At 37.7% G+C, this 57,671-nt stretch carries 40 protein-coding genes (1 of these 40 cut by a window edge); 6 read left to right on the top strand and 34 right to left on the bottom strand.

Translation table 11 applies throughout. The features are described 5' to 3' along the window. Positions 1-29: 29 nt before the first annotated feature. From rfbB to recR, 7 genes are all read right to left on the bottom strand, one after another. Positions 30-1,076, bottom strand: a complete 1,047-nt coding sequence (rfbB, locus tag P7V56_RS05695) for a dTDP-glucose 4,6-dehydratase (protein ID WP_171222707.1) — start codon at positions 1,074-1,076, stop codon at positions 30-32. Between the two features lie 111 nt (positions 1,077-1,187). Beyond that, complete coding sequence (locus P7V56_RS05690; RefSeq protein WP_171222706.1) at positions 1,188-2,465, bottom strand: nucleotide sugar dehydrogenase; 1,278 nt, start codon at positions 2,463-2,465, stop codon at positions 1,188-1,190. Between the two features lie 81 nt (positions 2,466-2,546). Then, the gene (locus P7V56_RS05685) at positions 2,547-3,938 is read right to left on the bottom strand and encodes a UDP-glucose 6-dehydrogenase (protein WP_171222705.1); all 1,392 of its coding nucleotides are present in this window, start codon (positions 3,936-3,938) and stop codon (positions 2,547-2,549) included. Positions 3,939-3,952: 14 nt separating this feature from the next. Then, positions 3,953-4,939: an SDR family oxidoreductase gene (locus P7V56_RS05680; protein WP_171222704.1), complete on the bottom strand. Its 987-nt coding sequence runs from the start codon at positions 4,937-4,939 to the stop codon at positions 3,953-3,955. Beyond that, positions 4,936-7,407, bottom strand: coding sequence for an exopolysaccharide transport family protein (locus tag P7V56_RS05675; protein ID WP_171222703.1), 2,472 nt, complete (start codon positions 7,405-7,407; stop codon positions 4,936-4,938). The genes P7V56_RS05680 and P7V56_RS05675 overlap by 4 nt, the downstream gene beginning before the upstream one ends. Positions 7,408-7,418: 11 nt before the next feature. Beyond that, positions 7,419-8,207 carry a polysaccharide biosynthesis/export family protein gene (locus P7V56_RS05670; protein WP_171222702.1) on the bottom strand — a complete coding sequence of 263 codons (789 nt, stop codon included), beginning with the start codon at positions 8,205-8,207 and terminating at the stop codon, positions 7,419-7,421. Between the two features lie 78 nt (positions 8,208-8,285). Beyond that, entirely contained in the window at positions 8,286-8,906 is a 621-nt protein-coding gene (gene recR / locus P7V56_RS05665; protein WP_171222701.1) for a recombination mediator RecR, read from the bottom strand. 155 nt (positions 8,907-9,061) lie between these two features. On the opposite strand from recR, the gene P7V56_RS05660 reads away from it, so the two are divergent. After that, positions 9,062-10,558, top strand: a complete 1,497-nt coding sequence (locus P7V56_RS05660) for a sodium:solute symporter (protein ID WP_171222700.1) — start codon at positions 9,062-9,064, stop codon at positions 10,556-10,558. A gap of 91 nt (positions 10,559-10,649) precedes the next feature. Here P7V56_RS05660 and P7V56_RS05655 read toward each other — a convergent pair whose 3' ends face one another. Then, a complete protein-coding gene (locus P7V56_RS05655) occupies positions 10,650-11,015 on the bottom strand; it encodes a CoA-binding protein (protein ID WP_171222699.1) in 366 nt (121 codons plus the stop codon). 85 nt (positions 11,016-11,100) lie between these two features. Between P7V56_RS05655 and P7V56_RS05650 the strand changes: the two genes are divergently transcribed. Both P7V56_RS05650 and P7V56_RS05645 read left to right on the top strand, forming a co-directional pair. Further along, complete coding sequence (locus P7V56_RS05650) at positions 11,101-11,736, top strand: MarC family NAAT transporter (protein WP_171222698.1); 636 nt, start codon at positions 11,101-11,103, stop codon at positions 11,734-11,736. Positions 11,737-11,746: 10 nt separating this feature from the next. Then, positions 11,747-12,367: a chromophore lyase CpcT/CpeT gene (locus P7V56_RS05645; RefSeq protein ID WP_171222697.1), complete on the top strand. Its 621-nt coding sequence runs from the start codon at positions 11,747-11,749 to the stop codon at positions 12,365-12,367. A 72-nt stretch (positions 12,368-12,439) separates the two neighbouring features. Here P7V56_RS05645 and ctlX read toward each other — a convergent pair whose 3' ends face one another. The 12 genes from ctlX to sucC all read right to left on the bottom strand — a co-directional run bounded on the left by ctlX (position 12,440) and on the right by sucC (position 30,455). Further along, positions 12,440-13,375, bottom strand: coding sequence for a citrulline utilization hydrolase CtlX (gene ctlX / locus P7V56_RS05640; RefSeq protein ID WP_171222696.1), 936 nt, complete (start codon positions 13,373-13,375; stop codon positions 12,440-12,442). Positions 13,376-13,448: 73 nt separating this feature from the next. After that, a complete protein-coding gene (locus P7V56_RS05635) occupies positions 13,449-14,363 on the bottom strand; it encodes a dimethylarginine dimethylaminohydrolase family protein (protein ID WP_171222695.1) in 915 nt (304 codons plus the stop codon). 81 nt (positions 14,364-14,444) lie between these two features. Then, positions 14,445-16,418 (bottom strand): 3-coathanger stack domain-containing protein, encoded by a 1,974-nt coding sequence (locus P7V56_RS05630; protein WP_171222694.1) that lies wholly within the window; start codon positions 16,416-16,418, stop codon positions 14,445-14,447. Position 16,419: 1 nt separating this feature from the next. Next, on the bottom strand, positions 16,420-18,633 hold the full coding sequence (locus tag P7V56_RS05625) for a beta strand repeat-containing protein (RefSeq protein ID WP_171222693.1): 2,214 nt from the start codon (positions 18,631-18,633) through the stop codon (positions 16,420-16,422). A gap of 444 nt (positions 18,634-19,077) precedes the next feature. After that, positions 19,078-20,361 carry a citrate synthase gene (locus P7V56_RS05620; protein WP_171222692.1) on the bottom strand — a complete coding sequence of 428 codons (1,284 nt, stop codon included), beginning with the start codon at positions 20,359-20,361 and terminating at the stop codon, positions 19,078-19,080. A gap of 184 nt (positions 20,362-20,545) precedes the next feature. After that, on the bottom strand, positions 20,546-23,137 hold the full coding sequence (locus P7V56_RS05615; protein WP_171222691.1) for a DUF7619 domain-containing protein: 2,592 nt from the start codon (positions 23,135-23,137) through the stop codon (positions 20,546-20,548). Positions 23,138-23,247: 110 nt separating this feature from the next. Then, positions 23,248-24,006 (bottom strand): LytR/AlgR family response regulator transcription factor, encoded by a 759-nt coding sequence (locus P7V56_RS05610; RefSeq protein WP_171222690.1) that lies wholly within the window; start codon positions 24,004-24,006, stop codon positions 23,248-23,250. Between the two features lie 30 nt (positions 24,007-24,036). Beyond that, positions 24,037-25,998, bottom strand: a complete 1,962-nt coding sequence (locus P7V56_RS05605) for a tetratricopeptide repeat-containing sensor histidine kinase (protein ID WP_171222689.1) — start codon at positions 25,996-25,998, stop codon at positions 24,037-24,039. A gap of 105 nt (positions 25,999-26,103) precedes the next feature. Continuing rightward, positions 26,104-26,841: a class I SAM-dependent methyltransferase gene (locus P7V56_RS05600; RefSeq protein WP_171222688.1), complete on the bottom strand. Its 738-nt coding sequence runs from the start codon at positions 26,839-26,841 to the stop codon at positions 26,104-26,106. A gap of 4 nt (positions 26,842-26,845) precedes the next feature. Beyond that, the gene (locus P7V56_RS05595) at positions 26,846-27,802 is read right to left on the bottom strand and encodes a glycosyltransferase family 2 protein (protein WP_171222687.1); all 957 of its coding nucleotides are present in this window, start codon (positions 27,800-27,802) and stop codon (positions 26,846-26,848) included. Continuing rightward, positions 27,802-29,112 carry a glycosyltransferase family 39 protein gene (locus tag P7V56_RS05590; RefSeq protein WP_171222686.1) on the bottom strand — a complete coding sequence of 437 codons (1,311 nt, stop codon included), beginning with the start codon at positions 29,110-29,112 and terminating at the stop codon, positions 27,802-27,804. Before P7V56_RS05590 ends, P7V56_RS05595 begins: the two co-directional genes overlap by 1 nt. A 149-nt stretch (positions 29,113-29,261) precedes the next feature. Then, positions 29,262-30,455: an ADP-forming succinate--CoA ligase subunit beta gene (sucC, locus tag P7V56_RS05585; RefSeq protein ID WP_171222685.1), complete on the bottom strand. Its 1,194-nt coding sequence runs from the start codon at positions 30,453-30,455 to the stop codon at positions 29,262-29,264. 186 nt (positions 30,456-30,641) lie between these two features. Here sucC and P7V56_RS05580 point away from each other — a divergent pair, with 186 nt between their 5' ends. Further along, a complete protein-coding gene (locus tag P7V56_RS05580; RefSeq protein ID WP_171222684.1) occupies positions 30,642-31,049 on the top strand; it encodes a hypothetical protein in 408 nt (135 codons plus the stop codon). Positions 31,050-31,135: 86 nt separating this feature from the next. Next, positions 31,136-32,341, top strand: a complete 1,206-nt coding sequence (gene lysA, locus P7V56_RS05575) for a diaminopimelate decarboxylase (protein WP_171222683.1) — start codon at positions 31,136-31,138, stop codon at positions 32,339-32,341. Positions 32,342-32,377: 36 nt separating this feature from the next. Here lysA and pafA read toward each other — a convergent pair whose 3' ends face one another. The 8 genes from pafA to P7V56_RS05535 form a co-directional block, all read right to left on the bottom strand. Further along, entirely contained in the window at positions 32,378-33,988 is a 1,611-nt protein-coding gene (pafA, locus tag P7V56_RS05570) for an alkaline phosphatase PafA (RefSeq protein WP_171222682.1), read from the bottom strand. A 163-nt stretch (positions 33,989-34,151) separates the two neighbouring features. Then, a complete protein-coding gene (locus P7V56_RS05565) occupies positions 34,152-36,032 on the bottom strand; it encodes an OmpA family protein (RefSeq protein ID WP_171222681.1) in 1,881 nt (626 codons plus the stop codon). Between the two features lie 10 nt (positions 36,033-36,042). After that, entirely contained in the window at positions 36,043-37,008 is a 966-nt protein-coding gene (locus P7V56_RS05560) for a PorP/SprF family type IX secretion system membrane protein (RefSeq protein WP_240976650.1), read from the bottom strand. 5 nt (positions 37,009-37,013) lie between these two features. Beyond that, positions 37,014-45,041, bottom strand: coding sequence for a T9SS type B sorting domain-containing protein (locus tag P7V56_RS05555; protein ID WP_304986249.1), 8,028 nt, complete (start codon positions 45,039-45,041; stop codon positions 37,014-37,016). A gap of 382 nt (positions 45,042-45,423) precedes the next feature. Further along, a complete protein-coding gene (locus P7V56_RS05550) occupies positions 45,424-46,368 on the bottom strand; it encodes an NAD(P)H-dependent flavin oxidoreductase (RefSeq protein WP_171222679.1) in 945 nt (314 codons plus the stop codon). A gap of 21 nt (positions 46,369-46,389) precedes the next feature. Continuing rightward, positions 46,390-47,997: a S8 family serine peptidase gene (locus P7V56_RS05545; RefSeq protein ID WP_171222678.1), complete on the bottom strand. Its 1,608-nt coding sequence runs from the start codon at positions 47,995-47,997 to the stop codon at positions 46,390-46,392. Between the two features lie 26 nt (positions 47,998-48,023). Continuing rightward, complete coding sequence (mnmA, locus tag P7V56_RS05540; RefSeq protein ID WP_171222677.1) at positions 48,024-49,211, bottom strand: tRNA 2-thiouridine(34) synthase MnmA; 1,188 nt, start codon at positions 49,209-49,211, stop codon at positions 48,024-48,026. A 126-nt stretch (positions 49,212-49,337) separates the two neighbouring features. Then, entirely contained in the window at positions 49,338-50,045 is a 708-nt protein-coding gene (locus P7V56_RS05535) for a toxin-antitoxin system YwqK family antitoxin (RefSeq protein ID WP_171222676.1), read from the bottom strand. Between the two features lie 320 nt (positions 50,046-50,365). Here P7V56_RS05535 and P7V56_RS05530 point away from each other — a divergent pair, with 320 nt between their 5' ends. Then, the gene (locus tag P7V56_RS05530) at positions 50,366-51,310 is read left to right on the top strand and encodes a fasciclin domain-containing protein (RefSeq protein ID WP_171222675.1); all 945 of its coding nucleotides are present in this window, start codon (positions 50,366-50,368) and stop codon (positions 51,308-51,310) included. Between the two features lie 49 nt (positions 51,311-51,359). Here the strand turns inward: P7V56_RS05530 and proC are convergent, their stop codons facing one another. The 6 genes from proC to P7V56_RS05500 all read right to left on the bottom strand — a co-directional run. Further along, the gene (gene proC / locus P7V56_RS05525; RefSeq protein ID WP_171222674.1) at positions 51,360-52,160 is read right to left on the bottom strand and encodes a pyrroline-5-carboxylate reductase; all 801 of its coding nucleotides are present in this window, start codon (positions 52,158-52,160) and stop codon (positions 51,360-51,362) included. Positions 52,161-52,231: 71 nt separating this feature from the next. Further along, a complete protein-coding gene (gene yidC, locus P7V56_RS05520) occupies positions 52,232-54,139 on the bottom strand; it encodes a membrane protein insertase YidC (protein WP_171222673.1) in 1,908 nt (635 codons plus the stop codon). Between the two features lie 49 nt (positions 54,140-54,188). Next, positions 54,189-55,805, bottom strand: coding sequence for a CTP synthase (gene pyrG / locus P7V56_RS05515; RefSeq protein WP_171222672.1), 1,617 nt, complete (start codon positions 55,803-55,805; stop codon positions 54,189-54,191). Positions 55,806-55,944: 139 nt separating this feature from the next. Next, positions 55,945-56,181, bottom strand: a complete 237-nt coding sequence (locus tag P7V56_RS05510; RefSeq protein ID WP_171222671.1) for a DUF3820 family protein — start codon at positions 56,179-56,181, stop codon at positions 55,945-55,947. A 90-nt stretch (positions 56,182-56,271) separates the two neighbouring features. After that, entirely contained in the window at positions 56,272-56,676 is a 405-nt protein-coding gene (locus tag P7V56_RS05505) for an OsmC family protein (protein ID WP_171222670.1), read from the bottom strand. After that, positions 56,676-57,671, bottom strand: partial view of a PBP1 and LysM peptidoglycan-binding domain-containing protein gene (locus tag P7V56_RS05500; RefSeq protein WP_171222669.1) — the end only. The gene runs 1,044 nt beyond the window's last position; only the last 996 of its 2,040 coding nucleotides appear in the window; its start codon lies beyond the right edge, outside the window; the stop codon is at positions 56,676-56,678. The genes P7V56_RS05505 and P7V56_RS05500 overlap by 1 nt, the downstream gene beginning before the upstream one ends.

The following is a 57,671-nucleotide window of genomic DNA, read 5'->3' as shown; positions in this document are numbered from 1 at the left end:
AACAATAAGTAATGGTGAATTAAAGCAGATTAAGAATACTGCTTCTCATAATACTTTGCGTATTCTCCCGAAGTAACATTCTTTAACCAGTCCTCGTTAGATAAAAACCAATCAATGGTTTTAGCCAAACCTTCCTCAAAAGTAACAGAAGGTCTCCAACCGAGTTCGGTATTAATTTTAGAAGCATCAATAGCATACCGCAAATCGTGGCCGGGTCGGTCTTTTACGTAAGTAATTAATTTTTCTGAAGTTCCTGAAACACTACCCAATTTATCATCCATTTTTCGGCAAAGCAATTTGACTAAATCAATGTTTTTCCACTCGTTAAAACCGCCAATATTATAAGTTTCATGATTTTTGCCTTGATGAAAAACCAAATCAATGGCAATGGCATGGTCAATTACAAATAACCAATCTCGGGTATAATTTCCGTCACCATAAACCGGAAGCGGTTTGTTCTGGATGATGTTATTAATAAAAAGCGGAATCAATTTCTCAGGAAAGTGATTCGGACCGTAATTGTTAGAACAATTCGTAATCACATAAGGCAATCCGTAAGTTTCCCCATAAGCACGAACAAAATGATCGGAACTGGCTTTTGAAGCGGAATACGGAGAATTAGGATCATAAGGCGTAGTCTCTGTGAACAATCCCGTAGCACCCAAACTGCCGTAAACTTCATCGGTACTGACATGGTAAAATCGTTTGTTCTTAAAATTGTCTTTCCAAATCATTTTTGCTGCATTGAGCAAATTCATTGTTCCAAAAACATTGGTTTTCACAAAAGCCAACGGATCTGTAATAGAACGATCCACATGGGATTCGGCGGCCAAATGGATTACCCCATCAAATTGGTGTTTTTGAAACAAATCATTGATGAAATCAGTTTCAACAATATCACCTTTGATAAAAGTATAATTAGAAGCATGTTCAATATCGGCAATATTTTCAAGATTTCCGGCATAGGTCAAAGCGTCTAAATTAAAAATTTGATACTCCGGATAATTCGTCACAAAACGACGAACCACATGAGAACCTATAAAACCCGCGCCCCCGGTTATCAAAATCTTTTTCATTACTCTTAATATATTGCATTAAAGACAATTAAGTCTTTATAAAACCCTTAATCCTGTTAACTTCTTAATGTTGAAAATCACTAACTAAACACTAAAAACTGTGACTGAGCACTAAAGTCTCCCATCTGCCTTTTCATTCAAAACACCCTTAACATCAAATAAAACGCCATTTGCTTTCTTCAATTTTGACAAGTCAAGGGTAGTAAATTCTTTGTGCGCTACTCCTAAAACAATAGCATCATAAGTGTCTTTCGGCAATTCTTCGGTAGTGATTAATTGGTATTCATGCTTAACTTCAGCAGGTTTAGCCCACGGATCAAAAATGGTTACCTCTATACCGTAATCTTCTAAAGCATGTACTACGTCTACGATTTTGGTATTGCGCACATCCGGACAATTTTCTTTAAAAGTAATGCCCAGCATCAACAACTTGGCACCGTTGATGGCAACCCCTTTTTTGATCATCAGTTTTACCACTTGTGAGGCTACATATTCACCCATACTGTCATTTAACCTTCTTCCGGCCAAAATAATCTCGGGATGATACCCTTTCTCTTGTGCTTTTTGGGCCAAATAATAAGGGTCAACTCCTATACAATGTCCGCCCACCAATCCGGGTTTGAACGGTAAAAAATTCCATTTGGTTCCCGCGGCTTCTAAAACGGCATGAGTATCAATTTCTAATAAATTAAAAATTTTAGCCAATTCGTTTACAAAAGCAATATTAATGTCTCTTTGTGAATTTTCGATAACTTTAGCCGCTTCTGCTACTTTTATGGAAGGTGCCAAATGTGTTCCGGCAGTAATCACCGACTTGTATAAATCATTTACTTTCTGACCAATTTCCGGCGTAGAACCTGAGGTTACTTTCAATATTTTTTCAACGGTATGCTCTTTATCTCCGGGATTGATTCTTTCCGGCGAATAACCGGCAAAAAAATCTGCATTGAATTTCAAACCGCTGACTCTTTCTAAAACCGGAATACACTCTTCTTCTGTAACTCCGGGATAAACGGTCGACTCATAAATCACGATATCTCCGGGTTTTAAAACTTTCCCCACAGTCTCACTTGATTTATAAAGCGGATTCAAATCGGGACGATTGTTTTTATCCACCGGTGTCGGAACCGTAACTATGTAATAATTACAGTCTCTGATATCTTCAATTGAACTACTGCAAAACAAGCCTGTTGACTCATTGGCGGAACCGACCAATACTTCGTTTAAAGCAGCTTCATCGACCTCAAGAGTTGAATCCAATCCGGAGTTTAACTCATTAATTCTATTCTGATTGATATCAAAACCTACTACAGGATACTTTGTAGCAAACAATCTTGCCAAAGGCAAACCTACATAGCCCAACCCTATAACTGCAATTTTAATAGTCATTATTATATTTTTTAGTATTCATTATTCTCTTAAAAACTTACCGCGGCTTAAATAAAGCACCAAAATCCGCTTTGGTAAAAATTAACTCCCGATGGATTGATAAACAAATCCAATAGCCTTCATTTTTTCACCATCTAAAAGATTTCTTCCGTCAAAGACAAAGGCAGGTTTTAACATACTGTCGTATATTCTTTTCCAATCGTAAGTTTTAAACTCATCCCATTCGGTTAAAATAGCCACGGCATGCGCATTTTCACAAGCAGCATAAGGATTGTCAAAAGTACTGATTCGCTTTTCGTTTTCCGACGCGCTTCTGGTTTCTAAATAATTCAAATCAGATAAGACTTGGTCGTGCTTTACTTTAGGATCATACATTGCAATGCTCGCTTGCTCGTTGATTAAATCATCGGCTACATAAATAGCGGCAGATTCTCTGGTATCGTTGGTGTCTTTTTTAAAAGCCCAACCCAAGAAAGCAATTTTTTTTCCGGAAACCGTGTTGTACAAAGTTTGCACTATGTTTCTTGAAAATCTTCTTTTCTGATGGTCATTCATAATGATGACTTGTTCCCAATAATCGGCTACTTCGTTTAAACCGAAAGCTTTGGAAATGTAAACCAAATTCAGGATGTCTTTTTGAAAACAAGAACCTCCGAAACCAACCGATGCCTTTAAAAATTTCGAACCGATTCGGCTGTCCATTCCAATGGCTTTGGCCACTTCATTGATGTTGGCCTCCGTTTTTTCACACAATTCCGACATGGCATTAATCGAAGAAACTCTTTGTGCCAAAAAAGCATTCGCCGTTAATTTTGACAATTCAGACGACCATACATTAGTCTTCAAAATGCGTTCTTTAGGCACCCAATTGGCATAAACATCAACCAAAGAATCAATCGCTTTTTGTCCTTCAGGCGAAGTTTCTCCACCAATTAAAACCCTATCCGGATTTAACAAGTCCTGAACGGCGGTTCCTTCAGCAAGAAACTCCGGATTAGATAATATTTGAAACTGTACACCATTACCGGTGTTGTCCAAAATACTTTTCAAGGCTTCTGCGGTTCTAACCGGCAAAGTAGATTTTTCTACTATGATTTTGTCGTTCTTAGCCACTTTGGCAATTTGACGAGCACAAAGTTCGATGTGTTTTAAATCGGCCGCCATACCTTTACCGGTTCCATAGGTTTTGGTTGGCGTGTTTACTGAAATAAAAATCAACTCCGCTTCATCAATTGCCTTATCAACTTCGGTTGAAAAGAATAAGTTTTTATTTCTGGTATTGGCCACAATCTCATTCAAACCGGGTTCATAAATTGGAATATTGTTCACATCTTCGGCATTCCAAGCGGCTATTCGTGACTCATTTAAATCGACAACCGTTACCTTGATATGTGGACATTTCTCGGCTATAACTGCCATGGTTGGTCCACCAACATAACCTGCTCCGATACAACAAATATTAGTTATTTTCATTTCAATAGTAATTTTTAATCTTTTTTTAAATTCTTCCAATACCAAGCCACAGCTTCTTTCAATCCTTGCTGAAAAGAAAACTTCGGTTGGTACTGCAACAGTTGCTTTGCCTTGTCAATACTGGCCAAAGAGTGAGGAATATCTCCAACCCTATTTGGTCCGTAAATCACCGGAACATCAGCAATACTTTGATCCAATTCCGACAAATACAACTTTAGATAGTACAACATATCATTCAGCGTAGTTCGGTCACCAAAAGCAGTATTATAAACCGTATTGACCGCTTCTTCATTTTGCGTCAACATGGCCAATTCATTCATCTGAATCACATTATCTATGTAAGTAAAATCCCTGGAATAATTCCCGTCACCATTCACCACCGGACTTTCATGCGACATCAATTGCATCACAAATTTGGGGATTACTGCAGCATAAGCACCATTAGGATCTTGTCTTCTTCCGTAGACATTAAAATAACGCAACCCTATGGTTTCCAACCCATAGGTTTTACTGAAAATCTCGGCGTATAATTCGTTTACATACTTGGTAATAGCATATGGCGAAAGCGGTTTTCCTATTTTGTCTTCTACTTTGGGCAAACTTTCAGAATCACCATAGGTTGAAGAACTTGCTGCGTAAATAAAACGCTTGACACCGGCATCTCTGGAAGCCACCAACATATTTAAAAACCCGGAAACATTAACTTCATTACTCGTAATCGGATCATTGATAGAGCGTGGCACTGAACCCAAAGCAGCTTGGTGCAAAACAAAATCAATATTTTTCACCGCTTCATGACAAGTCTCCAAACTGCGAATATCTCCTTCTATTAATCTGAAATTCGGATGGTTTAAAAACTCGGCTACATTATGTCGATGACCGGTCGCAAAATTATCCAAACAAGTTACCTGATGTCCTTTTCCTAAGAAATATTCACACAGATTAGAACCTATGAATCCGGCACCTCCGGTTATCAGTATGGCTTTTGCATCCATTGTCATAACCTGAATTTTTTAAGTATTCTGAATTTCCATTTGGCAAAGAAACCACTTGGCTCATCATCTTCATGATAACCACTGCCGTAACCGTAACCGTAGCTGTAGCCATAGCCGTAACCATAACCATAACCTACACCGTATTTGGCTTTATTTTCATAACCGTTGAAAATGATACTCACATTGTTCAACTCTCCGCGTTTGGTTCTGTTGTTTAAGAGTGTCAGCATTTCTTTTTTGGTGAAATTCTGACGCACAATATACAAGGTCACATCGCAAAACTGTGCCAACTCTAAAGCGTCTGAAACCAGTCCTACCGGCGGTGTATCTAAAATGATATAATCGTAATTTTTCTTCAACTGCGTTATCATTTCTTTCATAGAATCGCCCAAAATCAACTCGGAAGGATTAGGCGGAATTGGTCCGGAGGTGATGACATCCAAATACGGAATGTGTGTATGCTGAATAACATCTTCCAATTTTCTTTGCCCGATTAAATAATTGACCGCACCAATATCATTTTGGATATTAAAATCATCAAAGATTTTAGGCTTTCTCAAATCCAATCCTAAAATGATGGTTTTCTTTTCGCTCAAGGCAAATACTGTAGCAATATTGATAGAACAGAAAGTTTTCCCTTCGCCGCTGACTGAGGAAGTCAACATTAGGGTTTTGGTACCTTCTATGCTTTGCTTTTTGTATAAAAACTGTAAAGAGGAACGAATCGCCCTAAAAGATTCGGACAAGGCCGATTTAGGTCTTTCAAAAACTGACAAATTGGTTTCTGAATGTTTAATCCCAACAATTCCAATTAACGGTAATTGGGTCAATGACGAGATATCTTCAATGTTTTGAATCGAATTACTGATAAAGAAAATGAAGAATACCAACACTAACGGCACCAACAAACCAACAAAAAAAGCCAAGACATAATTCACACTGGTTTTGGGTCCCAACAAACCTCCGCCAACATCTTTTGCCGGATCAATAAATTGAATATCTGATAAGTTGGCTGCTTTTACAATGGAAGCTTCACTTCTTTTTTGTAAAAATGTATTGTAGATATTGTCACTCAAATTGTATTTTCTGGACAACTTTAACCATTCTTGTTTGTTCTCCGGTAGTCTGCTGATTTCACCTTCTACTTTACGAATTTTTTGATTGGCCAACTCTAAATCATACTGCAAAGCATTTTTCAATGAATTGGCATTTTCCAAAAGCACTTTTTTTACCGATTGAATCTCATTATCAATTCTTTCGTAATAAATATCGCCTTTGATGGAATAGGCTAACTCGGAACGACTGATAGACAACGAAATCAACTTGGCTACGTTGGTAGTAATATTCGGCTCATCAATTCCGGCTACTGTTGGCGCCGGTAATTTGGAGAAATCAACGCTGTTTTTCAGGTAATTTTTCAACGAACTTAAATACGCTAATTTTCTTTCTACTTGGTCTTTTTGAAGGTCGTAATCAATTAGCTGACTTTTATAAGTCATTCCGCCTTCCTCAATATCGATAATGTTATTGGTTTTGCTGAAATCTTTTAGTTCATCTCCCGAATCTTTCAATTGACCTTCCATTTTAACTAAGGTTTCATCGATAAAGTTAATGGTGTTCTCGGCAAATTTATTTTTGTTTTCGAGTTGTCTTTTGATCAAAACATCAACAGTAGCATTGAGGTAATCGACCATTCTGGCTTTGTTGGTACCTTCCATACCCAACTTTAAAATCGAACCGGCTTTTTCATCTAAATCCACTCTGAGCCCTTTGAAAGTGGAAACCGTATTATCAAAAGAATTAAAGCGCACCAAGATTTCTTCTTCAAAATTCTTCCAAGACGCTTCTGACAAGGTTAATTTCCAATTTAAGAATGGAAGACTAACCTCTTGACCTATGCGATACACTCTTTTAAACTCACCTTTAGGCACATTGACAACCGATTTCAAGTTTCCGACATACTGAATTACTTCGGCTTGATCAGCTTGAAAAGGAATGGTTATTTGGTATTTGTCTTTACTGATCATTTTGACCTTCACAAACTGATCTAACAATTGATTTTTTGTTTTGTCGATGTTCACTTTAAAAGGCACTTCACCGTAAACATCTTGAACAAAATATTTAGTTTGTTTCAAATAATCGATAAAAAAATTCAAACTATCAACCACCGATTCGTTGTGAGATCTTGATTTTAAAGTAGTTGAAATCATCTGAACTTTATCAGAAGTTCCGCCCCAATTGAAAACCAAACTGGTATTGGAAGTAAAAAAAGGGTTGTTTTCTTCTTTAACGGCAATAGTAGTTTCAATGCCATAAATTTTTTGCTTTCTGACATTAACCTGATGCGCAATGGAAAAGGCAATAATCAACCCTACCACAAACCATTTCCAATAGCTTATGGTTTTGATTAAAAATCCTTTGAAATCAAAGCTGCTTTGTTTGTCAAAAAAAGTGAAATCTTTTACGTCTAACATGAAAATGAGTGTTAATTTCTAAGCAACAAAAATGTGGTTGTGGCCAATGATAAAATAGTTACTATAGTGGTCAAAGATTCTATACCCGTTTTTCCGGTTCCCCAAGATTTTTGTTTCAAAGGTTTTACATAAACATAATCGTTGGGTTGCAAATAAAATCCGGGGGAATTCACCACTTTAGCATCGGTCAAATCCAAACTAAAAGTTTCACTTCCTTGCGGAAAGGTTCGGATTACTTTCACGTCTTTTCTATCTCCAGTGATGGTGATATCTCCGGCATTAGCAATGGCTTCCATGACATTAACTTTATCCTGAAACAAGGTCTTTGTACCGGTATTGGTTACTTCTCCATTGATAGTATATCGGAATCCGGCCAATTTTACAATCACAAAAATACCCGCTTCACTTTTGAAATATTTCTCTAAAAGCAATTTCTCAATTTTGGTTCTGACTTCCTCTGTGGTATAACCTAAAACATTGATTTCTCCCAATATCGGTAACCGAATATTCCCGTGGTCATCCACTGAATAGCCGTTAAAATAATTCCCCTGATCCGGAGTGGAAACCAAATTCTGAGCACCCGAAGGATTAAATATTTCAACCAATTTAGGGTCGATGGCCTTAATAGATATATTCAACAAATCATTGGTTTGCAAACGGTAAGGCTTTTGATTAGAAGGAGTTACCGCAGTGGCATTGCCTTCGCTTTTATTTTGAAGATAAACCAAATCTTTGGTAGGAACGCAGGAAGTCAATAAAATACTAAATAGAAAAAGTAGATATATTTTGGGTTTATTCATTAGATTTTTTAAAAAAATTAGCAAACAAAGATAGATTTTTCAAATCTAATTACAAAAATGTAGTGGCCTATTATTTTGCTATAAATTTTTTAAAGAATTTTCAAAAGGCACCCTATTCAAAATACTTCTGCCCAAAGTTACCTCATCGGCATATTCCAACTCATCGCCTATCGCAATGCCGCGAGCAATAGTCGATGTTTTTATATCGAAATCTTTGATTTGCTTGAAGATATAAAAATTCGTCGTATCGCCTTCCATGGTTGAGCTTAGCGCAAAAATCAATTCTTCTGTTTGTCCCAAAGCCACTTTATCCACCAAAGATTTAATATTTAGCTGACTTGGACCAACACCGTCGATAGGCGAAATTTTGCCGCCTAAAACATGGTAAATTCCTTTGAATTGGTTGGTGTTTTCTATAGCCATTACATCGCGTACATCTTCTACCACGCAAATAATTTTATGGTTTCTTGACGGATTGTTGCAAATTTCACATACCTCAACATCAGAAATATTGTGACAATTTTTACAAAACTTAATTTCCTCACGCATTGAAGTCAAAGCTTGCGATAAAAATTGGGTTTGTTCTACCGGTTGTTTAAGCAAATGCAGAACTAATCGCAAAGCTGTTCGTTTACCAATTCCCGGCAATTGCGCCATCTCGTTGACCGCTTTTTCTAAAAGTTTTGAAGAAAATTCCATGAGGCAAAAGTAACAAATTAGATGGTTAGATTAGTAGAATTTTAGATTGTTAGCTACATAATTGTTATCAACATTCCTTTCTTTACAAATAACTAAATGACCAAATAAACAAAGTCACATTTTTTAGTATTTTGGCTAACTGTAAAATACTATTTATGTCGCCAACTACTATTCTAATTATCATCGTTATTTACTTCGGATTATTAATTTTTATATCCAATATGGTAAGTAAAAAAGGTACTGACAATGACACTTTTTTCAAAGCCAATAAAAACTCCAAATGGTATTTGGTAGCTTTTGGAATGATAGGAACGGCGCTGTCCGGGGTAACTTTTATCTCGGTTCCGGGTGAAGTGGGGAATCCCGATTTGCAGTTTAAATATTTCCAATTTGTCTTGGGCAATGCCATTGGTTTTTTAATCATTGCCAAAGTCTTACTACCGTTGTATTACCGGATGAATTTGACGTCAATTTACAGTTATATTGAGCAACGATTGGGCACAATAAGTTACAAAACCGCGGCCTCGATTTTCTTAATCAGTCGCACGATTGGTTCGGCTTTTCGATTGTATTTGGTGGTCATTGTATTGCAGCGTTATGTGTTTGATGCGTTCCAAATTCCATTTGCTTTGACGGTTTTGATTTCGTTGGGATTAATTTTTGCCTACACTTATCGCGGCGGATTGAAAACGATTATCATTACCGATACTTTGCAAACTTTTTTCTTAGTTTCCTCAGTGTTTTTGACGATTTATTTTATTTGCGACAGTTTAGATTTTGGAGCATTTCAAGCTTTTGAAGCGGTTAAGAACAGTAACTATTCTAAAGTTTTCTTCTTTGAAGATTATTTAAAAGGCAATTATTTTTGGAAGCAAGTGCTTGGCGGCATCTTCGTGACGATTGCCATGGTTGGTTTGGACCAAGATTTAATGCAGAAAAATTTGAGTTGTAAAAACATAGGCGAAGCCCAAAAAAACATGTTCACGTTTACCGGGATTTTTGTGCTGATTAATATTTTCTTTTTGAGTGTTGGCGCTTTGTTATACTTATATGCTGAGAAAAACGGCATTGCGGTTCCGATGGTTGACGGTGTGGCGCGCACCGATTTATTGTTCCCTGAAATTGCTTTTAACCATTTAACGATAGTGCCGGCGGTGGTGTTTTTATTGGGATTGACTGCGGCAACTTTTGCTACAACGGATAGTGCTTTGACCGCTTTAACCACTTCGTTTTGTGTTGACTTTTTAGGCATGGACAAAGCCGAAAACCAAAACAAACCCAATATTGTGAGAACACGACACTTGGTTCATGTGGGTTTTTCGTTCTTGATGTTTTTGGTGATTGTTTTGTTCAATGCCGTGAATGACGCTTCGGTAGTGAAGATGATTTTTAAGATTGCTTCTTATACTTACGGACCGCTTTTAGGATTGTATGCCTTTGGTTTGTTTGTGAAATCGAAAACGGTTCACGACAAATTTGTGCCTTTGGTTTGTGTGATTTCGCCGGCGATTTGCTTTTTAATCAGCAAGTATTCTGCGGAATTGTTAGGCGATTATGTTTTAGATAACGAATTGATTATTGTCAACGGTTTCATCACTTTTATCGGATTGTTGTTGATTAGCAAACCGACGACGGAAAACACCCGATATTAAAAAGGATTCCTTTTTAGCCCTGATTGTAGTGGCACGAAGTAGAACGAAAAGCAGGAATTACCATTCCGAATAAAGCCCGAACCATTCGCTCCTAATACTGATTGGTAGCCAATAAAACCAACGTACAAGCGACTTCTACTTTGATGCCGTTGCTTTGTAACAATTGGTAGAACTCAGGATTCTCTGTTCCCGGATTGAAAATGACGCGTTTGGGTTTGGTTTCGATAATGTAATTGTAGTAATCTCTTTGTCTGACCGGATTTAAATACAAAGTCACCGTATCGATATTTTTTAAAGGAATGTTTTTGGTTCGGATGGCAACACCGGCGACTTCGCCTTGATTTTGACCGATAGCCAGGACAGAATGTCCTTTTTCCACTAACATAGTGATGGCTTTGAAAGCGTATCTTTCGGGTTTGGTTGTAGCGCCGAGCACTAGTGTTTTCTTGTTTTTCATGGCGCAAATTTAACTAATAATGTTCTTAATTTAACACTTACTTTTATTCTTTCCCTATCTTTGTGGCAGACTAGAATTATTAAAAATGGAAATCTTTCTGAATACTTTTTTTGTCTTGTTGGGTGCCTTGTTCTCGGTTTTGAATCCTATTGGCGCCATTCCTTTCTTTGTGGGATTAACACAGGACTATTCAAAAGCAGAGCGTTCTCGAGTGTCGCTTTTGGCGGCGGTTAACGTTTGTATTATTTTATTAATCTCCTTTTTTGTCGGCGAATATGTTTTGAGCTTTTTTGGGATTACAATCTCAGCACTTCGAATTGCCGGTGGTATTTTGATTGCCAGTTCGGGTTTTGGATTGCTCAATGCTAATCCGAAGAAACGAAAAGGAATCAGCAAAGAAGTGGAGGAAGATTTGCAAAACAGAAGTTCGATAGCGCTAACGCCGTTGGCCATGCCTATGTTGGCCGGTCCGGGTTCGATTTCGTTGCTAATTGCTTTTAACCAAGACCATCACTCTACACCGGAAATTTTGTCTTCGGTGTTTTCTATTGTCATTGTTTCCTTATTGATATTTTTAATCTTGAGAAGTGCACATTATTTAGCCAAATACCTCGGAGCATCGGGCATTGTAGCCATTTCGAGAATTGTTGGCTTCTTGACGGTTGCCATTGGTATTCAATATATTATCAGTGCCGTTTTGAGTATTATCAGAGGAATTTAATTGTTATTTTATGAAAAAAACTGTTTTATTTTTAGCGGTAAGTTTGATGTTGATTGGTTGCAAATCAGTTCAGAATCAATCCAAAAACAGCAAGGAGTTACAAGAATTAGTCACAGTGATGCAAGGTCATTATTCTTCAGAGAAGCAATCTATTGCCGATAAAGACTATTACAATATTTCCCTTCGAATGACACCGATTTGGAAAGCCAAAGGCAACTACCTTTTTGTGGAGCAAGCCATTTTTGACAAACAAGACAAACCGTATCGTGTGAGAATTTATAAAGTTTCGCAAAGAGGCGATGAATTCATCAGTGAGATTTACACACTAAAAGATGAAAAAGCTTGGATTGGCAAATGGGCCACTCCCGAAGCTTATGACCAACTCACCGAAGCCGATATCGAACTAAAACAAGGCTGTGAAGTAAAGCTCAAACGCATCGGAAAAAACAAATTTGAAGGTGCAACAGGCGATAAAACTTGTCCGAGTGAATTGCGCGGTGCGAGTTGGGCCAACTCTAAAGTCACCGTAACCGAAACCCAAATTCTATCTTGGGATCAAGGTTTTGACAAAGACGGCAAACAAGTTTGGGGCGCTACCAAAGGCGGTTATGAGTTTATCAAAATTCAATAATTATCAAATCCAATAAAAAAATCCCAAAGGCTGAATTAGCCTTTGGGATTTTTTTTAAAGTGTTACTTAAAATTATGCTTTAGGCAGGAAAATTTCCGCCATCATGCAACGCGCACTTCCGCCGCCGCAAGCTTCGATGGTATCTAAACTGGAGTGGATGATTTCCACGTGTGCTTCGAGTTGAGCGATTTGTTTTTTGGTCAAGCTTTTAAAAGCCGACTCGCTCATGACTAAAAATCTTTCGTCGTTTTTACCTTTGACTTCCAGCATGTTTCCGGCGAAGTTGTTGACTTGGTCTTCGGTGATTAAGATGATTTCTTTGTCATCGCCTCGCAGACTGTCTAAAACCATTTTGCGTTCTTTTTTGTCGTCGATACAATCGGCACAAACTACGGCAAACGTATCGCCTAAAGTCATCATAACATTGGTATGATAAATTAATTTTCTTTCGCCATTAACCGTTTGGAAGGCTTCAAAAATCACGGGAGTAAATTCGAAATCCTCACAAAATTCAATCATCAGTTCTTCATCGGCACGCGGTGATAAAGCACAATAGGCTTTCCCATTTTCGCGATCTAAAAGTAAACTACCGGTGCCTTCTAAAAACACATTGTCTTCTTCGGCCAAGGTATAATCCATGATTTCGTTAATTTCGAAACCTTCGTCTTCCAAGATATCGAGAATATCCTCTCTTCTTTCGGCACGGCGGTTTTCAGCAAACATGGGGTATAAAACCACGTCACCGTTTTCGTGAAACGAAATCCAATTGTTGGGAAAAATACTATCAGGAGTATTGGGTTCCAAAGTGTCTTCGACTACAATTACATTAACCCCGACTTTTCGCAGCTTGTTTACAAAAGCATCAAACTCGGCTTGGGCTTTGGCATTAACGGTTTCGGGCGATAAGCCGTCTAGTACTTTTTGGTAATAATTGTTTACCGCGGTTTGCTCGTTCATACGAAACGCCACCGGGCGTATCATTAGTATGGAGTTGGTGGTTTGTTTCATTGTTTTTGGTTTAAAGTTTCAGGTTTAAAGTTTCAGGTTGGCTAACTTGGAATCTTAAACTTGAAACCAATTTTTAATCTCTAATTAACGGCAAAGTCGAGCATCTCAACAAGCCTTCTTGTTTGGCAATTTCTGCGTATGGGATTTCTTCTACGGTGAATCCGTTTTCTCGAAGCCAGTTGTTTAGTCTAGTAAAGTTTTTTTCTGAAACTACTACATTGTCATCTATGGAAAACACATTGGAATTCATGTGGTACATTTCGTCACGCGTGATGTGGAAGAGGTTTTCTTTGCCGAATAATTTGACCAAAAAAACATAATCCGATTCTTGGCGGAAACCGCTTTTATAGATGATGCCTTTGTTTTTTCCAACGGGTTGAAAACAACAGTCTAAATGTAGTGCATTATCTCGGGCTTCCAACTTGGATTTGACCAAATCGAATTCTTTCACTTTTTTGTGCGGAAACAATTCCTTGATATAGTTTACACCTTGCATATTGGTTCGTGCGGTGATGTAATCTTTATAATCAGAACCTTTGTAAGTTCCGATGAAAATATAGTCGTTCCAAAGCATGACGTCACCACCTTCTATGTGAACTTCTTCCGGTGGACGAACTACTTTTGCAGGATTGATTTGGTCGATAACATACTGAATAGCATCCAGTTCTCGTTCTCTATCGGGTAAAATGTTGGCTTTGATAAAAATATCATCGATAACAAAACCGATGTCTCGGGTGAAAATTTGGTTGTAGTTTTCAATCAATTTCGGGCGAAAGACTTGAACGTCATATTTTTGAAAAACTTGATTGAACGCTTCCATTTCTTTGACCATATCGGCTTCAACGGGATAAGTTCCGGCGAGGATATGTTCTAATGATTTTGGGTCATAAGCTTCTTCGGCTGTGGGTGTTGGCCCGTTATTTTCGGCCGAACCGAGCACAACCGCTCTTAATCTAGAGGTTTCGTTTTTTACATTTAATGGTAGCATAAAATTGCTTTTGGCTTTTGACAAATATAAAAAAGCTTCTCGGTTGGGAGAAGCTTTGTTTATAAGTATTTAGAAGTAAAATTAATTCTTAATCAATTTCTCGGTATGAATTCTGCCGTCCTCCGAAGTTATGTTGATGATATAAACCCCATTAGCATAACCGCTGACATCCAATTGGGTTTTATCGGTCATTTCGATATTGCGATTCAAGACCGTTTTACCGTCTATTGAGGTGATGTTTATTTTGTTAAATTGGACATCTTTCATCACAATTTGAATGGTACTGCTGGACGGATTCGGGATGATGGCAAAACCGTTGGCTATTTTAATCAAATTGACAATTGTATCTTCTGCCCTATTAGTTTCTTTGATTTCAGTTTCAATTTCATCAGTTTGTCTGTAAACAAAGTTACTCGTACAACCTTCCGGATAAGCGGCAAATTGCGAACCGGTTACGGCTTCGAATCCCGGATTTAACTCTACATAATTTGCGGCATGATAGACGACTCCGTTGCCGGTTGCATTGTCTCCAACGGAAACAATGTTGGCCGCTTTAATCCAATCTGACCTCTCTTTTTCTTTGGTAGTGGCTACCGCTAAATTACTCAAATCATCCGTAGGCGAAACCAGTAATAAAGTGGCTTGACAACAATCAGCAAATGTCACATCGGGACCAATATTGGCTGAATTATCGCTAATATCGTAAACAAAGGTTCCGGCCGGACAATTGACATTGAAAGTTCCGTTTACCTGGAATTCAAAATCGCCTGACGGATTGGCTCCGAACAAACTCGGGTTAACTGTAAAACAATAAGTACTTGTTGTCAGTGTTGTAGGTGCAGCCATAGTTCCGATTACAACATTATTTTGAAGAATGTTCAAAGAAATAGTATTTAAAACTGCATTTACCGGTGGCTGATAAGTACCGCAAACTTCTATTGGAGTTGCGCCTGACATATCGGGACAATTGATATTGGCCGGATCTGTATTCAAGGCGCCTAACTGAGGAACCGCGCAAGTAAATCCACAGATATTATCAACATAAACCGTTCCGAAGTGCGCTGAAGGTTCACAATCACTGACCGTAAATTCAATAGTTCCGGGTTGGTTTAAAATTTCGCCTACATTCAATCGGGCACAAATCCAACCGGTATAAAGCACTCTTCGGTTTGAACCCACGACTAAGGTATTGAACAAACAGTTATCAGGATTAGCGATGATACATATTTCATCGACTACATTTCCGTTTTGATCTAAAACTCTGACTCTGAAAAAAGGTTGAATAGGTTGACCGTGTGCCGGTTTATTATCCATAACCAAAGAGAAATTAAAATCGATGGTGGATTGATTGATTACCGGGAAATAGCGAGACATGGTGGTTACATCCGAGGAACCAAATCCGGCTGAATTATTAAGTTTTATGGACTTAGACCCGCCATTGGTATTAATAGTAGGCACATTTACACCTAAACCGGCTAATGTAGGATCAAAAGCTTGATATCCCGGACTTCCACTATCTATGAGTGTTATGGTTGAAGCAAAATTATTAGTGGCAGGTGTTACCATATTAGTGGCGGAAGCAGCGGTTGGCATGGCACAAGATTGAAAAAAACCTGTTCCGGTTGCCGGTTGCGGATAAGCATCAGACCAAAAAGTATAGCCTGCTGATCCCGATTCAAAGTCGCCGTTTGTGCAAGTTTGCATCACGGTTAGCGGCGGAATTTTGGCCACATAATTTTCTTTTTTATCAGGATTTTGAAGAAAAAATAATTTTCTTAACTCATATATTTTGGTGTTGACTAAAGCCTTCTGTAACTCTTTTTCGCTAAACTCCTCTTCCTCTCTAAGGTGTTTAATCACCTCATCGGTAGTTTCTTTGGATAATTTATAGTTTTTAAAATTATCCTCTACAAAGCGTCTGATTTCATTTTCAGTTTGTTGTGAAATTGAAATCCTGCTGTTTTCATCAGCCAAATACTCGCTGAGCTGGGCTGAAACCGTAGCCGAATTGAAAACAAAACAGCTCAGTAAAACTATTTTAAATATCTTATACATATTATTTAGTTTTTGCTATCAAAGCTTGTATTTGTGCTTTCAACTCTTCGATTTCTTTGGTATTTTTTTCGATGGCTTTGCCTTGTGCTTCTATTTTTTTGTCTTGGTCGATAATATAAAGCGTTAACTCTTCTATTTTCTCCATTTGTTTGGATTGCATTTGAGCAACATCGATTCCATTTTTAGCCAATTCTTCAGCAGAATCTACTCCCGGCAAATGCTTGTTGGCTTTTACAAAAGTTTCTACTTCTTTTAGTGGCATTAATTTGTAGTCATTGGCAAAAACATAATCTGCCCAATTAGCTGAACTTCTCAATGCCACTTTTACTTTTTCGGTTAAAATTCCGCCTTCAACAAATAGTCTGTAATCTCCGGTAGTACTCGGGTAAGAAGCGGTTGCTCCCAAATAAATTTTACCATTGGTATTGCTGTTTCCGGTACTGAACCAAATGTTACTGTTGTTCATTTCCACAATTCTGTTCCCGCCTACTGTGGTTGCTGTGTTGATTGCACCATTATCGGCATAAAGACTAGTGTCATTTGCGCTAACCACATACGGAGTTCCTGCTGAACCATCGCCTAATACAGTCACGTTATTACCCGCAGTTACTGTAGTTGACTGTAATGTGATAGAACCACCACCATTAGACAAAGTGACTATAGCCCCATTTTGTGTTATAGATTGTGGTCCGTGAGTTGGTAAGACAACGCTGTTTCCATTAGAAATAGAAAGCACTTGTCCGTTTAAAGTTAAAGTTTGTTGATCAGTATCAGTCATATTCGGTATGGTAACTGAACCACCGCCATTTGAAAGCGTAATAGTATTTCCTGTTTGAGAAAGTGTTTGCGGCACGTCAGGTGGGAGAACAACGCTGTTACCGTTAGTAATAGAAAGTACATTTCCGGCTAAAGCTAAATGTTGTTCATCCGTATCCGTATCGACTACTGTTGGAATGGTTACCGAACCTCCACCGTTGGATAATGTAATTGTGTTTCCGGATTGAGAAATCGTTTGCAATTCATTTGTGGTGCTTCCGTCTACCTCATTCAAAAGATACTGTGGTAAATTTACCGGAGCACTTGCCACACCATTAACCGTTGTTACCAATTGGTTACCAGTAATGCTGTTTGAAATTGAATTCACGATAGGAGCCGAAGCCTGAATATTATTAACATTAGTGGTCATCAAATTGGCATTGGATGCCATAACATTAGTATTAGTCAAACCGGCCATTCTTTGTAAAACGACATCTCCATTGGCATTCACCGTCAAAAATTTGGTTGCTGTTTGGTTGGAAGACGGATTGAATTGACTGGTCAAATTGGTAAATCGAAGTCCGGAATTACCATTTACACCATGCGTTATCTCTACTTTATTATTAGGTGATTTGTTTCCAATCCCTACTTTTCCTTCAACTAACATACCGTTTAATGGAGCCAAAGTGGTATTGGCTGCTGTAGTAGCTGCATTCGGAACATAATTTCTTCCTATTACCATTCCGCCTCCTAAATCGAGTCTGTTGGCCGGAATTACATTATTTCCTAAACCAATTCCAACGTTACCGGCTTTGTTCACAAAAATCCTTTGGTTACCTAATCCATCAGCTAAAATTATAGTTGCATCTGTATTATTACCGGCCATTTTTGCGGAAGAAGGTGTAGCTTCTAAACTAACATTTCCTAAAAAAACATTATAACTTCCGTTGATTAAATTTTTCGCGGTTTCTGCTCCAATAAAAATATTGTTATTCCCTGAAACTAAATTTTTTGGTGTATTTATTCCTAAGGCAATATTGTTGCTACCGGTTGAGTACAACAAAGCACCATAACCAATGGCTGTATTGTTACTTCCGAAAACATTTGATTCCATCGCTCTGTGACCAAAGGCAATATTGCTTTTCCCTGTTAAATTATTCCATAAGCTTCGGGTACCAAAAGCACTGTTAAGTGAACCGGTAGTGTTGTTTGCCAAAGATTCGTTACCAAAAGCACTGTTAAAACCTCCGGTTGTAACAGATAATACTCTTGCACCAAAAGCATTGTTGCTATGACTGGTATTGTTCATCAAAGCATCTTTACCAAAACCCGTATTAAAATTTCCGGTATTATTGGCACCTGAATTTTCTCCTGAAAATGTATTGTCAACCTGTGCGGTGGATTCAAAAACAATTGTCAAAAGAACTAAAGTCGTAAATAAAAAGTATTTTTTTTTCATAACTAAAAAATTTGGGGCATTAAAAAATAATTTAAAAACTCATTTGTCAGGGTGTTTTGGGTTTGGCTTGAAATTTTCTTTTTAACACTCTTACGGTATTTTGTAGGTTGGCCATGAGAGTGTTATTACGCGCTTATATTTTATACAGCCAAATTTATAGCATTGTTTTAAAAAAATCCATAAAATACATATTTAATCGATTAAATACATCTTTTTCATGAATATATATTTAATATTCTTACATTTTAAATATAAAGCCTGACTGTTTTAAGCTTGGTCAAAAATTGCAAACAACACAAAAAATAAGGTTATTTTGACATCACATCTTGAAAACCAAGGGAATAAAAAATATTGAAGCTGTCATGAGAATAGGCTCTGATGAGAAAAGCCACAAAAAAACTCCTTGCTTTTGGGCAAGGAGTTTTTCACCATAGTTATTTAAAACTATCTTTTATCCATCGGTTGGAAATCTCTTAATGGATAACCGGTATAAACTTGTCTTGGACGACCTATCGGTTCTTTGTTGATGCGCATTTCTTTCCATTGTGCAATCCAACCCGGTAAACGTCCTATAGCGAACATAACGGTGAACATTTCGGTTGGAATTCCTAAAGCACGGTAAATAATTCCGGAATAGAAATCTACATTCGGATATAATTTTCTGGATACAAAGTAGTCATCCACTAAAGCCGAAGCCTCTAATTTTTTGGCAATATCCAAAATAGGATCATCAACCCCTAGAGTATTTAAAACCTCATCGGCTGCTTTTTTAATGATTTTGGCTCTTGGGTCAAAGTTTTTATAAACGCGGTGTCCGAATCCCATCAAACGGAACGGATCATCTTTGTCTTTGGCTTTTGCCAAATATTTATCGGCATCACCACCATCTTTTTGAATGGCTTCTAACATTTCCAAAACCGCTTGATTGGCACCACCGTGTAATGGTCCCCAAAGTGCCGAAACACCAGCAGAAATAGACGCAAACAATCCGGCATGAGACGAACCTACAATTCTAACGGTAGAAGTCGAACAGTTTTGCTCGTGGTCTGCATGAAGGATGAATAATTTATCTAAAGCGTCAATTACTACGGGATTGGCTTTGTATGGTCCGGTTGGTAATTTAAACATCAACTGCATAAAATTATCAACATAACCTATAGTATTGTCGTAATAGTTCAATGGATAACCCATCATTTTTCTGTACGTCCAAGTGGCAATCACCAAGAATTTACCCATGGTTTTACAGACAGCTTCGTACATTTCTTTTTCATTTTCTACATCCACCACTTTAGGGTTAAAAGCAGTAAGTGCACTGGTAAGTGAAGACAAAACGCCCATTGGGTGAGCTGTTTTAGGAAAACCATCAATGATGTTTTTCATTTCTTCATTAACCAATGTATATTTTCTGATATCATTTTCAAACTGCTCTAGTTGGGCTTTAGTAGGCAGTTCCCCGAAAATCACCAAATAAGAAACTTCAAGAAAATCGGCTTTTTCGGCTAAATCCTCAATGGCATAACCACGATAGCGAAGTATACCTTCTTCCCCATCCAAAAAAGTAATGTCACTTTTACAAGAACCCGAATTTTTATAACCCGGATCAAGTGTGATAGCGCCGGTTAAGGCACGAAGTTTTTCAATGTCGATAGCGGCTTCGTTTTCACTTCCTACAATTACAGGAAACTCATACTTTACGCCATCAAGTTCTAATATAGCTGTTTTAGACATGATATAAAATGGAAATAAATCTTGATAAATTAATAATTTAACAAAATTAGGGAATTCGAAATGAAATAAAAAAGAATTACGGCAACGTTTTCGTTAATTATTTGATAAATTTTGCAAAATTGATATATAAATAAAAAAAGGCGCACTTGCGTACGCCTTTACTGCAATTCATTTAACCCAAAATTTATTGCTTCACTAACTTTTCTACTTTTATTCCTTTATCAGATACCACCCTGATAAAATACACACCGACATTTTGGGCAGCAATATCGATAGTTGTATTATTTTCATTTACTATATTGGTTTGCAAAATTCTGCCTTGTACATCAAACAACTGAATTGATTTGATATTAAAATCGCCTTTAATATTGACAATTCCATTACTTGGATTCGGATAGATACTAACGGAATTATCGGTCTCAAAATCAGGATTGCTGAGCGCTTGGAAAATGGTCTCATAATCATTGGTTTCTACCGGATAATTATAATCAAAATAAATGTTGGCTCGTTTGTTTACATTATCGCCTTGTTGTAATGAACCTCTTGATTTTACTTTAAGCAATACATTACCATGACCGCCGGATTCCAGCATAATATTCTCGAAAATAAATTCAACTGTATTGCCATTTACACTGGCAAATACTTCATGTGAGGCGTTTAACAACTGTAACGAATTGACATCAAAATCAGCAGGATTAACATCAGTACGTACAACAATATTTTCAGCTGGTGCCGTACCAGTATTCTCAAATCGAATCATATAATGTAAATAATCGCCTATTTCACTAGGAGCTACTATATCGCCTTCCAGACAAGTAACATCGTTTGGATCATATGACCCAACCACAATTTGATTAAATACAAACAAATTATCTGTAGTATTCTCATCACCGTTTTGCGGTAAAATTGATGTTGTAAATGTCAAGATATCAGCAATATTAACAGGATTAGAATCGGTTGGCGCATTGATATTGAAAGTAACCAATATGAATCTGCTTTCAAAAGGTTGCAAATTGGCATAATCCCAAGAAAGACTTCCTGTTCCTACTGAAGAAGCAGCAACTGATGTTGACACAAAATCCATTAAATTTTGATTATAGAAAAAATTAATACCATATTGTTGGGATAAAATCTGATTTCCCTTGTTGCGGTAAACTATTTTATAAACCGCATCAAACCCTGGACGTGCTGGTATTACCGGTGAAATAACAATCTCTAAATCCGGATGTACACCATTAGCTGTTACACAAAAATTCTGTGTGGCGGTATTGTTATTATTATCGGCAAAAACCACATTAGCCGAAGAAGGCGAAAAAGTAAACCATGATGGATTTTCAATGTTGGGTGTTAAATCAAAACTACCTGCTTGTGTATAGAAAGTATATTCACCTTGAGCATTTGTAAAAGAAGAACCTTCAACTGTACCATCATTGATATTAAACTTCATATAAGGATGAAAGGCATCATTAGTATCACAACCATTGTTGTTAGCATCAAATGTCAATGTACCTGTTATGGTGTTATAATCGCCACCCGGCACAAAAGAGCAGTAACTGGTAATGGGAACTGTAGGTGGATTGGCAATCAAACTATAAGTAAAAGTATCGCCTTCATCAACACAGATGTACATTAAATTGGGCAAATTGGAATGAGAACTTGAACTATAATTTATGGTATTTACCGTTCCACTTTTTAAGTTAATGTGCGTCAGATTAGGGTTATCTGAGTAACTCAAACTATTCAATAACGGACTGTTTGAAAAATCTATTTCACTTAATAAAGTAGAAGCACCTCCGAAACTGGTTAAATTAACCAAACCTGAAAAGTCACAACTAGCAATTGGGTTGAACGAGATTAAAAGTTGTTGCAACAGTGATAAATTAGACAAATCTAATGAGCTAATATTGTTGTTGTTCACCGACAAACCTCTTAAATTAGGATAACCGGATAAATTTATAGTAGCATAGCCATTGGAACCTGCCCATAAAAATTTCAAGGCCGGCATTGAAACAGGCAATACCAAATTGGCAATTTGATTGTTCTGAATATTGAGCTCTTCCAAGTTGTTTAAATTTGTGAAGCCTGAAGTATCTGTTAGGTTATTACCGCTGAGGTTTAGTTTCTTTAATAAAGGATAATTTACAATAGGGATACTAGTCAAATTACTGTTACTTAAATCTATTTCAGTTATCACAGGTGAATTTGTTATAGATAAATTACTGATGGCACAATCAAATGCGGTCAATCTGTTTAATGAGGTTAACCCAATCAAATTCAACTCGGTCAATTGTGTATTTCCCCAAATCCCAACAGTAGCAAGATTAGGCAAGTTGGTTAAAGTCAACGAAGTAATATTGCTGTAAATAAAATTAAAGTTGGTTAATGCCGGTAAATTGGAAAATGAAAAAACCGTACTGCCATTAGTATATCCTGAAAGACTGATGGTTTGCAACTGGGTCATGCCACTTAGATTCAGATTACTAATAGAATTTGAATAAGAACCAAACCCGGTAATATTTGAAAAATTCTCAATCCCTGTGAAATCTGTAATTCCCGCTGACTGTATAGACAATCCGGTAATGGCTAAAGCCTCGGCAACTTGAATTTCTCCATCTGCGTTAGTATCAATAGTAGCATAACCATTTGGACCAAAAGCTGTTGAAATAGACGGATTGGCATTGACCAAAACTGCCTTTAAATTGGCGTCCGGAAAATTGATAATCTGAGCGTTGGTCAATCCTGAGATCAGGAATAGTAAAAAGTATAATTTTTTCATAGTATATAGAATTCGTTTTTGATTGATTTTATTTGACATTATAAATTTACGTCTAGTTGTTATAGTATGTTCAAGCAAATGAGTAACGAGCTATTATGATTTAGAATTCGTTACATCATCTTTAATAATTCCTGCAATCGGTCTTTTTTTCGCTGTGAAATGGGAAGATTACTATTGTCTGCCATAACCACATAACCGCCGTCTTTTTTGATGTAGGATTTCAAATAAGCCAAATTGATTAAGTGACTTTGGTGAATTCTTTCAAATCCGTGTTCGGTTAATAATTCTTCGTATTCTTTTAAGGTTTTCGATATCAAAATCGGTTTGTTGTTTTTGATGTAAAACTTGGTGTAATTGTCTTCGCTTTCGCAACGAATAATATCACTTACTTCAAAAAGATGGATACCATCGGAGTTCGACAAGGCAATTCTTTTGAAATTATCGACTTTCTTTCGGATATTCTCCAACAACAAATCGATATGCGCCACGTTATCATTCTTGTCAATGACTTCTTTTAATTTGCCTATTACTTTTTCTAATTCTTCCGGATCAACAGGTTTTAACAAAAAATCCAAAGCGCTGAATCGGAATGCTTTGATAGCATACTGCTCATGAGCCGTAATAAAAATAATTTGAGAATTCAACTTCCCTTTTTTATTGACTTCTTCCAATAAATCAAAACCCGAACCATCACCCAAATGGATATCCAAAAACAACACTTGTGGCGGATTTTGCAGCAACAACGGCACACCGGTTTCTACACTATCAGCTTCACCAATAATCCTGATTTCAGGGGCATAACGGGTCAACAGACTTTTCATCCCGTTTCTCAAATTGCTGTCGTCGTCAATTAATAAGGCTGTAATCATATGGGTTTCGGGTTAACTTTGAACTCTGAACTATTTAATATATTGAATCGGCAAATGCAACGTTACTTTAGTTCCTAAAATCTCTTCGGGATTGGTCTTTATTTCTTCTATTTTGAATTCTGTTTTTTGTTTGGTCGTTGATTCTATCATTTCCAGACGCTTTTTGGTAATATCCAACGCCATTGATTTGTGGGCAACCACCGAATTTTCTTTTTGGGCTTTGGATTCATTAAAACCAATGCCATTGTCTTCCACCGTACAAATCAAACTGTCTTTTTCTACTGTAAAACGCACGGCGATACTTCCGATTTCTTTTTTGGGAATCACTCCGTGAATGATGGCGTTTTCTACAAAAGGTTGCAACAACAATGGCGGTAAAGCCACATCGTCTTCAATGGCATCGCTTTTAAAAATTGAAAACGTAAATTTATTATTAAAACGCAATTGTTCCAATTCTAAATAGTTTTGCAAACTCTCAATTTCCTTATCCATAGGAATTAATGATTCTTTAGAATATTCTAAAGTCAATCGCATCAGCTTAGAGAATTTCGACAAATATTTGATGGCCGAATCGGTACCATTTTGAACTATAAAACTCGATATCGAACCCAAACAATTGAACACAAAATGCGGATTCATTTGCAAATGCAAGGCTTTCTGCTCGTATTCGGCTAACTCTTTTTGAAGAGTTAAATTCTTTTTGAGTTGGATTCGGTTGTAAATCAAAAAAGCAATTCCGAAAAGCAACAAACCAAAAATAGCAGCAAAAAAGAGTTGTAAAGTGTTTCGCTTAGATTCTTCTTTGAGCAATAAATCTCTTTTTTCAATTTCTTTCTGGTGAATGGCTTCGCGTTTTTCGAAATCAAAATTCAGTTCTTCCTCAACGCTTTTTCTAATATTTTCTTCATTGGTTAAGCTGTCTTTGGCCTGACTGTACTTTTTAAAATGCGCCAAGGCCAAAGCCGGTTTATTTTGTTTGGCATAAATGTCACTTAATAATTTTTCGGCGAGAACTACTTGTTCCAAAACTTTGATTTCTTTGGCCAATGCCAATGCCTTTTCCGCCATATTGGTCGCTTCTTTGAGTTTGTTTTGCTCTAAAAACAATTGGCCTAAATGAATGTAACTATCGCCTACTCCGAATTTGTCTTCGATACTTGCAAAGGTCTTAATCGCCGAATTCCAATTAGACACCGCTTGTTCAGTCTGCTTCGAGGCTTTGTAATACAATCCAACATTGTTAAACCATTCGCCTAAAGCTCTCGGATTTGGGTTTTTGTCTAAAGCGGTTTTGGCTTTGCTGTAGTAATCAAAAGCTTTGGGTAAATTGTTTTGTTTTAAGTAACCGTTTCCAATATTAGTATAAGTAATCCCTAAGTTGGGATCATTCCGCTTTTCTTGTATTTTTTGGGCTTTGATGAAATATTCCAAAGCTTTAAAATCAGAAGATTGAGATTTATAAACGATACCGATGTTGTTGTACAATTTGGCACATTTTTCTTCGTCCTTAAGTTGTTCGTAAATTGTAACCGCTTTCAAATAATATTGTAATGCTTTCGAATAATTACTTTGTTCCGAAAAAACAATGCCGATACTTCCTAAAGCTTTGGCTAATCCTTTTTGATTTTCTGAATCATTTTTAACGGTTATGGTTTCAAAAAGATATTGAGCATCGGTAAAATGTTGTAAAGCTTTGGCGTAATTTCCTAAGATAATATTGGCGTTACCCATATTGAGTAAGGCATTGCCTTTGGCCAATTGGTAATCAATTTTTTGGGCCAAATCAAACGCTTTTTGGGCATAATCCAGCATCTGTTTCGGATTACTGGTTTTGTACTGATCGGCTATTGCATTGAGCAATTCGGCCTTATCAATATCATTTTTGGTTTTGGGCAATACCGAAACCAAACTGTCTAATTTTTGGTTTTGTGACCAACCCAGCACAGAAAACAACAGCAACCCAAATAAAAGAAAGTATTTTTCTATTCTCATTCGTACATTTATGTAATGTTCCAAACAAAAATAGTATTTCCTTTCGGTTGAAATGCTCAAAATGAGTATTTAGCTCTTTTGAATTAGAATTTGAAACAAAGTAGATTAGGCTTTTCTTTTGGCGATACAAAAAGTACTCACACCAAACGGGAAGTTGACCATTTTCAGCAACTTATTCTCAAAAACAATCAGCTGTAGTAAAATCTTATTCACAAAGGCATTACCAATAGAAATATCACTTTCTCCGGTTTTGTTTTTTTGAAAAACAGCCGATACTTTTCTGAAAAGATACACCGGCAAAAACAAAAAGAAGTTCCAATAACTCGATTTGAGAATTTCCAAGTTTTCGTTAGAGATTTTGGCTCTTAATTCGGCATTGGTATAACGTCGGTAATGCATGTTTACTTCATCGTGGTAACTCCACAACGACATAAAAGCCGGCACAAAAACATACATCGTTCCACCTACTTTGAGTAATGATTTCCAGTTTTTCAGGGCTTGTTTATCATCTTGTAAATGTTCCAAACAATCGGAAGCCACAATGATGTCAAACGATTCGGTTAAGGTTATATTTTGCGCATCCATGACAAAAGCATTCGGAATACCGTTGGCTTTGCAATTGGCTATAGCTTTGTCACTGATGTCAATTCCGTACAAGTTTTCGAGCGCAAAACCCAATTTTTCCAAGTCTTTCAAAAACACACCCGAAGAACAACCAATGTCTAATATTTTGCTGTCTTTCGGCGCATTCTTCAGCAAGTCGAGTAAATATTTTCTTCTTGATTTGAACCACCAATGGTCGGTTTCCACGTCGTGGTATTTTTTCTCAAAATCTTTTTCCATGTTCTTACTCTACTCGTTTATCAATAAAATAACGTGGTCTTTGTTTAACTTCCGAATAAATTTTGCCGATATATTCACCTAAAATCCCAAAACAGAATAACTGAACACCTCCCAAAAAATACATCGGTAAAACCGTTGAAAGCCAACCGGGAACTACGTTTCCGGTATACAAGGCAAATAAGGCATAACCGGTCATCAGCAAACAAAAGAAAAAGATAACAAAACCAATAATAGTCACCAATTTCAAAGGATAATTACTAAAAGAAGTTACACCGTTCCAAGCAAAAGCCGCCATTTTTCGGAACGGATATTTAGACTCGCCGGCAAATCGCTCTAATCGGTCGTAATAAACCAAGTCTTTGTTAAAACCTATCGTTGGAATGATTCCTCTCAAGAACAAATTCACTTCACCAAATTCGGCCAAAGCATTCAAAACTCTTTGACTACACAAACGGTAATCGGCATGGTTGTGAATGATATTGACCTTCATTTTCTTCATCAAATTGTAGAACAACAAAGCGGTATTTCTTTTGAAAAAAGTATCGGTTGCTCTTTCTTTGCGAACACCATACACAACATCAATTCCCGATTTGTATTTGATTATCATTTCTTCAATCACGCGAACGTCATCCTGCAAATCGGCATCGATAGAAATCAAAGCATCAGCTTCGTCCTTAAAAGTCAGTAATCCAGCCAATAATGCTTTTTGGTGCCCAACATTTCCGGCCAATTTCAGTCCTTTGATATGGGTTAATTGCGACGCTTTTTCTTCAATGATAGACCAAGTCTTGTCTTTGCTCCCATCATCCACAAAAACAGCAAAGCTCTTTTCGGAAATGATATTGCGCGCCACTAAATCGGCTATGATGGCATTCAGCTGTACCGAAGTTTCAGGCAACACCAATTCCTCATTGTAACAAGGAGAAACTACGCCAATTATAGGTTTGTGATTGTTTTCCATTAGCGGACAGATTTAGTAGTGAAAACAAATTTAGCAATATAATTCACTTTTCTTTGCATCCATGGCAAACGGTATAATCCGGCGGCACTCATAATATACAAAGCCACTCGGGCCGGAAACATATAACGCGGTTCCATATAGGTCAATCCGTGAAAAACCAATAAGGCCACAATTACACCCCAAAAAAGCCAATAATTGATAAGATTCTTTTCTTTAAACAAAAACAAAGTGGCACCGAGTATGATGATAATATTGATAAAATTAATGATGAAAATAACCAACCAATAGCCCATCACACCATGAATAGGTCCGAGATGAAAATCTTTAGGTTTTACGCTATTGATGAAATACATATGACCATAAAAACATTTGACAAAAAACTGTCTGGTAAACAGAAAAGGATGTTCCAAGGCATCATTAATCAAGAATTCCCGATAAACATCACCGTGAGAGCGTTTGGTTTCCTCCATTATTTTACCCAAAGCTTCACCGCTTTTACCCCAATTTTGATAATCCTTGCTATCCGGTCTGATGTCGCTTTCCCAAAAACGGAAATCGGTTGGTTCTTCTCGGAACTGAAATCGGCCTTGATGTGCTACAAAATAAAACAGCCCTTCCTGATTATAGCCGCTTTTGGTTCCGGTGATCATTTTGGCGAATTGTAATGTTCCATAGCCCATTAATCCAACACAAGTAAAGGTCAAGGCTAATCCTTTTCCATAGGTTGAAAAAAATTGTTTTTGCTTGATAAAAGAATAAGCCATCAGTAAAAACCCTACTGCCAATAACAGCATCGTATTAGGTCGGTTCAGAATCAAAAACCACAAACCGAACAGCAACAATAACCAACCCGATTTTTGGTTAGGTTCTTTTATGATTTTTGACCAACCGTATAAACCCAAAGTCAGCGAAAAAAATGCCGGCACTTCGGCCAAAATCCCTAGAGAATAATAACAATGTATGGGAAAGATAAAGAACAACAATACACTGAGCAGCCCGACTTCTTTGGAAAAAAGATTGGTACCAATTTTAAAAATCAGCAATAAACTTATGGTAATGATGATAAAAGTAAATACCACGGCATAAACCCAAAGTTGATTATCCGAAGCCTCTGAAGGCGCTATCAAATAAGGCGGCGAGTAAAAAAACACCGGCCCGGGCGCTTTGGTAATAGTGACTTTGTCATACCCGATGTCTCCTTTTAAATACAAAGCCAAATGCTTTGCTTCTTCATGAAAGGTCATATCTCCAAAAGGTTTTGCTTTAAAAGGCAAATTGAGCACAACAATCATCATTAGTGATGAAATCAAAATGATTAACAGGTTTACCCTTTTAGTGGAGAAATTTTTAATATCCATTTACCGTTTGACTTGGTGATAAAAATAAAGCCGAAAAATAATAAAAAAACCCGAGCTTTCACTCGGGTTTTTTACTTTGTATTTTTAAATCGTATATCTTCTTAAGATAATGCTGCTTTTACCTGATCGGCTGCTTCTTGGAATTGAACAGCAGATAAAATAGGCATTCCTGAATTATCAATTAATTCTTTGGCAATTTCAGCATTGGTTCCTTGTAAACGAACAATAATAGGTACTTTAATAGCGTCACCCATATTTTTATATGCATCAACAACTCCTTGCGCCACACGGTCACAACGAACAATTCCACCAAAAATATTAATCAAAATCGCTTTTACGTTTGGATCTTTTAAGATGATACGGAAAGCGGTTTCTACACGCTTGGCATCCGCGGTTCCGCCCACGTCTAAGAAGTTCGCCGGTTCAAAACCTGCATATTTAATTAAGTCCATAGTAGCCATGGCTAAACCTGCTCCGTTTACCATACAACCAACAGTTCCGTCAAGGTCAACATAGTTCAAACCTACTTCTTTGGCTTCTACTTCGATTGGATTTTCTTCACGAATGTCGCGCATGTCAGCATATTTTGGCTGTCTGAACAAGGCATTATCGTCTATATTTACTTTGGCATCAACCGCCATAATTTTGTTGTCAGAGGTTTTTAAAACCGGATTGATTTCAAACATAGAAGCGTCTGAACCGATATAAGCATTGTATAAAGCCTCTACGAATTTCACCATTTCTTTGAATGCATTTCCGGAAAGTCCTAAGTTAAAGGCAATTCTACGAGCTTGAAAACCTTGCAATCCTACAGCCGGATCAATTTCTTCGGTGAAGATTAAGTGTGGTGTGTGCTCAGCTACTTCTTCAATATCCATTCCGCCTTCAGTAGAATACATAATCATGTTTCTCCCTCTGGCTCTGTTTAAAAGAACTGACATATAAAACTCAGAGGTTTCACTTTCCCCCGGATAATAAACATCTTCTGCGATTAAAACTTTGTGTACTTTTTTACCTTCAGGTGGGGTTTGAGGAGTTTTCAACATCATCCCGATAATTTGTTCTGATATTTCCTCAACTTGTTGCAGGTTTTTGGCCAATTTTACGCCACCGCCTTTTCCTCTTCCACCCGCGTGAATTTGTGCTTTGATTACATGCCAACCTGTTCCTGTCTCTGCAGTCAATTGTTTGGCTGCCGCTACTGCTTCTACGGGACTGTTTGCCACAATGCCACGTTGAACTCGAACGCCATAACTGGCTAAAATCTCTTTACCTTGATATTCGTGTATGTTCATAATAAATAGTTAGTTTTTGAAGTACTGAAAAACGAATTCAGCTTAATGTGCCACAAAAGTAATTAATTACAACCAAACCAAAAAGAAATGTATATCAATTTAGTATATTTATCAAACGGAAAGATTTTTTAAAAAATCGCGCAACCCTTTTGAAGCCGGATCATCTGATTTTTAAATCAAAAGACCATGAAAAAAATAATCATATCACTGAGTATAATGCTGCTGGTTTTTCAATCAAGTTGCAGTAATGATTCAAATACAAATCCCAACACCATACAAGGACAATGGAAATTGGTTAATGTCAGCGGTACTTTTGCCGGAATTGACAACGATTTTGAACCCGGATTAATTACCTGGGATTTTAATCAGACCACGCAAATGGTAAGCATAGTCAATAACAATACTGATACAGACAAATGGGACGTATTTGAAACCGGTGTTTACAATTACCAAATTTTGGAAGATCCTGAATTTCCTTGTGGTGAGATTATCAAAATTGACGGAATCGATATGGGTTGCTTCTTGGTTACCAACAATAGCTTGGTGATTGACCAATCGATTGCTGATGGTTTTAGACTACAATTTGTGGAATAGCTTTCAAAAAGCACGAATTCTGCTATTTTTTTCTTTGGAATTGCGCCACTTGAGACTTAGCTTTGCAGCTTAATTAAATAACAATTATGCAACCGACAGAATTAGAACAATTGGCCCGTGAATTCGGGAATCCACTTTATGTGTATGATGCTGAAAAAATTGAGTTTCAGTACAATCGTTTAACCAATGCTTTTGCCAAGGTAGAGAAGCTTAGAATTAACTACGCAATGAAAGCCTTGTCAAACATTTCTATTCTGAAGCTACTGAAGAACTTGGGTTCTGGCCTTGATACCGTTTCTATTCAGGAAGTACAATTGGGCTTGCATGCCGGTTTTACCCCGGACAAAATCATCTTTACACCCAACGGCGTTTCATTCGAAGAGATTGAAGAAGTAGCGAAATTGGGCGTTCAAATCAATATTGACAACCTTTCGGTTTTGGAACATTTTGGTACCAAACACCCTAAAGTGCCGGTTTGTATTCGTATCAATCCGCATGTAATGGCCGGTGGAAACGAAAACATTTCCGTAGGTCATATCGACAGTAAATTCGGAATTTCTATTTACCAAATTCCACATATTTTACGCATCGTGGAAAACACTAAAATGCACATCAACGGTATTCACATGCACACAGGTTCAGATATTTTAGATATCGAAGTGTTTCTTTATGCGGCTGAAATTTTATTTGACGCGGCGAAACAATTTAAAGATTTAGACTTCTTGGACTTTGGTTCCGGATTTAAAGTGCCTTATAAAAAAGGAGATATCGAAACCAATATTGAAGAGTTGGGTAAAAAATTAACCAAGCGCTTTTTGGCCTTCGAAAAAGAATACGGTCGCGAATTGACTTTGGCTTTCGAACCCGGGAAATTCTTGGTAAGTGAAGCCGGTTATTTTTTGGCCAAAGTGAATGTAATTAAGCAAACAACCTCTACGGTTTTTGCCGGAATTGATACCGGATTTAACCACTTAATACGTCCGATGTTTTACGGTTCTCAACACACCATTGAAAACATTTCGAATCCGAAAGGAAAAGAACGTTTCTACACCGTCGTAGGTTATATCTGTGAAACAGACACGTTTGCCAGCAACCGCAGAATTACCGAAATTCATGAAGGCGATACTTTGTGTTTCCGCAATGCCGGAGCGTATTGCTTCTCGATGGCTTCCAATTACAACTCGCGCTTTAAACCGGCGGAAGTTTTATGGAAAAACGGCAAAGGCCATTTGATTAGAGAGAGAGAAACCTTTGAAGATTTGTTACAAAACCAAATTTTGGTTGAAGTATAAAAAGAAAACCCCGAAATTATCTTTCGGGGTTTTTTATTATTTGTCAAGTACTTCTAAAAGCACTTCACTATCAGTCGCATTGGGCAAAGTTATTTTTAATTTTTGTGCCAAAGTCGGAGCGATTTGCGTAATTACTTTTTTATCAAAAGATTCCCCTTTTTTGATGTTCCAACCATAAAACACCAGTGGCACATTCGTATCATAAGCATAAGGAGAACCATGTGTCGCACCGGTTGCGGAATACTCTACAAAACCGGGTTTGTACACAAAATACAAATCTCCGTTTTGGGTTGGATCATAGCCTTTGTGAACAAAGCCCAACAATTGGTCATTGCTTGAAGAAGCTAAGATTTCTTCTTCGGTATACACTCTTTTTACATAATTTTTGGTGTATAAAAAGTCTCTGAAACTTTGCTTTACTTTGTCCAAATCCAAGCCTTTGGTTTTAATTACTTCTTTGTCGAAGTGAACATTATAGCTATCGTATTTCAATAATAAATTAGCCCCGAATGTTTGTTCGGAAAAGGCAATCAAATCTTTGGAAACATCTTTATAACTGATGTTATCCACGTTGTATTTGTGCTCTTTTAAGTGAGTTGAATTTTCGGAACAAGCGTGATCTGCAGTCATGAAAACCAAATAATTTCCTTTGCCTACGGTTTTATCTAAATAGTTTAAAAAATCGGCTATGGTCAAATCCAAGCGCAAATAAGTATCTTGAATTTCTATCGAACGTGGCCCAAAAGTATGTCCGATATAATCAGTAGAAGAAAAACTAACCGCTAAAAAATCGGTGATATCATCTTTTCCCAAAGCTTCTTTTTCGATAGCTCTTTTGGCCAAATTGGCTAAAACATCATTCCCGAAAGGCGTGACGCGCAAAACACCGGCATCATTTCCTTCATACATTTCTTTTAAATTGTATGGAAAAACCGGTTCTTTTTTATACAGCTTGCCTTCATAATTGTTGGCATCTGCCAAACTTTCATTGTAAGTTGCTATGGGTTTTAACAAAGACCAACCGCTGTTTAGATAAGGCAAATATTGTTTCTCTTTATTGAATTCGTCCACCCATTTTGGCAACGTATTACCATAAAATGAACTCGAAATAAATTCGCCTGTTTTGGTATACCAAAAAGCCCAATCCGCAAAATGTCCGGCCGGAAGAATCGCGCCACGATCTTTGATGCTCATACCTATGACTTTGCCTTTGAAATTGGTACTGAGTTTTAATTCATCGGTTATGGTCGTTGCCTGAAGATTTTTTGGAGACATTTTCCCTTCTTTCTCTGTTCCCGGAACTAAGGTCGTTACGCTTTCATCATCGGTACAATACACTTCTTTTTTTAGCGTACGATGAAACCATTCATTACTCACAATTCCATGCATTGCCGGAGTTGTTCCGGTGTAAATAGAAGCGTGTCCGGGCGCAGTATATGTTGGCATATAATTGTAATGCATATTGTGAAAAGTATAACCGTCATTCATCAATCGCTTAAATCCATTTTCAGAGAAATCGCTTTGAAAACGGTACAAGTATTCCATTTTCATTTGGTCAATAACAATACCAACCACCAGTTTTGGTCTTTGTTGGGCCGAAAGATTGGAAACGATTAGTAATGACAATAAGGAGAATATTTTTTTCATTGAAGTGTATTATTGGATAACAAAAATAGAGATTACAACTGAATCCTTGCTGAATATTTATGTTAATGTAAAGTTAGGTTTTCACCCAAAAAACAAATGCATACTGATTAGAGTATGCATTTGATTCAAAATCCCAATTTAATAACAACATTCAACAACTAACTTATTTCAAAATCATAAACGTACATCTACGATTGGTGGCATGCTCGCTATCGGTACAATCATTTTTCGGACAAATGATCAGTGGTTTGCTCTCACCGTATCCTACTGATTTCAGCCTCTTTCTGTCAATTCCGTTTTGTACCAAATATTCTAAAGCGGAAGCAGCTCTTCGGTTTGACAATCTCAAATTATACATTTCGGAAGCTCTGGTATCGGTATGTGAACCAATTTGGATTTCCATGTATGGGTATTTTTTTAATAAGCCAACCAATACATCTAAAACCTGTGCGGCTTGAGGCTTGATGTTCCATTTGTCTAAATCGAAGTAGATATTTTCCAACTCGATTAAAACCGTTCCGTCGTCTTTTTTATTAATAATGTCTTCGGCGTCATAATAAGACTCGACTTTCATTTGCAAATCGATATACACTTTCCCTTTTACACTCGTATCAAATTCGGCTTCTGCCGGAATATAAAAATCTTTGAAAGCCATGATTTTGTATTTCTTATTCGGCTCTGTATTGAAAACGAAATCACCGTCTTTACCCACTAAAATTTCTTCGAGTAATTCGCCTTTATCGTTGTACAATTTCACCGTTGCGCCCGGTAAAAGTTCTGAGGATTTCAAATCTCTTACTTCACCTTCGACTAAATATTGCAACTTATTTTCCTCACGAACAAAAGTGTATAAATTATCATCACCGGTTCGGTTGGAGGCAAAATAACCTTTATCATTGGCTTCATCCAAAATAAAATTGAAATCGTCCATTTCGCTATTGATGGTTGAGCCAAGATTTAAAGGTTTGTCAAACTCGGTTTCGGTCAATTTATAGCTCATGAAAATATCAAGATTCCCATTGCCTTGATGTCCATCAGAAGCAAAGTATAACGTTCCGTCTTCTGTTACAAAAGGGAATTGTTCGCGGTGAATCGTATTAATAGTTTCGCCTAAATTTCTCGGTTGGCTAAAAGTACCGTCTTGCAAAATATCCACCACAAAAATATCCATCGAACCAATCGTTCCTTTCATATCGCTGGCGAAGTAAAGTTTCTTGCCGTCTTTGGTCAGGAATGGATGTTGAACTGAATACTCATCGCTGGAAAAAGAACACATCTTGACATTGGTCCATTTACCATCTACGAATTCAGCTTTGAATATTTTGACCGTAGCTACTCTTTCGTTGCCAATTTCAACCTGTTTGTCTCCACTTCTATTAAAGTACATGGTTTTACCATCGGCACTGAAGGTAGCATTACTTTCGTGTTTCTTGGTATTGATAATATCCGGAAATGGTTCCACTTGAACCAATTGTCCCTTGTCATTTACCGAAGCCATGAATAAGTCTAAATAAGGTCGGTCATTCCAACCATAAGCTTTCTCTTCGGCATTTCTCAGTGAGGCAAAAGTTACTTTTTCGCCATAAAACGCAATTCCGAAATCACCATTGGTTCTGTTTTTGGACATGGGTTCCAATTTGAAACTGTTGGGTGTATTTCGGGTAGCGTTCTTCATGAACTTAGGCGTATTTTGTTCGAAACCTAAATATTCCGACATGATGGCATCGCCTTTGTCAAAGTCTTTAATTCCCTTTAATGCATTGGCATAACGAAAATAGACTTCTTTTTTAACGCTGTCTTTATAGGTAAAAAACAGCTGACCATAAGCCCGAACGGCATTATCCATTTGGAAATTGTAGTAGTAACAATCGCCCAAATTCTGCAACACTTTTTGTGATTGTTCGAGTTGCTCATAAGCCGCCGCGGCTTTGACGTAGGATTTTCGGTCAAACAAAGAATGGGCTTGTTTGACACTAACTTTTTTTTGGGCAAAAAGAGTGGTGATACTGCAAAAAACAAAAAGTATGTAGAAGATTTTTTTCATCGTATCCATTTTAAAAGAATCTTGGTGATTTATCATACCCTTTTCCTGAAAGTCGGCCTAAATCAAGGTCGAATAAAACAAAAACCTCATGAGAACCGGTATTGAACTTTCTAAGGTTTGTTAGCGTATAGTCATAAGAATAGCCTATTCTTAATCTTGGTGTTACATAAAAACTGGCCAAACCGCTGACAGAATCGTCCAATCGGTAGCCTATACCGGCTTCGAATTTATTATTGATTAAAACATTGGTCGTTAAGTCGAGTGCCACCGGTGCGCCTTGAACGCCTTTGGCCATGAACGCCGGTTTTATTTTCAAATTGTCGTTGCCATTCAAAGTAAAGACATAACCACCGGTTAAGAAATAGTGAATGGCTTCCACTCCGGTAGTAACGATGCCGTTAGTGTTTTCGAGATGTTTGGTGGTGAGTAAATTTGGCGTTGAAAACCCTAAATAATAATTATCGCCAAACAAATAAGTTCCGGCGCCTACATTGGGAAAGGTTTGGCTGATATTATTTTCAAATGCCGGATCGAGCAACGGACTGGTGTATTGAAATCCGTTAAAATTGGTACTGAAAAGAGTCACACCGGCTTTGACACCAAAGGACAATCTCGTTTTTTCAGACAGTGATAACACATAGGCAAAGTCGGCATAAATATTACTTTCTTCTACTACATCGCCTATTTCATCATGAATAATCGAGATACCCATTTCCACTTTTCTGGATAATGGTTTGTGGGCAAAAAAGGATTGTGTTGTTGGTGCGCCTTCAATACCAACCCATTGGGCACGGTAAATGCCACCCATGTTAATCACGTCTTTATTCTCGGTCGCATAAGCTGGATTGATTACACTCATGTTGTACATGTAATGGGTAAACTGAGGATCTTGTTGGGCCAACATCGAAGAAGAGCTCAATACGATAAGTATCGCAGAAAAATAGTGAATGATTTTATGTTTCATAATTGTACTCATCTTACTTATCTGTTTAGATATACTCTTCCTTGGACTGCTTTTCTGACACCGTCATTGAAATTCAATATGTAGAAATAAACGCCGGTTGGCAATAAATTGTCACCCAAATTCAATCCGCCTACGCTAGTGGTTCCATCCCAATTAGGTACATTTCTGTTTCCGGTATAAATCAAATTCCCGTAACGGTTGTAGATTTCTAATTTGAAGTTCGGATATAAAGTCGCAAGGTTTTCAATTTCAAAAGTATCGTTGATGCCGTCATTGTTTGGCGAATAACCATCCGGAATTAAAATATCATCACAAACTGTTAAATCCACAATAACTTCCAATCTGACAGAACCTTCACAACCACTCGCCGCAGTTAAAGCCGCATAATAAGTTGTACCGTGCACCAATAAATCCGTAGTAGAATATGCTGTTCCGCCGGTTGGCGCATTGTACCAAATTACCGTTGGGAATCCGACAAGATTTCCGGATAAATTTTCTATTGTTGGATTGTCATCTTCACAGAAAAGATTGCCGTCTTGAATAATTTGCGGTGTTCCTAATTGGCTAACATTGAAATCCGTTGACATCACCACATTTCCAATTACGCCACAGGTTGTTACAACAGAATCTATCTGACTGATAGTCAATGATGTAGTTCCATTATTAACCAAATCGGTAGCCGGAATAGTAAAAGTTCCTATTCCGCCCGTAAAAGTTACAGTTACAGTATTTGAAGCTGAATTGGCACCACTCAAAAGATATTGGATAATATAATCCCCATCCGGCATATTTACTGTACCTGAAATGGTAGCTTGACTCGCATAATTAGTACAAGTGTCCTGAACAGTCAAAGTTGCCGTATTCAAATCCGGAATCGGATTGATGACAAAACTAACCGTTGCATTTTCATTGGCATTGGTACAACCGGTTGCGGCAATGATTCCGATGATAGTCAAAGTATAATTTCCTGCAGCTGTAAATATTGCAGCCGGAATGGTAAACTGTCCTATGCCTCCTGTAACGGTTACATTACCGGTAACTCCTGAAGTTGGTGTTGCACCCGGAATAGAATAATTGAACTGATAAACACCATCCGGTAAATTGATGGCATTGGCAATATCGACAACTACAGCTGTTCCGAAACATACATTGGTGGCAGTGAGACTTGCGCTATCTATATCGGCTAAAGGTCTGACAATGATTTGTGCAGCAACACCGGTTAGCGTATTGGAACAGTTAGAAACAGTATTTAAAATATTGGTAAAAGTAATTACCGTTGTTCCGATATTTGGAAGAGAAGCACTTGGTATACTAAAGTTTCCGGCACCGGAAGCTATAGTAACTGTTGTCGTTTGACCCGATAAAGTATTGGCACCTGCTAAATCATAACTCAGTGTGTAAATGCCATCAGTCATTCCGTTTAAATTCACAACCACATTGGCTCCAAGACAAGCCGGTGAAATGGTTACATTAACAGTAGTCAAAAGTGGATTTGGCAAAATAGTAAACTGAACTGTTTCGGTATCCGTACCGCATAAATTGGTGACGGTGTAAGTATAACTGTAAGTACCGGCAGCCAAACTAACAATGGTGATAGGTGAGGTTACGGTTTGGGCTGAACCATCTGTCCAAGTTCCTCCCGAATCTTGTCCGGTTAATAAAGTAGTTAAGTCTAAAACACCCACACTTGGACACAATGATATAACACCTGTAAATGTTCCCGCATTTGGCAACGAATCTACTACAACTGTAACCGTTGAACTTGAATTAGAACAAGGTGATGTTCCAAGAACTGTATAAGTAAAATGATAGGTTCCAACAGCAACTGCAGATGGATTAAAAATGCTACCGGTTAATGCGCCTGAAGCATCATCGTCATTCCAAGTTCCGGTTGAATTTTGTGTACCATCCAAACCTGTGAACAAGTCCAAAGAAGTTTCATTGATACAAGTATTTAAAGTTTGACCAATTCCTCCTGAATTTGGCGCTTGAATTAGAGTGACAATTACCTCTGCAGTATCAGTAGCACATAAACCACCACCAACGCTGTAGGTGTAAGTTCCGGCTACATCAATAGCCGGATTAATGAATCCTGTACCACTGGCTAAAGCCGGTGACCAAGTTCCACCCGATTGTGCGTTTGAACCTAATAATAAGAACAAATCTTGGGCTGGATTATTTGAACATAAAGTGATTGAACTATCATCTCCTGCATTTGGAACCGGATTAACAATTACTGTTATTATAGCAAAATCATTATCACAAGGTTGGGTTCCTGAAAGTGTGTAAGTATAATCACCAGCAACATCTACTGTAGGATCAAAAACTCCTGTTCCACTGGCCAATGCCGGAGACCAAACTCCGCCCGGTTGTGAATTAGGGCCTAACAATAGTGCTAAATCTTGTGCCGGACTGTTGACACAAAGTGTAACTGAATTATTGGTTCCTGCTTCAGGTCCCGGAGTTACTGTTACCGTTACTGATGAAGTATCATCAACACAAGGTGCAATACCGGTAACTGTATAAGTATAAACTCCTGATATATCAACTGCTGGATTGAATATCCCCGTCCCACTGGCTAATACCGGTGTCCAAGTTCCTCCTGATTGTGGTGTTCCTGATAAGGAAGCAAATAAATCAACTGGATTTTGATTAGAACAAATATTTAATGTTCCGTCATTTCCTGCATCCGGAACCGGATTAACCGTTACTTGAACAGTCGCAGATGATGATTGACATGGTGCTGTTCCGGATAGTGTATAAGTATATGTGCCGGCCGTATCTACGGCTGGGTCAAAAACTCCGGTACCACTAGCTAAAACCGGTGTCCAAGTTCCTCCAGTTTGAGCAGTTGGTCCTAATAATGAGAACAAATCAAATGATGGACTCAAAACACAAACTATTGTACTTGTACTTGTTCCTGCAATTGGTGGATTAACTACCGTCAATACTACGCTGCTGCTCGTTTGTGGATTAACACAACTTGGCGTGCCTGAACTCGCTATACTTACAATATTTACTGTAGTGTTAGCCGAGTAAGTTCCCGTTAATGTGGCTGTACCTGCTGCGTCTAAAACAACTGTTTGATTTGCGCCGCCGTCGATGTTATAAGTTACCGTAGCATTTGGTGTACCGGTAAAAGTAAAAGTAGCACTATCGCCCAAACAAATTATTGGTGGTGTAACACTTACACTAGCTGTTGGTAATGGTAATACCGTTAAAACAACACTACTCGGTTGTAAATTAACACAACTCGGTGTACCCGAACTTGCAACACTTACGATATTAATAGTGGTGTTGGCCGTGTAAGTTCCTGTTAATGTGGCTGTACCTGCTGCGTCTAAAACAACTGTTTGATTTGCGCCGCCATTAATGTTATAAGTAACTGTAGCATTTGGTGTACCTGTAAATGTGAAAGTGGCACTGTCATTGGCACAGATGGTTGTTGGACTCACAGCAACACTCGCCGTTGGTAATGGTAATACCGTCAAAGTAATACTGCTCGTTTGTGGATTAACACAACTTGGTGTACCCGAACTCGCTACACTTACTATGTTTACCGTAGTATCAGCAGTGTAAGTTCCGGTGATGGTAGCTGTGCCACCTGCGTTTAAGACAACCGTTTGGTTCGAACCACCGTTGATGTTATAAGTAACTGTAGCATTTGGTGTACCGGTAAAAGTAAAAGTAGCACTGTCATTGGCACAGATCGTTGTCGGACTAACTGCAACACTAACTGTCGGCAATGGCTGTATCGTTAAAGTAACACTGCTCGTTTGTGGATTAACACAACTTGGCGTGCCTGAACTCGCTACACTTACAATATTTACTGTAGTGTTAGCCGAGTAAGTTCCCGTTAATGTGGCTGTACCTGCTCCACTCAATACTATGGTTTGATTTGCACCCCCGTCGATGTTATAAGTTACCGTAGCATTTGGTGTACCGGTAAAAGTAAAAGTAGCACTATCGCCCAAACAAATTGTTGGTGGTGTAACACTTACACTAGCTGTTGGTAATGGTAATACCGTTAAAACAACACTACTCGGTTGTAAATTAACACAACTCGGTGTACCCGAACTTGCAACACTTACGATATTAATAGTGGTGTTGGCCATGTAAGTTCCTGTTAATGTGGCTGTACCTGCTGCGCCTAAAACAACTGTTTGATTTGCGCCGCCATTAATGTTATAAGTAACTGTAGCATTTGGTGTACCTGTAAATGTGAAAGTGGCACTGTCATTGGCACAGATGGTTGTTGGACTTACCGCAACACTCGCCGTTGGTAATGGTAATACCGTCAAAGTAATACTGCTCGTTTGTGGATTAACACAACTTGGTGTACCCGAACTCGCTACACTTACTATGTTTACCGTAGTATCAGCAGTGTAAGTTCCGGTGATGGTAGCTGTGCCACCTGCGTTTAAGACAACCGTTTGGTTCGAACCACCGTTGATGTTATAAGTAACTGTAGCATTTGGTGTACCGGTAAAAGTAAAAGTAGCACTGTCATTGGCACAGATCGTTGTCGGACTAACTGCAACACTAACTGTCGGCAATGGCTGTATCGTTAAAGTAACACTGCTCGTTTGTGGATTAACACAACTTGGCGTGCCTGAACTCGCTACACTTACAATATTTACTGTAGTGTTAGCCGAGTAAGTTCCCGTTAATGTGGCTGTACCTGCTCCACTCAATACTATGGTTTGATTTGCACCCCCGTCGATGTTATAAGTTACCGTAGCATTTGGTGTACCGGTAAAAGTAAAAGTAGCACTATCGCCCAAACAAATTGTTGGTGGTGTAACACTTACACTAACTGTTGGCAATGGTAATACCGTTAAAACAACACTACTCGGTTGTAAATTAACACAACTCGGTATACCCGAACTTGCAACACTTACGATATTAATAGTGGTGTTGGCCGTGTAAGTTCCTGTTAATGTGGCTGTACCTGCTGCGCCTAAAACAACTGTTTGATTTGCGCCGCCATTAATGTTATAAGTAACTGTAGCATTTGGTGTACCTGTAAATGTGAAAGTGGCACTGTCATTGGCACAGATGGTTGTTGGACTTACCGCAACACTCGCCGTTGGTAATGGTAATACCGTCAAAGTAATACTGCTCGTTTGTGGATTAACACAACTTGGTGTACCCGAACTCGCTACACTTACTATGTTTACCGTAGTATCAGCAGTGTAAGTTCCGGTGATGGTAGCTGTGCCACCTGCGTTTAAGACAACCGTTTGGTTCGAACCACCGTTGATGTTATAAGTAACTGTAGCATTTGGTGTACCGGTAAAAGTAAAAGTAGCACTGTCATTGGCACAGATCGTTGTCGGACTAACTGCAACACTAACTATCGGCAATGGCTGTATCGTTAAAGTAACACTGCTCGTTTGTGGATTAACACAACTTGGCGTGCCTGAACTCGCTATACTTACAATATTTACTGTAGTGTTAGCCGAGTAAGTTCCCGTTAATGTGGCTGTACCTGCTGCGTCTAAAACAACTGTTTGATTTGCGCCGCCGTCGATGTTATAAGTTACCGTAGCATTTGGTGTACCGGTAAAAGTAAAAGTAGCACTATCGCCCAAACAAATTATTGGTGGTGTAACACTTACACTAGCTGTTGGTAATGGTAATACCGTTAAAACAACACTACTCGGTTGTAAATTAACACAACTCGGTGTACCCGAACTTGCAACACTTACGATATTAATAGTGGTGTTGGCCGTGTAAGTTCCTGTTAATGTGGCTGTACCTGCTGCGTCTAAAACAACTGTTTGATTTGCGCCGCCATTAATGTTATAAGTAACTGTAGCATTTGGTGTACCTGTAAATGTGAAAGTGGCACTGTCATTGGCACAGATGGTTGTTGGACTCACAGCAACACTCGCCGTTGGTAATGGTAATACCGTCAAAGTAATACTGCTCGTTTGTGGATTAACACAACTTGGTGTACCCGAACTCGCTACACTTACTATGTTTACCGTAGTATCAGCAGTGTAAGTTCCGGTGATGGTAGCTGTGCCACCTGCGTTTAAGACAACCGTTTGGTTCGAACCACCGTTGATGTTATAAGTAACTGTAGCATTTGGTGTACCGGTAAAAGTAAAAGTAGCACTGTCATTGGCACAGATCGTTGTCGGACTAACTGCAACACTAACTGTCGGCAATGGCTGTATCGTTAAAGTAACACTGCTCGTTTGTGGATTAACACAACTTGGCGTGCCTGAACTCGCTACACTTACAATATTTACTGTAGTGTTAGCCGAGTAAGTTCCCGTTAATGTGGCTGTACCTGCTCCACTCAATACTATGGTTTGATTTGCACCCCCGTCGATGTTATAAGTTACCGTAGCATTTGGTGTACCGGTAAAAGTAAAAGTAGCACTATCGCCCAAACAAATTGTTGGTGGTGTAACACTTACACTAGCTGTTGGTAATGGTAATACCGTTAAAACAACACTACTCGGTTGTAAATTAACACAACTCGGTGTACCCGAACTTGCAACACTTACGATATTAATAGTGGTGTTGGCCATGTAAGTTCCTGTTAATGTGGCTGTACCTGCTGCGCCTAAAACAACTGTTTGATTTGCGCCGCCATTAATGTTATAAGTAACTGTAGCATTTGGTGTACCTGTAAATGTGAAAGTGGCACTGTCATTGGCACAGATGGTTGTTGGACTTACCGCAACACTCGCCGTTGGTAATGGTAATACCGTCAAAGTAATACTGCTCGTTTGTGGATTAACACAACTTGGTGTACCCGAACTCGCTACACTTACTATGTTTACCGTAGTATCAGCAGTGTAAGTTCCGGTGATGGTAGCTGTGCCACCTGCGTTTAAGACAACCGTTTGGTTCGAACCACCGTTGATGTTATAAGTAACTGTAGCATTTGGTGTACCGGTAAAAGTAAAAGCAGCACTGTCATTGGCACAGATCGTTGTCGGGCTAACTGCAACACTAACTGATGGTAAATCTAATATTGTAATGGTTACCGTCGATATATCTGGAGCACATAGTGCAGAGGAAACAGTATAAGTAAACACATATGGACTTCCGGCAAGTGTCATTGCTGAAACGTCTAAAGTTCCTTGGAATCCATTTGTTGTAGCTATTGGCCCACTCCAGACACCGCTATTATCGGGCGTTCCTCCTAAAAAATCAAACAAATCAAATGGAGCTGTTGTTGGAATCTCATTAACGCAAATACTTCTATTACCATCGCTTCCGGCATCATTTGGTTCGTAAAGATTTACCAAAACCTCAAGCCTATCAACACTTTCACAAGGAGGATCAACAGTTGAAGCATAATAAAACTGTCCATTAATCAGCGGAGTAGACGGATCTAAAGGTATTCCGAAAGTTGGATTCAAATACCAATTATTATTTCCCGATGCCACTAAATCTCCTATAGTTGGAGGGCTTCCCGGAATGTTACAAAATTCTTGAATAGCATCTCCTGTTGGAGGCGGCACCAAACCAACATTAACAAAAACAGATAGCCTTGAAGTTTGACAACCAGTATCAGGATTAGTTTGACTTATATAATAAATAGTATTGTCATTCAGAATAGCTGTTGGTGAGAGCGCAGTTCCGCCTGACGGTGTTGTATACCATTGTAAATTATTTCCAAAAATAACAAACTGAGGATTCGAAGGTGTAGCCTGACTCAAGCTGGTCACACAAACTCCTTGAAAATTAGCACCGGTTGGTGCTGAATATATGGTAACCGTAACACTTTGTCTTGGACCACAGTTCCCTGTATTGTCATCGGCAAAATAATCTTGGCCATTAACTAAAACTGTAGAATTGGGCAATTGTGTATTTGAGGTAGCTGTCGCATACCATTTAATACCACCACCATTATCTGTAGCAACCAAACTGGCTACTGTAGGCGATTGTGTATCACAAAAAGATTGAGTAGCATCTGTGACCGTTGGACATTGAGAATAAACAAAACCATTCTGCCCAATTAGTGTTAATACTAAAACACAGTAAAAGAAATAATTTTTGGCGAGAGTAGTTATTCTCATAAGCAGTTCTATTTAATACATTTTGAAATCGTACAACATCACTCCTTCTCATTTTAAGATGATAAACTTCAACAAAAACCAGCTATATGAGTCAACAATTCACAGCATCAGTCAAAGCAAAATCACCACCACTATATTACTTATAATTTTGGCGGCAAATTTTCACTTATTAAAATGTTATAAACAAAATAATCAACATTATCAACAACTTTTCAACAAATACTTTTAGTTATATCTTGCTGAAAATATGTAGTTTAAAAAAATAATTGATGAGAATAATGAGTTATCAATATTCAACCAGAAGTATTAAAAAATAAAAATTGTTAACAAGTTTACGTCACAAACACAAACCTATTAACAATAAAATGTAAAACTATAGTGGTTAAAAAATCGGCCTGTCTAATTCTTGTTTGGCTATAGTAAATTCAGAAATGATTGCGGCTATTATTTCTTCAACTGATTTGATTTCATGGATTATGCCGGCTATTTGACCTATTTCTAATTCACCTTCAATCAAATCTCCTTCAAACATGCCGCGTTTGGCTCTGGCTCGTCCGAGAAGTGTTTTTAATTCCTCAGGAGTTGGACATTTGGCATACAGTTCTTGCAGATCATTGTAAAATTTATTTTTAATCAAACGAACCGGAGCTAATTCTTTTAAGGTCAATTGAGTATCTCCTTCTTTTACATTGACAATGGTTTGCTTAAAATTTTCATGAGCCGAACTTTCAAAAGACGCTGCAAAACGAGAACCCATTTGAACACCATCAGCACCTAAAACCATCGCCGCCAACATTCCTCTTCCCGAAGCTATGCCTCCGGCTGCTATTAAGGGAATTGAAATTTGTTCTTTTACCATAGGAATTAAAGTCAGTGTAGTAGTTTCTTCTCTACCATTATGGCCTCCGGCTTCAAAACCTTCGGCGACTACAGCGTCCACTCCGGCTTCTTGGGCTTTTAAAGCAAATTTGGAACTACTAACCACATGCACCACGGTTATTCCTTTTTCTTTCAAATAACTCGTCCATGTTTTTGGATTCCCTGCTGATGTAAAAACTATCTTTACGCCTTCCTCTATTATGATTTGTATAATTTCCTCAATATTCGGATACAACATAGGAACGTTTACCCCAAAAGGCTTATCCGTTGCGGCCTTACATTTTTGAATATGTTCTCTCAACACATCGGGATACATAGAACCGGCGCCAATTAAACCTAATCCACCGGCATTACTGACCGCACTGGCTAATTTATAGCCACTATTCCAAATCATTCCGCCTTGAATGATTGGGTATTTGATATTAAAAAGTTGGGTGATTTTATTCATGCAAACTAAAATACTAAGGCTTTAATTTTTAATGATTTTCCCGGATTGTACCAATGAATTGCTTTTGATTTTATAATAATACATGCCGGAAGTCAAATGATTGATAGAAAGTTGTTGATTAGAAATAATCTCTTGCTCTAAAATCATTTGTCCCAAATTATTATAAAGCGATAGTACAGCTGTATCAAATCCGTTAGGAAATGATGCTGCAATAAATTCATTACTCGGATTCGGGTAAACTAAAAATCTTCCTAAAGCAGCATCATTCACCGATAGTGCAGCGATACTTAAAGCGCTTTGAAAATCGGGAATACCATAGCCATATTGATTAGTAGGACTTGTAAATCTATCCGAAGATTGCTTGACAAAATCAACCACTTGTTGGTTAGTTGCCCATGGTATTGCTTGCCAAAAACTCGTAACTGCTCCCGCCATAATCGGGCAAGAAAACGAAGTACCGCTGGCAGTTACTATAGCTCCGTTTGTATTAGACAATGTTGCGCTTTGTCCTTTGGCCATTACATCGGGCTTTACTCTTCCGTCAAAACTTGGTCCAATGGAACTGAAAGCGGAATAATTTTCGTCAAATTGTACTGAACCTACCGCTAAAACATGGGTAGCTTCAGCCGGAACACCAATATGAGGATTGACAGTATTCCCTGTATTTCCGGCACTGGCAATGACTATCATTCCTTTACTGAATGCTATATTAGCTCCTTGAGAGGCAAATGCTTTATTTCCGGTCATATCAGCATAAGTGTAACTGTAACTTGGATTATCATAACCAAAATAACCTAGCGAAGTTGTAATTACATCCACTCCAAGTCGGTCTGCCTCTTCAGCCGCTTGAACCCAATAACTTTCTTCTACCGGATTTTCTGAAGAAACATCTTCCGTAATAAACAAATAATATTGTGCATCGGGTGCTGTTCCTACCAATTGACCATCAACAAAACCTGCCATACAAGACAAGGTCATGGTTCCGTGATTATGGGTCGAAAAAACATCGGTATTTCCTCCTACATAATTGTATCCGCCCAAATAAAGTCCATTATTGAACATTCTGTTGAACGGAATAATGGTATTGACGGCAGTGAATCCGGAATCAAGTACGGCTATAATTTTTCCCGACCCGGTATAATCTTGTTGGTGCAACAAATGGGCATTTAACATTTGCACCTGATTGGTCGAATTTCCGTAGGCGAAAGTAGTCTGCACATCCATTTGCTTATTCACCGGAATGATGGCTTTGGGCCTGGTCATTTTGGCATTAAGAGAATGATTAGCAAATTTTATGTGGTTTACAAATGGCAATCCGATTAGCGATTGAATATCAGCGAAACTGCCACGTATGTGAAGACAATTAAGCCATTTAGATTGTGCTTTTACCTGGATTCCTTGAGCAGCTGTGATTTGGTTCACATAAGATTGCTCGATTGGCGCGTCACTTACTGTTAAAGCAATGCATTGCGCAGTTCTTCTGTCTAGCGCTCTTTGCGTTAACATGGTCAACGGATTGTCTAAAAAAGTTTGTGCATTAGGCTTGTCGTTAAAATAAACCCAAGCATCTTCTTGAGCATAACCTAATAAACTACCCAAAAAGAATGCGATAAGTAATAGTTTCTTCATAGCTTTTACCATTGTAAAGCGCTAATTTATGAAATTACTCCTGAACCAACTAATTCGTCTCCAATATTCCAAGCGACAAATTGCCCTTCAGTTATCGCTGATTGCGGTTCGTCGAAAGAAACATACAAGCCACTTTTGAATTGGTACAAAGTTGCTTTTTGCAAAGCTTGACGGTAACGAATTCTCGCCATGACTTCCATCGTTTCCCCATTTTTAAGTGACAAATCTTCGCGTATCCAGTGAATTTCTGAAGGCTTAACAAGTAATGTTTTTTTAAACAAGCCAGGATGACTTGCTCCTTGACCAGTGTAAATTGTATTGGTTTTCACATCAGTTGCAATGATAAAAAGCGCTTCTTTGGTACCGCCAACATTCAATCCCTTTCTTTGACCAATGGTAAAATAATGTGCGCCTTGGTGTTTGCCTACCACTTTTCCGTTTTCGGAAGTATAGGAAATTCCTTCAGCTTCAAATGCCAATTGGTCTTCTAGCGAAGAAAAAGTTGGTATTTCTTGGCTGTAAATTTTATCATTAGCAGCGACTTCGTAAATCAAACCTTCTTTAGGCTGTAATTGTTGTTGCAAAAATTCAGGCAAACGCACTTTACCAATGAAGCACAAACCTTGAGAGTCTTTCTTTTCGGCAGTAACCAAATCCAATTGCATGGCTATGTCACGCACTTCGGGTTTGGTCAATTCACCTATTGGAAATAAGGATTTGGCCAATTGTTCTTGAGATAATTGACAAAGAAAATAAGACTGATCTTTGTTTGCGTCTATCCCTGCCAATAATTGAAAGATTTCTTTTCCGTCTTTTTGGATGGTTCCTTTTCGACAATAATGTCCGGTAGCCACATAATCGGCGCCAAGACTTAAAGCAATTTTCATGAAGACATCAAACTTAATTTCGCGATTACACAATACATCCGGATTTGGAGTACGACCTTGTTCATATTCGTTGAACATATAGTCGACGATTTTTTCTTTGTATTGTTCGCTTAAATCAACCGTTTGGAAAGGAATTCCTAATTTTTCAGCCACGAGTAATGCATCGTTACTGTCTTCGAGCCACGGACATTCATTGGAAATGGTCACTGAGTCATCGTGCCAATTTTTCATAAAAAGTCCAATCACTTCATAGCCTTGTTCTTTTAATAAATAGGCGGCAACACTCGAATCAACACCTCCTGAAAGCCCTACTACAACTCTTTTCATTTTATACTTAGCAAAAATTTGCTGCAAAGTTAAGCCAAAATCCGAATAATTTTATGACCTGACATCAGTTTAAGCAATTCTGAAGTAACCAAAACTTATGTTGCTAACTTTGGGTTTGAAATAAAATTACTCGGTGGGTTGTTTGGGCATATTAGGTCTTTTGAAGTTTTTATTTTCGTAGTTCATATTGACTTCTTTCACTTTTCCTTTTTCAAGGACTTTCCAAATGCCTACTTTCTTTCCGTTCTTAAACAAACCCTGACCGGTTATTTTGTTTGTTGCATCTCTGTAAATAGCCTGACCGTCTAATTCACCATTTTTATAATTACTTTCTTCCATCACCACATCATTTTCGGCATAACTCTTATAAGATCCTTCTTTGATTCCGTTCTTATAAGTGGTTTCTTCAGCAATTTTGCCGCTGTTATAGTATACTTTTCTGACCCCGTTTAATTTTCCTTTGCTGTAATATTCCAAAGTCATAATGACCGGTGAATTTAAATGATAATACTTCCATTCGCCTTCAAACTGCTTATCTACCACTTTTCCTTCACTTACTTTATTGTTTTTTTGGTTGTAAAAAGTGGTGTAACAAGAATTGTCATTAGCGCTGAAATCTCTGGTAGCAATAATAGTCCCGGCTTTGGTATCATCAAAAAACTTAAATACTCCTACTTCTTTTCCATGCTCAAAAGTGCCTTCATATCTAGGTCGCTTTGACTCTTCATAAATTCCTTTCCAAAGACCGTGTTTTTTACCATTTTCATCAAGTTTATTAAAATCTTGCGCAAAAAGGAAAAAGGTATTCAATAAAAAGAAGAAAATATATTTCATAAAAAAGTTATTGATAGGTGTAAAAACTGAAAACAAATTTATAGTTAATATGGAAACGAAAAATATTTTTTTTTATTGTAGCCTTTACTGTTAAAAATATTTTAAAATCGAGAACACTTTTTGTTTAACCTTTTAAAAATAACTTGACAAGCGTAACCCATTACAAACACAGATTACAACTATAAATAACTGTTTTAGTGAATCTTACTATTGTTAAACAAAACTGTTAAAATATTTATAAATTTTATTTTGTTTATCTTTTTATAAATTTTGTTAAACAAAAATAATTAATTTAGCCAAAACATTTAAACAAAATAACTATGAAAAATCTAACTAAATTATTAGGAATTACCCTTATGTCTTTGTTCATCTATTCTTGTAGTGATGATGACAACAATTCAAATCAACCACAAACTATCGCAGCCATTGCCGCTTCAGATGCGAATTTCAGTATTTTAGTGGAAGCTCTAACTCGTACAGGATTGGTTTCAACTTTTGACAGTCCGGGAGACTTTACTGTGTTTGCACCAACAAATGATAAGTTTCAAGCTTTTTTAACTGCAAATGGTTTTAGCAATATAAATGCTGTACCACTTCCATTACTTACAGAAGTTTTAAAAAATCACGTAGTTTCAGGTTCTTTTTACAGTAATGAATTGGCAACCGGTTATGTAAAAACATTGGCTAAAGGTGCCGCTTCAAGCACTAATACATTGAGCATGTATGTTGAAGTTGGTTCTAGTGTGAAATTAAACGGCGGAGCCAGTAATGGTGGAGCTACTGTAGTAACAGCTGATATTGAAGCTTCTAATGGTGTAATTCATGTAGTTGATAACGTTATTGGTTTGCCTACTGTAGTTAATCATGCTGTTGCTAATCCTAACTTTACCGTTTTAGTTGGTTTAGTTAGTGGTGCTGGTTTAGTACCAACATTAAGTGGTACAGCAGGTTCACCATTTACTGTATTTGCTCCAACAAATGGTGCCTTTACTACTTTTGAGTCGCAAAATCCCGGAGTATTGGCAAGTTTAACTCCTGCACAAGTTACTTCTGTATTAACATACCATGTAGTTGGAGGTGCCAATGTACTTTCAACCGGAATTCCAGCTACACCAATTACAACATTAGAGACGGGAACATTTACCATTGTCGGTACTACAATAACTGATGAAGCTAACAGACAAACCGGCATTGTAGCAGTTGATGTTCAGGGTTCAAACGGAGTAATCCATGTAATCAATAACGTATTGCTACCATCGCTATAATTTACCCATTGCTATGAAAAAGAAAAGCGCAGTTTACACTGTGCTTTTTTTATGACCCTAACTCTAATGCCCTATTGTTAGCGGCTTTTACGGCATTGACTATAGTTTGCTCCAAGTTGCCTTTTTTAAATACAAATAACGCACTTTCTGTTGTTCCTCCTTTGGAAGCGACTTTGGCAATCCATTCTTGATTGGATAAGGAATAACTGTTTTGTATGGCTACCGAACCCATAAAAGTTTGGTTGACCAACAACTCCGCTTCAGATTCATTAAAGCCCAAATCAACGGCAGCTTGTATCATCGATTGCATGAAATAAAAAACATATGCCGGTCCGCTTCCTGAAATAGCAGTTGCTGCATCGATAAGTTTTTCATTTTCTACATAAACCGATTTTCCGGTGGTATTGATTAAATTCTGAATGATAAACAATTCCTTTCTATCCACATTAGCTGATGCAGTAAAAACCGTCATACCCATTCCGATTTGTGTGGGAATATTGGGCATCGAACGGACAATTTTGGAACAAGACAATTCTCTCTCGATAGCAGCTAAAGTAATTCCGGCCATGACCGAAAAAACAATCTGAGAATCTTTTAAAAAAGGTTTTACGGCTTTTGCCAAAAGTGCAAAATCTTGTGGTTTGACCGCCAAAATAACGATGTCAAAATCCCCTATTTCATGAGTAGCCCTTGTGGAAAAATTCTGCTTTGGAATTGCATTTTCTGAAGTTGAAAAGGCATCGCTTCTGACCAAAGCAAAAATATCTTCCGGCTTAATAAACCTTGAACTGATAAAACTGTTGGCATAGGTTTTCCCCATGTTGCCGTAACCAATGATTAATACTTTCATAGTCTAAAAATAAAAAACTCTGCTTAAAGGTATATTTTTAAACAGAGTTTTGAAAATTTATAATTCGGAAGTTATTTCTTTTTGTTTTGAAGCTTTTTTTGTTCTTCGGCTTGCTCCATCATTTCACGCATCTTTCTTTGGAACTTGCCTTCTGTTTTTGGCTTGGCTTTATTTTCCTGAATTTGAGCATGAATTTTATCGCTGTCGATGAAGTACTTTTTAATCACCAACATGATACCAATAGTAATTAAGTTGGAAATAAAGTTATACAAACTCAAACCTGAACCATAATTATTAAAGAACAATAACATCATGATTGGCGACAAGTAAATCATGATTTTCATGATTTTCCCCATATCCGGCATACCGTCTTGTGGCGGCTGTGCCATGGCTTGATCACCTGAAGTCATTTTCATATAGAAGAAGATTGCAATAGCCGCTAAAATCGGGAACAAACTAATGTGGTTACCATAAATAGCAGAAATAATCGGAATGTGAGTATCCCAGGTAATTACAGCATCAAAAGAAGATAAATCATCTGCCCAAAGGAAACCTTTCTGTCTTAACTCAATCGCTGACGGGAAGAATTGGAATGACGCATACATAAACGGAATTTGAATCAAAGCCGGAATACAACCTGCCATCGGATTCACTCCCGCTTTATTGTAGAGTTTCATGGTTTCTTGTTGTTTTTTCATTGGATCTTTTTTGAATTTTTCACCAATTTCCATGATCTCAGGACGCAATACTTTCATCTTGGCTTGTGACAAAAACGACTTAAAGGTAATAGGCGACATTGCAATTTTAATCAAAATCGTGAAGACAATAATCGCAATACCCAATCCCATAAAAGTACTTAGAAAACCAAATAAAGGCACAAAAATGAATTTGTTAATCCAACCGAAAATACCCCAACCTAATGGGATAATTTCATCTAAGTTTCGGTCATAGTCGTTCAAAACAGTATAATCTGACGGACCGTAATACCAATTCATTTTATAATCTAACTCACCATTGGCATAAGCTAAAGCTGAATTAGTTTTGAATTCTTTAGTAAAAATAGTATCCTTAGAAACATCGTCTACTAAATCATTCGAGTGCAACTTGGTGGATTCAAAAGGCGTTTTAGTCAACAAGATTGAAGAGAAAAAGTGCTGTTTGTAAGCAATATAAGTAACCTTTTCCGGGGTTTCTTCTTTGTCTTTTCCTTGTCCTACATAATCGTCTTTTCCTTCCTCATATTCGAAAACAATTTCGGCATAACGATTCTCATAAGAGATGCTTTTTTCGTTTCTGTAGGTTTTCATGTTCCATTGGAAATCGACCGGTTTTGAGGTGTTCAAAGTGGTGTTTAAACCTTGGGAACGGATATCGAAATCAAGCATGTAATCATTCGGTTTTAATACGTATTTGTATTCCAAATAACTATTGGCGCTCGACTTCAATTTCATCGAAAGCACTTGGTTACCATCAACTTTAGTCAAGGTTGGCTCAAAGAATAAATCTTTGGTATTCAACACTCTGTTGTCTTTGGTTTGCAACTGCAAATTGAAATTAGCGTTGTTATTCTTGATTAATTCTACTAACTCTTTAGAATTTTTATCGAACTTCTTGAAATTTTTGAGTGTTGCTTCCGCGATAAAACCACCTTTATTGGCAATTTTTAACACCATCAATTCATTTTCGATAGTAGTGAATTCTTCTTTGGCAGAAGGTAAAGTCGCTGAATAAGCAAAACTGCCTAAAGCACCTTGAAGTTTTTGAATTTTAACCGAATCGGCTACAGTAGTGTCGGTGATGGTTTGGGCTACTTCTTTAGTTGCTTCTCCTTTAGCCTTGGCTTCTGCCGCTTTTTCTGTTTTGGCTTTGGCCTGATTTTTTACTTCGTCTTCTCTGTTATTGTACATCATCCAAAGGATAATTACAAAGATTAAAGCAAAACCGATAATCGAATTAAAATCAAATTTCTTTTGTTCCATTTTTTAATTATTTGTCATAAGAAGCAACAAGGGATTAATTGTTACTACTTTATTTTTTATGTTTTACCATTGCGGCCACAAAGCTAACAAAAATTGGGTGTGGATTGGCAACAGTACTCTTATATTCCGGATGGTATTGTACACCGATAAAGAAAGGATGTTTTTCTAATTCGATAATCTCTACCAAACCGGTATCAGGATTAACTCCCGAAGCTTTTAAACCGGCCGTCTCCAGCTGTTTTCTGTACTCATTATTAAACTCATAACGATGACGATGACGCTCTTGGATTTGGCTTTTACCATAAATTTCTTTCGCCAAACTACCTTCAGTTAAATCACATTTCCAAGACCCTAAACGCATGGTTCCGCCTTTATCGGTGATGGTTTTTTGTTCTTCCATTAACGAAATTACCGGATGCTTTGTTTCTTCGTTCATTTCGGTTGAATTGGCGTCTTTCAAACCAAGTACAGTTCTGGCATATTCAATCACAGCCATTTGCATTCCCAAACAAATTCCGAAGAAAGGAATATTATTTTCTCTGGCATAACGAACCGTTTCGATTTTACCTTCGATACCACGGCCACCAAATCCCGGTGCCACTAAAATTCCGTCTAAACCTTGCAATTGCTCTGCAGCATTAGCTTCATCCAAATATTCCGAGTGAATACTGATTACATTTACCTTCGTCTGATTCGCCGCTCCGGCATGAATAAACGCTTCTAAAATCGATTTATAGGAATCTTGTAATTCTACATATTTTCCAACCAAACCAACGTTAACCGTTTGTTTCGGATGTTTTAATCTATGCAAAAAAGTATTCCAGGTTTTTAAATCCGGGGCTGCTTTTTTGGGTAAATTTAATTTCTTTAAAGCCACGATATCCAGACCTTCTTCCAACATCAAATTAGGCACTTCATAAATCGTTGAAGCATCGATTGATTGGATTACTGCTTCGCGTTTTACGTTACAGAATAACGCTAATTTTTGACGCAATTCGTCTGACAATTCGTGCTCGGTTCTACAAACTAAGATATCAGCTTTGATTCCGCTTTCCATCAACGTTTTTACCGAGTGTTGGGTTGGTTTTGTTTTTAATTCTCCGGCTGCCGCCAAAAAAGGAACCAAAGTCAAGTGAATCACAATCGAATTATTTTCGCCTAATTCCCAAACCAATTGACGTACAGACTCAATATAAGGTAACGATTCAATGTCACCGACTGTTCCTCCTATTTCTGTAATTACTATATCAAAATCGCCTGATTTTCCAAGCAATTGCATACGCTCTTTGATCTCATTGGTGATATGAGGTACAACCTGAACTGTTTTTCCTAAAAATTCTCCTCTTCGTTCTTTTTCAATTACAGAAAGATAAACCCTTCCTGTAGTTACGTTATTGGCTTGTGAAGTCGGAACGTTTAAGAAACGTTCGTAATGTCCTAAATCCAAATCGGTTTCCGCGCCATCATCCGTTACGAAACATTCTCCGTGTTCGTAGGGATTTAAAGTTCCCGGATCGACATTGATGTAAGGATCAAACTTTTGTATGGTCGTTCGATACCCTCTAGCCTGTAGTAACTTGGCCAGAGAAGCTGCGATGATTCCTTTTCCAAGAGAAGATGTCACACCGCCGGTAACAAAAATGTATTTTGTTTGTGTTGGATTCATTGTAAATTATGTTGTTGTGTTGTTGTTGTAAAAAACGAGGCAAAAATACAATTATAATTCGATTGTTAGATTGTTAAAATGTTAGATTTTTAGAAAAAAGAAAATCCAGTAATCTAACTTGTCTAAGTAGTCTAAAAATCTAATAATCTTTCTTAGGGTATTGCTTTTTGATATTGCGCACCAATTCTTCCAGGCCGTTTAATTTGAGTTCATAAACGAGTTGGAGTTGTTCGCCTAATTGTCCTTTTGGAAAGCCTTTTTGGGAATACCAAACCACGTAATATTCAGGTAAATCTATCAAATAGTAGCCTTCATATTTACCGAAAGGCATTTTGGTATGGGCGAGCTTGATAAGAAGTTGTTGTTGTGAATTCATTAAAAGAAAATAGAATAAAGAATATAGAACATAGACTTGAAATTAATGAGAAAGAATCTATGTTCTATTTTCTATTCTCTTTATTCTAAATCATTTCCAATTAAAAACAATTTCTCTTTTGATATCGGGATGTAAACTAAAATGCACCGGACAAGTTAAAGCGGTTCTTTCCAAAATAGTTTTGGTCTTCTCATCGGCTTCAACATTCATTTCAAATGTAACGTGAATTTCTGAAATTCTTCTTGGGTCAGCGGCCATTATCTTAGTTACTTCAGCGGTTGAACCTGAAAAATCCACACCCATTTCTCGGGCTTTGATTCCCATAACAGTAAACATACAACTGGCAAATCCATTGGCGACTGTATCCGTTGGAGAAAAAGCTTCTCCTTTGCCGTTATTGTCTAATGGTGCGTCGGAAATGATTTCACTTCCGGATTGCAAATGAATCGAAGACGTACGCAAATCTCCTAAATAAGTAACTCTGGATGTGGGCATTATAAAGCTTCTTTGATTGTTAAATCGGTATCGTAATACAAAATATAGATTCCGTTATTAGAATAACCGTAAGTGGTATTTTGGGTGTAATCAAACTTGTTTTCAATTTGCTCTGATGCATCAGCTTGTATGGTTTCTTCAAAAGTTTTTTCCTGAGACAAACGCAGCAAAGTATCAAAAGTAACATCAAAACCTCTTATAGCATATTGATTTGGAATAATCTTATTTAGCTTCTTATATTTCGTATCGAACTGATTGGCCTCAACAGTTTCATTAGGTCTTGACAATGACGGATAAAGCAATTTCAATTTGGTTAATCGAGTCAAAGATATTTCTTCAAAATCCAAGGTTTCATTCGGTTCCATGATTACCAATTGTACTTGATAATCCTTTTGAGCAGCCAGCATCGCATTGGTCATGGCCAAAATCATTCCGGTACTTTCGGAAGCCAACAGTACATAATTCATTTTGTCTTTTTGCAAATGCAACCGCAAACTATCCGCTACAAAAGAACCTTTGGCGCTCAAACCAACCAACTTCGTATCGCTTTGCATTTCCTGAAGATACTGTTTTACACTTCCTTTTTTGGCATCAACTACAGCTATGATATTGCCACCTTTGGATTTCATGTATTGAAAAACAGAAGCGCGCATTTGCTCTAATGAAGGCATTGATTGGTACAAATTAGTAAATTTCTTTCCGATTTCTTTTGACAATGGAGAAATAACCGGCGTTTTAGTTGACTCCACTAATTCGGCTAATTTCTCTACATTGGCTTGGTAAAATGGCCCGATAATCGCGTCCATCCCGGCTAAATTATTTTGTTGAGCCAATGCAGCTACATTGGAATTACTCTTGGTTTCCTGTGAATCAAAAATTTTAATGTCGATATTCATTCCCAACACTTTAGCAGAATCAACCGCCATTAAAGCACCTGAATAAAAATCTAAAGTCAGGTTAAGAAACTTGTCTTTTTTTAAACGCGCTTGGGTTGA

Origin of the sequence: Flavobacterium sp. IMCC34852, assembly GCF_030643905.1 — a bacterium.
Classification (GTDB): domain Bacteria; phylum Bacteroidota; class Bacteroidia; order Flavobacteriales; family Flavobacteriaceae; genus Flavobacterium; species Flavobacterium rivulicola.
This window is presented reverse-complemented; position numbering and strand designations above follow the sequence as displayed.

Excerpts from the sequence above, each read along its gene's own strand:
- rfbB (WP_171222707.1), bottom strand. The coding sequence starts at position 1,076 with ATGAAAAAGATTTTGATAACCGGGGGCGCGGGTTTTATAGGTTCTCAT.
- P7V56_RS05690 (WP_171222706.1), bottom strand. The coding sequence starts at position 2,465 with ATGACTATTAAAATTGCAGTTATAGGGTTGGGCTATGTAGGTTTGCCT.
- P7V56_RS05685 (WP_171222705.1), bottom strand. The coding sequence starts at position 3,938 with ATGAAAATAACTAATATTTGTTGTATCGGAGCAGGTTATGTTGGTGGA.
- P7V56_RS05680 (WP_171222704.1), bottom strand. The coding sequence starts at position 4,939 with ATGACAATGGATGCAAAAGCCATACTGATAACCGGAGGTGCCGGATTC.
- P7V56_RS05675 (WP_171222703.1), bottom strand. The coding sequence starts at position 7,407 with ATGTTAGACGTAAAAGATTTCACTTTTTTTGACAAACAAAGCAGCTTT.
- P7V56_RS05670 (WP_171222702.1), bottom strand. The coding sequence starts at position 8,207 with ATGAATAAACCCAAAATATATCTACTTTTTCTATTTAGTATTTTATTG.
- recR (WP_171222701.1), bottom strand. The coding sequence starts at position 8,906 with ATGGAATTTTCTTCAAAACTTTTAGAAAAAGCGGTCAACGAGATGGCG.
- P7V56_RS05660 (WP_171222700.1), top strand. The coding sequence starts at position 9,062 with ATGTCGCCAACTACTATTCTAATTATCATCGTTATTTACTTCGGATTA.
- P7V56_RS05655 (WP_171222699.1), bottom strand. The coding sequence starts at position 11,015 with ATGAAAAACAAGAAAACACTAGTGCTCGGCGCTACAACCAAACCCGAA.
- P7V56_RS05650 (WP_171222698.1), top strand. The coding sequence starts at position 11,101 with ATGGAAATCTTTCTGAATACTTTTTTTGTCTTGTTGGGTGCCTTGTTC.
- P7V56_RS05645 (WP_171222697.1), top strand. The coding sequence starts at position 11,747 with ATGAAAAAAACTGTTTTATTTTTAGCGGTAAGTTTGATGTTGATTGGT.
- ctlX (WP_171222696.1), bottom strand. The coding sequence starts at position 13,375 with ATGAAACAAACCACCAACTCCATACTAATGATACGCCCGGTGGCGTTT.
- P7V56_RS05635 (WP_171222695.1), bottom strand. The coding sequence starts at position 14,363 with ATGCTACCATTAAATGTAAAAAACGAAACCTCTAGATTAAGAGCGGTT.
- P7V56_RS05630 (WP_171222694.1), bottom strand. The coding sequence starts at position 16,418 with ATGTATAAGATATTTAAAATAGTTTTACTGAGCTGTTTTGTTTTCAAT.
- P7V56_RS05625 (WP_171222693.1), bottom strand. The coding sequence starts at position 18,633 with ATGAAAAAAAAATACTTTTTATTTACGACTTTAGTTCTTTTGACAATT.
- P7V56_RS05620 (WP_171222692.1), bottom strand. The coding sequence starts at position 20,361 with ATGTCTAAAACAGCTATATTAGAACTTGATGGCGTAAAGTATGAGTTT.
- P7V56_RS05615 (WP_171222691.1), bottom strand. The coding sequence starts at position 23,137 with ATGAAAAAATTATACTTTTTACTATTCCTGATCTCAGGATTGACCAAC.
- P7V56_RS05610 (WP_171222690.1), bottom strand. The coding sequence starts at position 24,006 with ATGATTACAGCCTTATTAATTGACGACGACAGCAATTTGAGAAACGGG.
- P7V56_RS05605 (WP_171222689.1), bottom strand. The coding sequence starts at position 25,998 with ATGAGAATAGAAAAATACTTTCTTTTATTTGGGTTGCTGTTGTTTTCT.
- P7V56_RS05600 (WP_171222688.1), bottom strand. The coding sequence starts at position 26,841 with ATGGAAAAAGATTTTGAGAAAAAATACCACGACGTGGAAACCGACCAT.
- P7V56_RS05595 (WP_171222687.1), bottom strand. The coding sequence starts at position 27,802 with ATGGAAAACAATCACAAACCTATAATTGGCGTAGTTTCTCCTTGTTAC.
- sucC (WP_171222685.1), bottom strand. The coding sequence starts at position 30,455 with ATGAACATACACGAATATCAAGGTAAAGAGATTTTAGCCAGTTATGGC.
- P7V56_RS05580 (WP_171222684.1), top strand. The coding sequence starts at position 30,642 with ATGAAAAAAATAATCATATCACTGAGTATAATGCTGCTGGTTTTTCAA.
- lysA (WP_171222683.1), top strand. The coding sequence starts at position 31,136 with ATGCAACCGACAGAATTAGAACAATTGGCCCGTGAATTCGGGAATCCA.
- pafA (WP_171222682.1), bottom strand. The coding sequence starts at position 33,988 with ATGAAAAAAATATTCTCCTTATTGTCATTACTAATCGTTTCCAATCTT.
- P7V56_RS05565 (WP_171222681.1), bottom strand. The coding sequence starts at position 36,032 with ATGAAAAAAATCTTCTACATACTTTTTGTTTTTTGCAGTATCACCACT.
- P7V56_RS05560 (WP_240976650.1), bottom strand. The coding sequence starts at position 37,008 with ATGAGTACAATTATGAAACATAAAATCATTCACTATTTTTCTGCGATA.
- P7V56_RS05555 (WP_304986249.1), bottom strand. The coding sequence starts at position 45,041 with ATGAGAATAACTACTCTCGCCAAAAATTATTTCTTTTACTGTGTTTTA.
- P7V56_RS05550 (WP_171222679.1), bottom strand. The coding sequence starts at position 46,368 with ATGAATAAAATCACCCAACTTTTTAATATCAAATACCCAATCATTCAA.
- P7V56_RS05545 (WP_171222678.1), bottom strand. The coding sequence starts at position 47,997 with ATGAAGAAACTATTACTTATCGCATTCTTTTTGGGTAGTTTATTAGGT.
- mnmA (WP_171222677.1), bottom strand. The coding sequence starts at position 49,211 with ATGAAAAGAGTTGTAGTAGGGCTTTCAGGAGGTGTTGATTCGAGTGTT.
- P7V56_RS05535 (WP_171222676.1), bottom strand. The coding sequence starts at position 50,045 with ATGAAATATATTTTCTTCTTTTTATTGAATACCTTTTTCCTTTTTGCG.
- P7V56_RS05530 (WP_171222675.1), top strand. The coding sequence starts at position 50,366 with ATGAAAAATCTAACTAAATTATTAGGAATTACCCTTATGTCTTTGTTC.
- proC (WP_171222674.1), bottom strand. The coding sequence starts at position 52,160 with ATGAAAGTATTAATCATTGGTTACGGCAACATGGGGAAAACCTATGCC.
- yidC (WP_171222673.1), bottom strand. The coding sequence starts at position 54,139 with ATGGAACAAAAGAAATTTGATTTTAATTCGATTATCGGTTTTGCTTTA.
- pyrG (WP_171222672.1), bottom strand. The coding sequence starts at position 55,805 with ATGAATCCAACACAAACAAAATACATTTTTGTTACCGGCGGTGTGACA.
- P7V56_RS05510 (WP_171222671.1), bottom strand. The coding sequence starts at position 56,181 with ATGAATTCACAACAACAACTTCTTATCAAGCTCGCCCATACCAAAATG.
- P7V56_RS05505 (WP_171222670.1), bottom strand. The coding sequence starts at position 56,676 with ATGCCCACATCCAGAGTTACTTATTTAGGAGATTTGCGTACGTCTTCG.